This is a genomic window from Brevundimonas sp., assembly GCF_041648615.1.
GTDB lineage: Bacteria > Pseudomonadota > Alphaproteobacteria > Caulobacterales > Caulobacteraceae > Brevundimonas.
Window position 1 is genome coordinate 1 of sequence record NZ_JBAZOS010000017.1, and the last position, 54,180, is coordinate 54,180.

Below are 54,180 nucleotides of genomic sequence, written 5' to 3' on the forward strand. Positions count from 1 at the left end.
CGGTGCGTTCGGCCAACTGCCTGAAGAACGACAACATCGTCTACATCGGCGACCTGATCCAGAAGACCGAGGGCGAAATGCTTCGCACCCCGAACTTCGGCCGCAAGTCGCTGAACGAGATCAAGGAAGTCCTGATGACGATGGGGCTCAGCCTCGGCATGGATGTGCCGAACTGGCCGCCTGAAAACATCGAGGATCTGGCCAAGAAGTTCGACGACCAGATCTAGTTTCAACCCTCCGCCCTTGGTTCTGTCAGGTTTTCTGGCCGGATCGCGGAGCGGTTAGAATGAGAAAGCCCCAGGTCCGCGAGCCGGATACCAGGGTTGAGTAGGAGAGACCCCGATGCGCCACGGCGCCGCCTATCGCAAGCTCGGTCGTACGAGCGCACACCGGACCGCCATGTTCGCCAACATGGCTGCGTCGCTGATCAAGCACGAGCAGATCACGACCACGCTTCCCAAGGCGAAGGAACTGCGTCCCTTCGTCGAGAAGCTGGTCACGCTCGCCAAGAAGGGCGATCTGCACGCACGCCGTCAGGCCATCAGCCAGGTCCGCGACGTGCCGCAGGTCGGCAAGCTGTTCGAGACGATCGGCCCGCGTTACGCCGACCGTAACGGCGGCTACATCCGCATCATGAAGGCCGGCTATCGCCACGGCGACAACGCCGCCATGGCCGTGATCGAGTTCGTCGATCGCGACGCCGACGCCAAGGGCCTGGACTCGGGTCCGGTCTACGCCATCGAGGGCGACGAAGAAGCGTAAGCTTCAATCGTCGGGGCCACGACAAAAGGGCGGCCGGTGCGAACCGGCCGCCCTTTTTCCTTGTCCAGAAACCAATACATTTGGGGCGATACATCCTCGACATCGCGGTGACGACATGGGCGACAACGACCACATCCGGGATATCCCGCCGTCGGCCCGGCCATGACCCTGGTTCTCCGACCCTACCGACCTGACGACGCCGGCGCCTGGCGATCGCTGAATGAGGACTGGCTGGTGGCCGGCGGCTATGCGCTGGAGCCCAAGGATCAGCTGGTGCTCGGCGACCCGCAGGGGGCGATCCTCGACAAGGGCGGCTTCATCTTCATCGCCGAGCGGGACGGGGCGCCGGTCGGCTGCTGCTCGCTGATGGCCATGGCGGACGGGGCCTATGAGGTGGGCAAGATGGCGGTCCTCGCCGAGGCGCGCGGCCTGAACCTGGGCTGGCGGCTGCTGGAGGCCTGCGAGGCGGCGGCGCGGGCGGCCGGGGCGCCGCGCCTGTATCTGGAGACCAACAGGGCCCAGACCCACGCCATCGCCCTGTACCGCCGCTTCGGCTTCGTCGACCTGCCGCCCCGGCCGACGCCCTACGCCCGCTGCGACGTGTGGATGGAGAAGCGGCTCTGACGCTAGCGCCCCAGCGCCTCATAAAGCACCGCCGCCCAGATCAGGATGGCGCAGAGGCCATGGAGGATGTGGTCCCACAGGGATCGGCGCGGCGGGGGTGGTCTGTCGAACAGCGGCATCGACCAGTTTCAAGCCGAATTGCATGGCCGTGAAAATCGATTAAACGGGCGTATGTCTGTGAGCTGAGATCACATGAGCCGTCCCGTCCCGCCGCCCCTGAACAGCCTGCGCGCCTTCGAGGCCTTCGCGCGCCACGGCGGCATGACCGCGGCGGCCGCCGAACTGTGCGTCACCCATGGAGCGGTCAGCCGCCAGGTCGCGGCCTTGCAGGCCCATCTGGGAGTCGCTCTGGTGACGGGCCCGCGCCACCGGCTGAGCCTGACGCCCGCCGGCGCGGCCCTGGCCGCGAGTCTGTCGGGCGCCTTCGCGGCGATCACCGACGCCGTGGCGTCGGCGCGGGGGGATGCGCGGCGCGAGATCGAGATCTCCTGCCTGGGCACCTTCGCCCTGAAATGGCTGATCCCCCGGCTGCCGGGGTTCGTCGCCGCCCATCCGGACATCCGCGTCCGGGTCTCGGAGTCCTGGGCCGCGATCGATTTCGCCCGCGACCGGGTGGACGGCGCCATCCGCATCCTGAACCCGGACCAGGCGCCGGCGCGGCAGGAGATCACGCCCTTCCTGCCCCAGTTTCAGGGGCCCGTCGGGGCCCCGACCGTGACGCCCCCGGGCATCACCATCGAGGCGATGGGCCGGCTGCCCCGGCTGCACGCCGCGACCTTCCGCGAGAGCTGGTCGGTGTGGGGCGAACTGGTCGGGGTCGGCCTGCCGCCGGCGCCGCTGGAGCGGGAGTTCCAGCACAACAATTCCATGATCGAGGCCGCCGTGGCCGGCATGGGCGTGGCCATCGCGCCCTGGGCCTTCGTCGCGCCGGACATCGCCGGGGGACGGCTGGTCGCGCCGTTCGGGTTCGCCGAGCGGCCCTCGCGCTTCGTATTCCTGCGCCCCGAGCGGAGGCCGGACGCCTCGGTCGACGCCTTCCGCGACTGGCTGGTCGCGGAAGGCGCCGTCAGTCCGTCGCCTATTCCTTCGACAGGTCCTGCCGGGGGAACCAGGCCAGGGCCAGGGCCAGTGGGCCCAGCGTCCATAGTGCGAGGCTGAGCCACGCCTTCAGCGCCATGCCGTCGGGCAGGGCGGCCGCGCGGGCGCCGCCCTCGATCACGGCCTGGACCGCCTCGGCCGCCGCGCCGGGATTGATCAGCACCGACAGCCAGGCGTCGGGCAGGACGCCCATGGGCATCAGCATCTGGGGCGAGAAGAACTGGGCCACCCCGACCACCAGCGGAATGAACAGGGCCGCCAGCAGCGACCGCGTCACCACCGCCGCCAGCATGCCCATCATGGTGAACTGCACGATCCGCAGCCACGACAGGCCCGCGAAGCCGAGGAAGCGGCCGACCATCTCTCCGGTCATGGAGAAGGTCAGGGTGCGTTCGAACACCGCCGCCTTGATCAGGTTCTCGGCCACGCCGGCGACCAGCATCAGGGCCATGGCCGCGAGGGCCAGCCCCGCCACCACGGCCAGCTTGCCCAGCAGAAGGTTGGAGCGGCTGTTGCGGGCGCTGATCAGCCGCCAGGTCTCCCAGCGATAGTCGCCGGCGTAGATCGTGGCCGCCCCGATCAGGACGAACAGCAGCACCAGGGGGTTGGCCAGGTTGCCGGCGCCGGCGACGAGGGCCTCGCCCATGTCCAGCGTGCCGCGGGCCAGGGCTTCCTTCAGCTCGGCCGGCATCTGGGCGTCGCCCAGAATCTTCGTCTCGCTGCCCTTGAGGACGAAATTGGTGATCGCTCCGATCACCAGCGTGACGATCGGCACGAACGCCAGGCTCCAGAACAGGGCGGTGCGGTTCTTCGACAGGCGGAAGCCTTCGGCGCGGACGGCGTCAACCAGCATGGGTCATCTCCTGATGGCCGGTCTCGGTCATGAACACGCTCTCGAGGTCCGCGCCGACCCAGCGCGCCTCGTCGATCTCGATCCCGGCCTCGACAAGCGCCTTGATGAGGGCCGGCGCCTCGGCGCGGGCGACATTCGCCAGAACGGCCGCGCCGTCGCGGGCGCCCTTTGCGCCGAGGATCTCGGCCACGCGCTCGACCGGCCTGACCGCCAGCCTCAGGCGTTCGCCCGTCGCCGTCAGTTCGCTGACCGCGCCTTCGCGCACCAGCTTGCCCCGGTTCATGATGGCGACGCGGTCGCAGACGCGCTGGACCTCCAGCAGCTGGTGGCTGGCCAGGACCACGGTCACGCCGTCGTCGTCGGCCAGCGAGCGGATCAGGGCCCGCATCTCCTGGATGCCGGGGGGATCCATGCCGCTGGTCGGTTCATCCAGAATCACAAGCTCCGGCTTGCTCAGCAGGGCGCCGGCGACGCCCAGACGCTGCAGCATGCCGACCGAGAAGCCGCGCACCTTGCGGTCCGCCGCCTCGGTCAGGCCGACGCGCTCCAGCCAGCGCGGAATGTCGGCCTCGGCGGCGACGCCGTGCTCCAGCGCCAGCCAGCGCAGCACCTGGCGCGCGGTCATATAGGGCGGGAAGCGCGGGGTCTCGATCATCGAGCCCATGCGGCGCATGGCGGCCACGTCGCCGACCCCGCCGCCCATCACCGTCGCCGTCCCGTCCGAGGCCCGGATCAGACCCAGCAGGATGCGGAACAGCGTCGACTTGCCGGCCCCGTTCGGCCCCAGCACGCCATAGACGCCCCCTCGCGGGATGGTCAGGTCCAGCCCGTCGAGGGCGCGCACGGTTCCGTAGGTCTTGGTCAGCCCACGGGTCTCGATCACGGTTGTCATGCCCCAGCTTGGCCTTGTGTCGTCGTTTCGCGCAAGGCGTCGCGGGATTAAGCTTTCGCAACCTCGGCTTGCGGAATTGGCATGCCGAAGGCGATCAGCTCGCCGTCGGGGGCCAGCACCAGCAGTTCGCGCTGGTGGTAGGGCTTGTCCGCCGGGCCGTGCACGTCGGCAGGGGGCAGGGTGTCGAGCTTCGGCTTCAATTCGGCGTAAAGGGCGTCGACGTCGCGCACGTCGATATAGTAGGCGAACCGCCGATGCGCCGGTGTGGCCTCGCAATCCTCCGTCTGCAGCAGCCGGAACCCGACCGTCTCGCGATGGACGTAGGCGTAGCCCGGCTGCCGGAACGGCACGGTGAAACCGAGAATGTCCGTAAAGAAGCTCAGCGCCTTCTGCAGGTCCGCGACGTGCAGGAAGGGCGTTACCTGAAGGAAGTTGGTCATGGCGTCCTCCCGGCCAATCATAGCACGGGGCTGACGGGAACGCTCCTGTCCGCTAGAAGGCCCGGCCCTCCGCAGAGCCGTTCCATGTCCGCCCTCAACCGCCTCCGCACCCGTCGCGCCGCCCTCGCCTTCATCTTCGTGACGGCGGTGCTCGATATCGTGGCGATGGGCATCATCATTCCGGTGCTGCCGCAGCTGATCGAGGACTTCGTCGGCTCCAACGCCCGGGCCGGGATCATCAACGGCGTCTTCGTGGCCCTGTGGGCCGGGATGCAGTTCGTCTGCTCGCCGATCATCGGCTCGCTGTCCGACCAGTACGGCCGGCGGCCGGTGATCCTGATCAGCTGCGCCGGCCTGGCCCTGGACTATGTGCTGATGGCCGTAGCCCCGAACCTCTGGTGGCTGGCCCTGGGGCGGATCATCGCCGGGATCACCTCGTCCAGCTTCACCACGGTCTACGCCTATATGGCCGACATCACCGCGCCCGAGAAACGCGCCCGGGCCTATGGCCTGATCGGCGCGGCCTTCTCGGGCGGCTTCGTGCTGGGGCCGGTGCTGGGCGGCTTCCTCGGCGAGTTCGGACCGCGCGTGCCCTTCTGGTTCGCCGCCGGCCTGTCGGCCGTGGCCTTCCTTTACGGCCTGCTGGTCCTGCCGGAGAGTCTGCCGGTCGGGAAGCGGATGGCGTTCAGCTGGAAGCGGGCCAATCCGGTCGGCTCGCTGATCCTGCTGCGCCGCCATCCGGAGCTCAGCGGCCTGGCCGTGGTGAATTTCCTGCTCTATTTCGCCCACCACGTCTTTTCGGCGGTGTTCGTGCTCTACGCTGCCTGGCGGTACGGCTGGGGTCCGCGCGAGGTCGGTCTGTTGCTGGCCCTCGTCGGCGTGCTGGACATGCTGGTGCAGGGCGTCCTCGTCGGACCGGTCGTCAAACGGCTGGGCGACCGGACGACCATGGTGCTGGGTCTGGTCGGCGGCACGATCGGGATCGCGGCCATGGGCTGGGCGCCGGACGGCCTGATGTTCATCCTCGCCATGCTGCCCAACGCCCTGTGGGGTCTGGCCATGCCGACCCTGCAGTCGCTGATGACCCGCCGCGTGGGCGAGGACGAGCAGGGCCAGCTGCAGGGCGCCAACATGAGCGTGGCCTCGATCGCCGGGGTGATGTCGCCGCTGTTCTTCGGCTGGGTCTATTCACTGTCGGTCGGCGAGCATGCGGTGATCCAGATCCCCGGCCTGGCCTTCTATCTCGCCGCCGTCGTCCTGCTTCTGGCGGCGGTCATCGGCTGGCTGGTGGGGCGTGGGCAGGAACGTCGCGACGCCGTGTCCGTTCAGGCCCCGCCCACGCCTTGATCCTGTCCAGAATTCCGGGCGGAATGTCGGCGCCCGAGGCTTTCTGACTGAACCGGATGACCATGAAGACGCGCACGCTCGCCCTCGCCGCCGCCCTGATGCTCTCGGCCTGCGGCCAGTCCAACGACACCAAGGCCCAGGACGGGGTCTTCGCCGACAACCGGGTCATTCCCGGCGACTCCATGTCGATGAAGGCCAGCTTCGCCCCCGTGGTGCGCACCGCGGCGCCGGCCGTGGTCAATGTCTCGGCGCGCGGGGTGCAGCAGGTGCGCGACCCGTTCTGGGGCATTCCCGGCCAACGCCAGACCGGCTCGGTCGGGTCGGGCGTCATCGTGCGCGACACGGGCGTGGTGGTGACCAACTATCACGTCATCAACGGCATGCAGCAGATCAAGGTGGTGCTGAACGACCGGCGCGAATTCGACGCCCGGGTGGTGCTGGCCGACGAGCGGTCCGACATCGCCGTGCTCCAGCTGGAAGGCGTCAACGAGCGCCTGCCGACGCTCAATATCGACGACCGCGAGGAGCAGCAGATCGGCGATCTGGTGCTGGCCATCGGCAATCCCTTCGGCGTCGGCCAGACGGTGACCAACGGCATCATCTCGGCCCTGAACCGGACCGAGACCGGCATCAGCGACAGCGGCTCCTTCATCCAGACCGACGCGGCCATCAACCCCGGCAATTCCGGCGGGGCGCTGGTGGACATGGACGGCGACCTGATCGGCATCAACACGGCGATCTTCTCGCGCTCCGGTTCGTCGTCGGGCGTCGGCTTCGCCGTGCCGGCCTCGGCGGTGAAGCGGGTGGTGGATTCCGCCGTGGGCGGGGCTACCGCCGTGGTCCGGCCGTGGCTGGGGGTGAAGGGCGAGGCCGTCAGCGCCGACGTCGCCCGCAGCCTCGGTCTGGATCGGCCGCAGGGGCTGGTGGTGACCGAGGTCTGGCCGGGCGGTCCGGGCGCGCGGGCGGGGCTCAGCGAGGGCGACGTCATCACCGCCATCGACGGGGCCGAGATCAACGACCAGGGCGGGCTGAACTTCCGCGTCGGCACGCGTGAGCCGAACGAGACGGTGAAGGTGACCGTGCTGCGCGACGGGCAGGCGCGGACGCTGGACGCGCGGGTGCAGAGGCTGCCAGGAAATGCGGACCTGAAAGACGCCACGGTCATCCAGTCCGGGGGTCTGTCCGGCGCGCAGGTCCTGGGCCTCAATCCGGCGCTCGCCGACAGCCTGGGCGGGGACCCGTTCGCCAGCGGCGTCATCGTGGGCCGGGTCGCCGGCAACAGCTATGCGAGCCGGGGCGTGGGCGTCCGGGCCGGCGATATCATCATGGCCGTCAACGACCGCCCGGTGACCTCGGCCCAGCAACTGGCCAACCTGCCGCGCGGCTCGCAGTTGCTGGTCGAGCGCAGGGGGCAGCGCGGCGTTCTGGTGGTGCGTTAGGGCGCCTTGAGCGGCGATCCGATCGACCAGGTATGGCCGAACGGGTCGCGCAGCTGGCCGTAGCGGTCGCCCCAGAACTGGTCGGCGATCGGGAACAGGGGCACGCCCCCGGCCAGGATGGCGCGGTTCCACCATTCGTCGGCGTCGTCGACCTGCAGGTGGATGGTGACGCCCCTGGGGACGATGTCCTGCTCGCCGTTGAACTCGGGGAATTCGTCGTTGAGCATGACGCCGCCGCCGTTGATCGTCAGATACGCATGCATCAGCCGCTCGCCGTCGTCGGCCGTGTGCCGGCGGACCTCTTCGGCCCCGAAGGCGCGGGTGTAGAATTCGATCGCCGCCTGGCCGCCGCGCGAGGGGATGGTCAGATGGGGGGTGACGCCGGTGTCGGGGCCTTGCGCCTTGTCGTGGGTCATCGCCGGGTCTCCTGCGTTCGAGCGCATACTAACGCGTGAAAAGCGCGCCGCGAACGCCTATCTCTGGACGTCCATGACCGACCTGTTCGAAGCCTCCGGCATCCATCCCCCTGACGCGCCCCTGGCCGACCGGCTGCGGCCCCGCACCCTCGAGGAGGTGGTGGGCCAGGATCATCTGCTGGGCGAGGGCGGGCCGATCCGGCGCATGGTCGAGGCCGGGCGTCTGGGCTCCATGATCCTGTGGGGGCCGCCGGGGACCGGCAAGACCACCATCGCCCGGCTGCTCGCCCAGGCCGCCGGCTATCAGTTCCAGCAGATCAGCGCCGTCTTCTCGGGCGTCGCCGACCTGAAGAAGGCGTTCGAGGCGGCCCGCATGCGCCGCGCCGCCGGCCAGTCGACCCTGCTGTTCGTCGACGAGATCCACCGCTTCAACCGCGCCCAGCAGGACGGCTTCCTGCCGTTCGTGGAGGAGGGGGTCATCACCCTGGTCGGGGCCACGACCGAGAACCCGTCGTTCGAACTGAACGGCGCCCTGCTGTCGCGGTCGCAGGTCTATGTGCTCAAGCGGCTGGATGACGCGGCGCTGGATCAACTGTTGATTCGAGCCGAGGCGCAGGAGGGCAAGACCCTGCCGCTGACGCCCGAGGCGCGTCACGCGCTGACGGCCCTGGCCGACGGCGACGGCCGCTACCTGCTGACCATGTCCGAGGTGCTGTTCGACCTGACCTCGACGGAGCCGCTGGACGTCCAGGCCCTGGCCGGCATCCTTCAGAAGCGCGCGCCCGCTTACGACAAGAGCAGAGAAGAGCACTACAACCTCATATCCGCGCTGCATAAATCGGTTCGAGGGTCCGACCCCGACGCCGCCCTCTACTGGCTGGCGCGGATGCTGAACGGCGGCGAGGATCCGCTGTATCTGGCCCGCCGGATCGTGCGCATGGCGGTCGAGGACATCGGCGAGGCGGACCCCTTGTCGCTGCTGGTCGCCAATGCGGCCAAGGACACCTACGACTTCCTCGGCAGCCCCGAGGGCGAACTGGCCCTGGCCCAGGCCGTGGTCCACCTCGCCACCGCGCCCAAGTCGGTCGGCGTCTACGAAGCCTTCAAGGCGGCGAAGCGGGCGGCTGCCGAGACCGGCTCCCTGATGCCGCCGGCTCACATCCGAAACGCCCCGACGAAGCTGATGAAACAGCTCGGCTACGGCAAGGGCTACCAGTACGACCCCGACACCCCCGAGGGCTTCTCGGGCGCGAACTTCTTCCCCGACGAAATGGAGCGCCGCGTCTTCTACGCCCCGAAAGGCGAGGGGCATGAGGCGAAGGTGAAGGAGCGGCTCGAACGCTGGGCGGCGATGCGGGCGAAGGCCTCCGACGCCGCGCCCGACTGAGCGTTGCCGTAACGCTGGTTTTGGGTTTAGCCTCCCCGGCGTCGATCAACCTTGGGAGGGGACAATGACCGATACGATGACAACCCGCACGCCGTGGCACCTTTGGGTCGTCGGCGTCGTGGCGCTGCTGTGGAACGGTTACGGCTGCGTCGACTACACCATGACGCAGACGCAGGGGGACGTCTGGCTGACCAGCCAGGGCATGACCGAGCCGGCGATCGCCTATTTCCACGCCATGCCGGCCTGGACCCACGCCGTCTGGGCCATCGGCGTCTGGGGCGGCCTGCTGGGCGCGCTCCTGCTGCTGCTGCGCCGCAAATGGGCGACGCCGGTCTTCGGGGTGTCGTTCCTGGGCTGGCTGGCGGGCGCGATCTACACCTTCGCCCTGTCGGACGGGATGGCGGTCATGGGCGACATGTGGCCGATGCAGGTCGTCATCGGCGGCGCCTGCGTCTTCTTCATCTGGTACGCCTGGACCATGGGCAAGAAGGGCGTCCTGCGTTGAGGACGTTTTGACGGGCTGACGGGCGGTCGGTCTTTCGCGTATGCACGCGCGGTGACCGACCGCTCTCCCGTTTCCCTGTCCGATGACGACATCGCCGCCGTGCGCTCGTGGGTGATCCACGAGGACGAGGCCGTGATCGCCTTCAACAAGCCCGCCGGCCTGTCCAGCCAGGGCGGCCGCATCCAGGCGCATACGCTGGACGACCTGCTGTGGGCCTTCGCCCGCTCGAACGGCAAACGGCCCGATCTGGTGCACCGGCTGGACCGCGACACCTCGGGCGTCATCCTGGCCGCGAAGACCAAGCCGGCGGCGGGCTTCCTCGGCAAGGCCCTGCAGGCGCGACGCTTCAAGAAGACCTATCTGGCCCTGGTGTCCGCCGCGCCCGAGCCGAAATCCGGCGTCATCGACAAGCCGCTGCTGCGTCAGGAGATCGGCCGCGAAAGCTATATGCGCGCCGTCACGCCCGAGACCCCCGGCGCCCAGGCCGCCCTCAGCCGCTACCGCACCCTGTCTGCCTCGGAGGACGGGGCGCTGGTCGAGCTGGATCCGGCGACGGGCCGCATGCATCAGCTGCGCGTCCACATGGCCGCCATCGGCCGTCCGCTGGCGGGAGACGCCCGTTACGGCGGCGCCCTGACCTTCGCGGGCCGCGCCGCGCCCCGGCTGATGCTGCATGCGGCCAGGCTGGTGTTTCCACACCCGGAAGGCGGCTACCGCACCGTGGAGGCGCCCCCGCCGGAGGATTTCGAGGCGTTGAAGGCGGCGGCGGGGCTTTAGGGAACGATCCTGCGCCACAGAGCGCTAATCTCCACACGCCCGGAGCCTCGCCATGAAACGCCTGACCCTGCCCCTGATCGCCGCCGCCGGCCTCGTCCTCTCGGCCTGCGCCAGCCTGGCCCCCTATGGCGCCCAGATGGGCCCGGGCGGGCAGGGCTATGCCGAGCAGCGGATCGAATCCAACCGCTTCCGCGTCACCTACAACGGCGTCGGCGCGCCCGGCCCCGTCGCCGACATGGCCCTGCTGCGCGCGGCCGAGCTGACCACCGCCGAGGGCTATGACTGGTTCGAGGTCACCCAGCGCTGGATCGACGGCCGCCCCGACAGCGCCGGCGGCATGCGGCCCAGCGTCGGGGTCAGCTACGGCTCCGGCCGGTCGTCAGGCCGATATGGAAACTATTCCAGCTCGGGCGTCGGCGTCGGCGTGGGCCTGAACTTCAGCGGCCCATCCCCGACCTCGACCACCCTGGAAGTGGTCATGGGCAGGGGCGCCCGGCCTGATCGCCGCGACGCCTATGACGCCCGCGGCGTGCAGGACGCCCTGCGTCCGCGCCTCCAGGCCCGCTAAAGACCCATCACGAACGCTCCCACCGTTCGCCAGAGTTCGGCGTCATGGCCGATCCACAGGTGACCGCCGTCCGGATACATCACCAGCCGGGCGTCGGGGATGCGCGCCGCGACGTCGACGGCGGCCTTGTCGGTCTCATAGAGGTCGCCGCGCGCACCGACGATCAGGCTGGGGCAGGCGATCCGCTCCACGGGCCAGGCCGGCGGCGCGCCGGCCGTGGCCGAGTCCATCAGCAACCCCTCCCGCCGGGCGGTGACCGGCAGGATATGAAACATGACCGCGCGGGCCCGCTGTCGCTCGCTGTCGGCGGCGGCCTTCACCGTCGCGGGGTCGGTGGCCAGCACCATCCGGGTCATGAAGTCCGGCGCGGCGCGGACGCCGGCCCAGAACAGCAGGTCCGATCCCAGAACGGCGTTGATCATCCGCTGCGTGCCGGGGTCGGGCGCGGCGTTGGCTCCCGGCAAACGGTCAGGAGCGTGGAGGGCCGGGACCACCAGGACGAGACCGCGGCACCGCTGCGGATGTCGCAGCGCCAGCTGGGTCGCCGACAGGGCGCCGGCCGAGCCGCCGATGATGACGGCCTGCTCGATCCCCAGGCGGCGCATCAGCCAGTCCAGGGCGTCGGCCTGCATCTCCACCGTCGCGCCCTCGGGCATGGCGCTGCGCAGATAGCCGAACCGCGACGGGGCGATGATCCGCACGCCCTCGCCCGCCAGCGGGGCGCTGAAGTCCAGTCCCTGGTCGAAACCGCCGCCGCTGCCGTGGATCATCAGGACGGGCGGGCCCGCGCCGACATCGGCGTATTCGATCGGCCCCCAGGGACTGTCGACCACCTGGCTGCGCCCCATCGTGTGGGCCCGGGCCTCGGCCATGTCCCGGCGGAAGGCCAGGGACACGGTCGCGGCGACGACGATCACCGCCAGCGAGACGATGACCACCGCCAGCCGGCGTCCCCGCGTTTTCGCACGGGGGCGGCGCATCCGCGGGCCGTCGAACGGGGTCATGGTCGCCTCCGGTGTGGACGGGAGCCTGTCCCACCTCGCCCGAGGCGTCCTTGACGCCGGTCAAATCGTGAGGATCAGCGTCCGCCGCGCGTCAGGGCCCGGTATTCGACCAGCCGCTCCTTGTCGCGCCGCACCTGGTCGGCGACGGCGTTGTCGACATCCAGCGAGGCGTAGCGGACCCAGCCGTCGACGCCCAGCTTGTCCTGGATCGCCCCGACGGGCGTGCGCCAGCGGTAATAGGACAGCCAGCTGACCAGCACGCCCAGCACGATGGCCAGTCCCTGCAGGCCGCGGAAGCCGGCCTCGCCGACGGCCGGCGCGGGCTCCAGCGCCAGCACGGCCAGGCCGACGATCAGCACCAGCGGCGTCATCAGCCGCTGCGCCCATCGCATCCAGTAGCGCTCGCGACGCACGCGCCACAGCTCCATCTGGACATACTTCTCAAGGTACTCCATCCGCGCGCCCAGCCACATGGTCAGCCGGGTCAGATACATGGCGCGCTGGCCCCAGCCCTTGCCGTCCTGCTGGAACTGGGTCTCGGCCTGATCGGCCATGGCGCGGGCGGAGGTGAACAGGTTCTGCAGCTCGCGCGTCCGCTGCACGATCTCGCGCGAGAGCTCGTAGGAGTCGTTCTCCAGCTGGAACCGGTACTGGATGAACAGCACCGCCTGCAGTCCCCAGTAAAGGCCGAAGGCGGCGATCATGGCCCCCGCGGCCAGGCCCAGGCCCATGGCCTGGGAGCCGGTCCAGCCCGCGAACAGCCCCGGGCCAAGCAGGGCCAGGGCCGCGAAGGCCGCCAGCGCTCCGGCCTGGCTCAGCCGTTTGACGGTGACGTGGACGATCAGGTCAAATCGTGAGGATCAGCGTCCGCCGCGCGTCAGCGCCCGGTATTCGACCAGCCGTTCCTTGTCGCGCCGCACCTGGTCGGCGACGGCGTTGTCGACATCCAGCGAGGCGTAGCGGACCCAGCCGTCGACGCCCAGCTTGTCCTGGATCGCCCCGACGGGCGTGCGCCAGCGGTAATAGGACAGCCAGCTGACCAGCACGCCCAGCACGATGGCCAGTCCCTGCAGGCCGCGGAAGCCGGCCTCGCCGACGGCCGGCGCGGGCTCCAGCGCCAGCACGGCCAGGCCGACGATCAGCACCAGCGGCGTCATCAGCCGCTGCGCCCATCGCATCCAGTAGCGCTCGCGACGCACGCGCCACAGCTCCATCTGGACATACTTCTCAAGGTACTCCATCCGCGCGCCCAGCCACATGGTCAGCCGGGTCAGATACATGGCGCGCTGGCCCCAGCCCTTGCCGTCCTGCTGGAACTGGGTCTCGGCCTGATCGGCCATGGCGCGGGCGGAGGTGAACAGGTTCTGCAGCTCGCGCGTCCGCTGCACGATCTCGCGCGAGAGCTCGTAGGAGTCGTTCTCCAGCTGGAACCGGTACTGGATGAACAGCACCGCCTGCAGTCCCCAGTAAAGGCCGAAGGCGGCGATCATGGCCCCCGCGGCCAGGCCCAGGCCCATGGCCTGGGAGCCGGTCCAGCCCGCGAACAGCCCCGGGCCAAGCAGGGCCAGGGCCGCGAAGGCCGCCAGCGCTCCGGCCTGGCTCAGCCGTTTGACGGTGACGTGGACGATCAGGGCGCTGAAGACGCGGCGGCCATAGCTGTGGATCCGGCTGCGGATGTCGGTGTCGACCGGAAACCGTTCCTCGATCTGACGGCTGAACAGGACGTGGAACCGGTCCGGCTTTCCGTCGGTCTCCCAGAAGGGGAAGATGTCCAGCGGCTGGTTGAAATATTCGTCGATGTGGGACGAGACGATCGCCTCGGCCTCGGGTGTGGCGGCGAAATATTCGCTTTCCGAGATGGGGCGCAGGATGCCGTCGCCCGAGCGCAGCGGCCCGCGGCCCGAACCCGGCGTCGGCGGCACGGGCCGGTTGGCGCTGTCTTCGGCGCCGGGCGGCGGGGGATTGGGCGTGGCGTGCAGCCGGGCGTCCTCGCCATGGCCGCCGTGGCCGCCGTCCGGCGGCGTGTCGGCGGGGGCTCCGTGGCCGTGAGTGTGATCGTCGTGCGTCATACGCTTGCGGCGGTCCCTTGAAACGTCAGCCCGTCAGTATGGCAGATCGCGCCGCCGGGCCGACGGCGTTCCCTTCTGACGCGAAGCGGCGCCGTCACACCCAGATATCGGCGTTAACCCTGTCCCTCGGCAAGTGAAGTTTCAGTCAGAACCGATATCGCGCCCTGGCCGCGGCCGCGCCTCCCTTCGCTTTGCCGTCGGGTGCAGTATAAGCCCCGCATGTTGACACGTCTTCTCATCGTCGCCGCCGGGGGCGCGCTCGGCGCCATGGCCCGGTACGGCGTCGGCGTCTGGGCGCACCGCCTCATCCCGACGGCGGCCTGGCCGTGGGCCACGCTGACGGTCAATGTCGTCGGCGGCCTGCTCATGGGGCTGCTGGCCGGCTGGCTGGCCTTCCGCGGCGGCGCTCACGGCGAGAGCCTGCGCCTGTTCGCCGCCGTCGGCGTGCTGGGCGGCTTCACCACCTTCTCGGCCTTTTCGCTGGAGGCGGCCCTGATGATCGAGCGCCGTCAATTGGCCATGGCCGGCGGTTATGTCGCCGCCTCGGTGGTCCTGTCGATCGCCGCCCTGTTTATCGGCCTGATGGTCGCCCGCCGCGCCTTCGGAGCCGCCCTTTGACTGACGAACCGATTCAAGAGTCCGAACCCGCGCCCAAGCGCGAGGTGCTGACGATCTATGTGGCCGAGGCCGAGGACGGCATCCGTCTCGACCGCTGGTTCCGCCGGCGCTGGCCGCACCTGTCCAACATCCAGGTGCAGAAGATGGCCCGCAGCGGCCAGATCCGCGTCGACGGCGCCCGCATCAAGCCCGAGGGCCGCCTGACCGCCGGCGCCGCCGTGCGCGTGCCGCCGATCCCGGACGACACCTCGCGGCAGGCCGGCGACGTCCACACCCTCAGCGCCCAGGACATCAAATTCGCCAAGTCGCTGGTCCTCTACGAGGACGACATGGTCATCGCCATCAACAAGCCGCACGGCCTCGCCGTCCAGGGCGGCACCAAGACCAGCCGTCACGTCGACCGGCTGCTGTCGGCCTGGGGGGAGGGGATGGACCGCCCGCGTCTGGTCCACCGCCTCGACCGCGACACCTCGGGCGTCCTGCTGCTCGGCAAGGGTCCGGAGGCGGCCAAGCGGCTGGCCGGCGCCTTCGCCCGGCGTCAGGCGAAAAAGACCTACTGGGCCATCGTCATCGGCAATCCCAAGCCCGCCGCCGGCCAGATCGACATGCCGCTGAAGAAGACCGGCATCAACGACTTCGAGATGATGCGCCCCGCCGACCGCAAGGACCCGCGCGCCGAACCGGCCGAGACGGCCTTCGCCACCATCAGCCGCGCCGCCCACCGGGCCAGCTGGATGGCCCTTCGCCCCTTCACCGGCCGGACCCACCAGCTGCGCGCCCACATGTCCGCCATCGGCCACCCGATCCTCGGCGATCCCAAATACGGGGACGAGAAGTCGAAGGAGCTGTCCGGCCCGTTGAAGCTGCAGCTGCATGCCCGCAGCATCGAGCTGGAGCATCCGCGCGGCGGCATGCTGAAGGTCGAGGCGCCGCTGAGCCCGGAAATGCGCGCCGGCATGGCCCATTTCGGCTTCGAGGAGGCGGAAGGGGACGAGAGCGATCCGTTCGAAGGGGTGCGCCGCCAGCGATGAGACCCCTCGCCGTTTTCGACATCGACGGAACCCTCGTCGACAGCCGCGCCTCGATCCATCGCGCCGCCTGCGAGGCCGCGCGCGACATCGGCCTGCCCGAGCCTGAGTACGACCGCGTCCGCCAGATCGTCGGCCTGTCGCTGGAGCACGCCATGGCGGTGCTGGAGCCCGGCCTGGACGCGCCGACGCTGGCCCGTTTCATCGCCGGCTTCCGCGCCAGCTTCAACCGGATGTACGAACAGGGCCACGAAGAGCCCCTCTATCCGGAGGCCATGACCACCCTGCGCCGCCTGCATCGCGACGGCTGGCGGCTGGCGCTCGCCACCGGCCAGAACCGCCGCGGCGTGGCCCGCAACCTGGCCCGCGAGGGCTGGGCCGACCTGTTCATCTCGTCCCACTGCGCCGAGGACGGGCCTGGCAAGCCCGACCCCGCCATGCTGCACGCCGCCATGGCCGCCTGCGACAGCGAACCGTCGCGCACCGTGATGATCGGCGACACCGCCCACGACATCGCCATGGCCCGCAACGCCGGCGTCCTGCCGCTGGGCGTGGCCTGGGGCTTCCACACCGTCGAGGAACAGCAGGCCGCCGGGGCCCGCCACGTGGCCCGATCCTTCGCTGAACTGACCGTGGTGCTGGACGGCTTCGCCGACCTGACCCGCGCCGCCTGAGACCCGGAACACAGCCGGAGGCCTGAGGCGGTGCGTCCTTGATCCGGATCAAGGACGCACCGCCCGGGTTCGGCCAAGGTGGTTGTTGGCGCGCTTGGCGGAGACGGGTGATGGCCGACATTCTTGTGACGTGGTTCTCGCGTTCGGGATCGACCGAGCGACTGGCCCGGGCCCTGGCGCAGCGGCTGGGCGCCGACGCCGAACCGATCCTGGCTTCAGGATCCTACGCCGGTGCGACAGGGTTCGTGCGCGGCGTGTGGCAATCCCTTCAGCGCCGCATGCCCCCGGTCCGGTCCGGCGCCGATCCCGGCCCCTACCGGCTGGTCGTCGTCGGCGCCCCGGTGTGGGCGGGACGGCCCGCGGCCCCGGTGCGGTCATATCTGCGCCAGCACGGACCGCGGATTCAGGGCCTCGCGGCCTTCTGCGTGTCCGGCAGCGGCGCCGCCTACGACGGCGTCTTCGATGACATGGCGGAGCTGGCCGGACGCCGGCCGATCGCGACCCTCAGCCTCGCCCAGAGACAGGTCCTGGCGGACGAGGCGGACGCCGCCATCGAAGGCTTCGCCGCCCGCCTGCACGAGGCCGGCGCCGCGGCCGCCTGAACCGGCGGCTGGACCGGGGCCGGGCGCGGGGGTAGAGGCCGCATCCCGGAGGACCCATGAGCCACATCCCGCCCCTCGATCCCAATGTCGCCGCCCGCAAGGGCTTCCGCGAGTCCGAGGAGCGGCTGAAGCGGTTCTGGAAAGCCGTCGATGTGGCGGAAGGGGAGGGGGGCTGGGCCGTCACCCTCGACGGTCGGACGCCGAAGACGCCCGCCCATGCCCGTCTTGTCCTGCCGACCGAGGCGGCCGCCCGCCTCGTCGCCGACGAATGGGCCGCCCAGGGCGAGTTCATCGACCCCGCCACCATGCCGGCCACCCGTCTGGCCTCCACCGCCATCGACCGCGTCAGCCAGGTCCGCGAGCCGGTGGCGGACGAGATCGCCGCTTTCTCCGGTTCGGACCTGCTCTGCTATCTCGCCGACCATCCGACCGCCCTGGCGCTCGAACAGGCGCGCGAATGGACGCCGTGGCGCGACTGGGCCGCGCTGGAGCTGGGCGTGGTTCTGGAGCTGGCCGAGGGCATACGCCACCGGGCCCAGGACCCCGCCGCCATCGCCCGCGTCCGCGACCTGGCCCTGCGGCTGGACGACTTCGCCCTGACCGGACTGGCCATGGCCGCGCCCCTGCTGGGCTCCGCCGTTCTCGGCCTGGCCGTCCAGCGCGGCGTGCTGTCGGGCGAGGCCGCCTTCGACCTCAGCCGCCTCGACGAAGCCTTCCAGGAACGCCAGTGGGGCGTCGACGCCGAGGCCGCCGAACGCACCGCGGCCCGCCGCGCCGAGGCGGTGCTGCTGGACCGGTGGTTCAGGGCGCTGGACTAACTTTCCAGTCTGGAAAGTTTCCACTTGACGATCTGGAAAGTCACCGTCACTTTCCAGAACAGAAAGTGAGGATTGTCCATGTCTGAAGACCCGACCCCCGCCGAGGCCCTTGAGGCCATCGCCCGCTCGCGCCGCGCCGTACACGACCGCGTCGCCACCGGCGGCTGGCGTTACGACCTGACCTACGCCGCCATCATGGCCGGCATGGTCGGGGGCCAGGCGTTCGACATCCCGTTCAATGTCTTCGCCAGCACCTTCGGCGTGCTCGCCCTGGCGGTGATCTTCCAGCACGAGAGCCGCCGCACCGGTCTGCGCATTACGGGCGTCTCGCCGCGCCGGGCCCGCTGGGTCGCGATCGCCATGGGACTGGTCTTCGCCGCCGTCATGCTGGGGATCGTCTATCTGAGGCGCACGGCGTCGGATGTTCCGGTCGCCCTGATCGTCGCCGTCGCCGCGGGGATCGCCTTCGTCCTCGCCCTGGTCGGCTCGCGGGTCTGGCGGCGCGTCTACCGGGCGGAGATGGGGACGGGCGAATGAACCACGTCCCGCGCTTCGACCCCGTCATCCACGCCCCGGGGCGGCTGCAGATCTGCGCCATCCTGTCGGCCGCGGACGAGGCCGAGTTCGCCATGGTCCGCGAGGCCATCGCCGTGTCCGACTCGGTGCTGTCCAAACACCTCAAGCAGCTGGAGGAGGCGGGCTATATCCGCCTGCGCAAACAGGCCCACGCCGGCCGCCAGCGCACCTGGCTGGCCCTGACGCCGGCGGGCCGCCAGGCCTTCGCCGCCCATGTCGCGGAACTCCAGCGGCTGGCGGGGATGACGGCGTCGCCGATGCCGGGCGAGGGCTTCTCGGGCTAGGGTCCTCGCCCGCAGGGGGAGGGGGACCGTCCGAAGGACGGTGGAGGGGGTGCTTGCCTCCGCCCCCGGCCGTCCTTAAGCCTCGCGCTCAAGGAGACGCCGCATGAACACCATCCTCGAACAGCTGGAACAGCGCCGCGCCGGCGCCCGCCTCGGCGGCGGCGAGAAACGCATCGCCAGCCAGCACGCCAAGGGCAAGCTGACGGCCCGCGAACGCATCGACGTCCTGCTGGACGAGGGCTCCTTCGAGGAGACCGACATGTTCGTGGAGCACCGCTCGCACGACTTCGGCATGGAGACCCAGCGCATCCCCGGCGACGGCGTCGTCACCGGCCGCGGCACCATCGGCGGCCGTCTGGTCTATGTCTTCTCCAAGGATTTCACCGTCTTCGGCGGCTCCCTGTCGGGGGCGCACGCGGCCAAGATCGTCAAGGTCCAGAAGATGGCCCTGACCAACGGCGCGCCGATCATCGGCCTGTTCGACGCCGGCGGCGCCCGCATCCAGGAGGGGGTCGAGAGCCTCGCCGGCTATGCCGACATCTTCCTCCAGAACACCCTGGCCTCGGGCGTCATCCCCCAGATCAGCGTCATCATGGGCCCCTGCGCCGGCGGCGACGTCTATTCCCCCGCCATCACCGACTTCATCTTCATGGTGAAGGACACGTCCTACATGTACGTCACCGGCCCCGATGTGGTGAAGACCGTCACCAACGAGGTGGTCACCCATGAGGACCTGGGCGGCGCCCGCGTCCATTCGCAGAAGTCCGGCGTCGCCGACGGCGCCTTCGAGAACGATCTGGAGGCCCTGTCCGAGGTCCGCCGCCTGATCGGCTTCCTGCCCCTGTCGAACCGCGAAAAGCCCCCGGTCCGCGACTCCTACGACGACCCGCTGCGCGACGAGGCCAGCCTCGACACCCTGGTCCCGGCCAATCCGAACCAGCCCTATGACATCAAGGAGCTGATCCTGAAGACGGTCGACGAGGCCGAATTCTTCGAGATCGCCCCCGACTTCGCCAGGAACATCGTCACCGGCTTCGGCCGGCTCGACGGCCAGACCGTCGGCGTCGTCGCCAACCAGCCCCAGGTCCTGGCCGGGGTGCTGGACATCGACTCCAGCCGCAAGGCCGCCCGCTTCGTGCGCTTCTGCGACGCCTTCGACATCCCGCTGGTGACCTTCGTCGACGTCCCCGGCTTCATGCCCGGCACGCGCCAGGAGTACGGCGGCCTGATCAAGCACGGCGCCAAGCTGCTGTTCGCCTATGCCGAGGCCACGGTGCCCAAGCTGACCGTCATCACCCGCAAGGCCTATGGCGGCGCCTATGACGTGATGAGCTCCAAACACCTGCGCGGCGACGTCAACTACGCCTGGCCCTCGGCCGAGATCGCCGTCATGGGCGCCAAGGGCGCGGTCGAGATCATCTTCCGCAAGGAGGCCGGCGACCCCGAGGCCCTGGCGGCGCGGGAGGCGGAGTACAAGGAACGGTTCGCCAATCCGTTCGTGGCCGCCGGGCTGGGCTATATCGACGACGTGATCATGCCGCACGGGACGCGGCGGAGGCTGATCAAGGCGCTACGGACGCTGAAGAACAAGCAGCAGGAAAATCCGTGGAAGAAGCACGATAATATCCCGCTTTAGGTTCCCGTTCAGAAAGAAGAATGATGTTTGGTTTCGGGGGAAGAGACGCCCAACTCAGGCGACGCAGACGTAAGCTCGTTGAGCGCTTTCGGTCCAAATTGGCAAATGCGAGCGAATTTTCCACCAACTCGGCAGGAAACAGGTGCGCCTCTTCGAAGTGCGCCTTTGAGTATTCTTTCGAACGCTTCTCAGCCGATGAATATGTCCTGATGGTCGTAAATCCCGCAAACTCCGCCCAAGCGATGCACTCGTTTCTGCTAGGCCTGATGTACGGTGTAAGGACAGGTGGTACGCCAGAAGAGATTGCCGCTGCGATAAGCCGACACTTCCCATCTTTGCTAGATGGCGATTTCTCTCTTCACTCGAGATACCAGAGCGAGGAAGGAGTGCTCATGGACGGCTTGATTAAGGCCCAGAAGCTTGATCAGGCCCACCCAATCCGGCGAAAGATCGAAGCCGCAGACGTTACATGGCTCGAGGATTTAAAGCACCTCTGACCAACCTCCTCTTCCTCAGCGCCCGCAACCGTCCCGGATAGCGCCTGCGGCGCTTCCGGGATGACAAGGCATCGCGCGCTTCCCTTGTCATCCCGGCCGCAGCGAAGCGAAGAGCCGGGACGGCACGCTCCCCCACCCCCTGACCGCTCCCGGACAGCCCGCTTGGGCTGAGCCGGGAGACGGGTGGCGGCGACGCGAGTGGATGACGCCTGGCTGCGGCGTTCAGGCTTGGTCCCGGACATCCCTGCGTCCGCAGGCTGTCGCCCGGCTCAGCCCAAGGGGGCTGTCCGGGCGTGGCCAGGTAAAGGGGCCAGCTCCGTCCCCGATCTCCGCTTCGCTCCGTCGGGGATGACAAAAGGGCGATCTCCGCTTCGCTCCGTCGGGGATGACAAGGCTCCCGCACAATCTTGACGCCTGTTTCTACGCGCGACTAGGTTGTTTCGTGATGGGAAAGGTCGACCACCACTACTGGGTATATATCGTCGCCAGCGGGCCGTGCGGCTGGCTCTATGTCGGCATGACCAACGATCTGGTCCGGCGGATCGGCGAACATAAACACGGTCAGATCGACGGCTACAGTCGCGAGCGCGGGACCGATCTGCTGGTCTGGTACGAACCTCACCGCTACGTCGATCAGGCGATCCTGAGGGAGAAGCGGATCAAGCGCTGGCTCCGGCACTGGAAGTTCGCCCTGATCGAGGCGCAGAACCCCCACTGGAGCGACCTGTATCCGGGCCTGCTCTCCCAAACAGTGTCTTCTCGCCCCGTATTATCTCGCCCCTCGGCGCCTCCAACGGTGCCCTCCCGACCCTGCGGACCAGCGCCCCGTCCCCCCTGCGACCGTATCTGACGCAGGCATGTGCATACTGGTCAAATGCCCGCCGGGCCGGTCTTTGACAGTCCTTCACACCCCCGCCGCGTCCGCCCAGGACCCGGCGCGCACCCTTCGACCCACAAGGGTCGGCGTGCTGAAAATTCGGCCCGCAATTTTCAGAGCAAAACCGTACCCTTTCGACCCTTCAGCCGACCAGCGCCGCCCGCTCCTCGGCCGTCAGCATCCGCCACTTGCCCTCCGGCAGATTGTCCAGCTTCAGCGGTCCGATCCGTACACGGATCAAATCAACCACCTCGAGGTCGACCATCTCGCACATCCGCCGGATCTGGCGGTTGCGTCCCTCGCGCAGGATGAATTTCAGCCGGAAGGATTCCATCCGGCTGACCCGGGCGGCCTTCAGTTGCCGGCCGTCCAGCATCAGGCCGAAGCGCAGCAATTTCAGCTTGTTCTCGGTCACGTCGCCGGCGACGCGGACCAGATATTCCTTGTCCAGATCGGACTGGGGCCCGATCACCGCCTTGGCCACCACGCCGTCGGACGACAGCAGCAGCAGGCCGCGCGAATCCTCGTCCAGCCGCCCGATCGGAGGCAGGGAGGCGTCCTCGGCCGGGACCGCGCCCGGACCGACGCGGTTGGCCTCGGTGATCAGCCGCACCGCCGGGATCTTGTCCGGCTCGGGCTGGCCCGAGACGAAGCCCAGCGGCTTGTGCATGACGATGGTCACGCCCTCGGCCAGGGTCGCCGTGGCCCGGTCGTTCAGGGTCAGGGTCTGCCCGGGCTCCAGCTTGCGGCCCGCGTCCGCGACCACCTCGCCGTCGACCGAGACCAGGCCGTCGGCGATCAGGGCGTCCGCCTCGCGCCGCGAACAGACCCCGGTCTGGCCCAGCCATTTGTTGATCCGGACCGGCTCGTCGCCGTCATAGGTTCGGGAAAACGCCATGCCGGTCCGTAGCGGTCGGGCGCAGCCGGGTCCAGCCGCCCGGCTAGCCGCCGATCACGGCGGCAATGGCCGCCCGCGCGACCTCGTCGTCCTGCGCCGAGGACGCGCCCGACACGCCGATGGCCCCGACCACCCGGCTATCGACCACAATGGGCACGCCGCCGGCGACGGGCACGATCCCGTCGATGGCCAGCAGGGCGATGCGCCCGGCGGCCAACCGCTCTTCCGCGGAGGCGGAGGAAGCGCGGAACCGGGCCGCGGACCGGGCCTTGGCCTGGGCGACGTTGATCGAGCCGTACTGGACATCGTCCATCCGTCCGAAGGCCACCAGCTCCCCCGACGGCTCGACCACGGCGATGGCCAGACGGAAGCCGCGGGCGCGCGCCGCCTCGACGGCCCGATCGACCAGCGCCTGCGCCGTCTCCAGCCCGATCGGCGGGCCATAGGACAGGGGCGGAGCCGGGGCGGCGGTCGGCGCGGCCGTCGGCGGCGTCTGCCCCCAGGCCGGGGCCGCGGTGGCCAGAACGGCCAGTAGAAGGAGGAGACGTTTCATGTCGGCGCTTTCCATCAGGCTCTGCCAGCTTCGCCGGGATGCCGCCACATCCCCGCCGGAAGCACAAGGGCGCTCAGACCCGCCGGAACAGAAGCATCAGATTGTTCGCCGGCATCTCCACCCGCCGGGTCAGCGCCAGCCCCCCGGCTTCGGCCGCCGCCGTCACCGCGTCGCGGTCGCGCAGCCCCCAGGCCGGATCGCGGGCCTTCAGGCTCTCGTCAAAGGCCGCGTTCGACGGGGCCAGCGGCGCGTCCGCCTCGCGGTACGGCCCGTACAGGACCAGCAGGCCGCCCGCCGCCAGCCGGCTCCCCGCCAGGGCCATCAGCCCTTCGGTCGCCGCCCAGGGGCTGATGTGGATCATGTTGATGCAGACCACGGCCTGCAGCGGCCCGTCGGGCCAGGTCGCCGGGTCCAGCACGTCCAGCGCCAGCGGCGGGCGCAGGTTGGGCAGGTTCGCCGCCGCCGCCCAGGCCGCGATGCTGTCCCGCGCCCCGGCGCTCGGGTCGCTCGGCGTCCAGTCGAGGCCGGGCAGGGCGCCGGCGAAGGCCACGGCGTGCTCGCCCGATCCCGCGGCGATCTCCAGCACCCGTCCGCGCCCCGGCATATGCGCCTTCAGCACCTCCAGGATCGGCCCCGTGTTCCGCGCCACGGCGGGCGAGGCGAGGCCCCCCCGGGAGGTCGCGGCGATCGGGTCCATGGTCTGCATGCCCGCCTCGATACCCCGCGCCGCGCTCCGCCGCGACCGGAATTATGCAGGCCGGGCCGGGCGTCCCGCTCGCGGGAGGTTGAAACGTGCATTGGTTGACGCCGCCCCCGCCCGGCGCCATTCCGGCTGAAACACTGCGTGATCTCACGCAAGGGAAAGCCACGGCGGCGTCAGATCGCCGGGCGACGTTCAGGAGAGTGATCGTGTCTGCATCCGCTGTTCCGGGTCTGCATCCGGCCCCCACCCGCCACGCCGGCCTGATCGCCTGGGTCGAGCAGATCGCCGCCCTGACCAAACCCGCCCGCGTCCACTGGTGCGACGGCTCGGAGGCCGAAAAGGCCGCCCTCGTCGCCGACCTGATCGGCAAGGGCACGCTGCGTGAACTGGACCAGACCCGGCGCCCCGGCTGCTACTACGCCGCCTCGGACCCGAAGGACGTGGCCCGGGTCGAGAGCCGCACCTTCATCTGCCCGGCCAATGAAATCGACGCCGGCCCGACCAACAACTGGGCGGATCCGGTGGAGATGCGCGCCCGGCTGAACGGCCTGTTCGACGGCTGCATGGCCGGCCGGACGATGTATGTCGTGCCCTTCTCGATGGGCCCGCTGGGCTCGGAGCTCAGCGCCCTCGGCGTCGAGATCACCGACAGCGGCTATGTCGCCGTCTCGATGGGGATCATGACCCGCATGGGCCAGTCCGTGCTGGACCTGATGGGCGAGGACGGCGTCTTCGTGCCCGCCGTCCACACCCTCGGGGCCCCGCTGGCCGAGGGTCAGGCCGATGCGCCCTGGCCCTGCAATGACGACAAATGGATCGTCCACTATCCCGAGACCCGCGAGATCTGGTCCTACGGCTCGGGCTATGGCGGCAACGCCCTGCTGGGCAAGAAATGCTACGCCCTGCGCATCGCCTCGGTCATGGCCCGCGACGAGGGCTGGCTGGCCGAGCACATGCTGATCCTCAAGCTGACGGATCCGAAGGGCCGCGCCAAATACGTCGCCGCCGCCTTCCCCTCGGCCTGCGGCAAGACCAACCTCGCCATGCTGCAGCCGACCATTCCGGGCTGGAAGGCCGAGACCATCGGCGACGACATCGCCTGGATGCGCTTCGGCGACGACGGCCGCCTTTACGCCGTGAACCCCGAAGCCGGCTTCTTCGGCGTCGCCCCGGGCACCAGCCGCAACACCAACGGCAACGCCCTGGCGACGATGGCGACCAACACCGTCTTCACCAACACGGCCCTGACCGCTGACAATGACGTCTGGTGGGAAGGCCTGACGAAGGAAGCGCCCGAGGGTCTGACCAACTGGAAGGGCGCGGCCCACGATCCCGCCTCGGGCGAGCCTGCCGCCCACCCCAACGCCCGTTTCGCCTCCCCGGCGTCGCAGTGCCCGACCATTGCGCCGGAATGGGAAGACCCCAGGGGCGTGCCGATCGACGCCATCCTGTTCGGCGGCCGCCGCGCCTCGGCCGTGCCGCTGGTGACCGAGGCCTTCGACTGGGAGCACGGCGTCTTCATGGGCTCGACGGTCGCCTCGGAGGGCACCGCCGCCGCCGAGAACGCCATCGGCGCCCTGCGCCGCGATCCCTTCGCCATGCTGCCCTTCTGCGGCTACAACATGGGCGACTATTTCGCCCACTGGCTGTCGATGGCCGGCAAGACCGAGGCCGCGAAACTGCCTCGCCTCTACTTCGTCAACTGGTTCCGCAAGAACGAGGACGGCAAATTCGTCTGGCCGGGCTTCGGCGACAACGCCCGGGTCCTCAAGTGGATCGCCGAACGTCTGGACGGGGAGGCCGAGGCCGTCGACACGCCGGTCGGCCGCGTTCCGACCCGCGAGTCCCTGGACCTGTCGGGGCTGAGCCTGTCGGACGCCGATCTGTCCATCCTGCTGGACGTCGAGGCCGAGGTGTGGGCCGAGGAGGCCTCGCTGATCCCGGACTTCTACGCCCGGTTCGGCGACCGCCTGCCGCAGACCCTGTGGACCCAGCACAAGGCCCTGACCGCCCGCATCGAGGCTGATCGCGCGGCCGCCATCGCCGCCGAATAGGCCGGCGAAACGCCGCTCGCGACAGAGCCCCTTGCAAAGCGGTCGCGGGCGGTCGATCAGATCGCCCGTGGCTTCCTCTCCAGACGTGATCGTCATCGGCGCCGGCGTGCTCGGTCTCTGCACCGCAGCGGAGCTTGGCGCGCGGGGCCATGCCGTGACCGTCATCGATCCCGGCGGAGCGAACGCCAGCTCGGTGGCCGCCGGGATGATCGCCCCGGCCCTGGAATCCCTGCTCGACAACCTGTCGCCGGAACGCGCCGCCCTGCTGAAGCGGGCGCGCGACCTGTGGCCCGCTGTCGCCGGGGCGCATGACCTGAAGCTTCACCGCGACGGCGCCGACTGGCGCGGTCCCGATCCGGACTCCGCCCTGGCCCGGCTGCACGCCCTCGGCTTCGGGGGCCGGTCGGTCGACGGCGGCCTGACCACGCCTGACGACTGGCGGATCGACGTCGGACCGGCCCTGACGGCTTTGGCCCGGGCGTCCGGCGTCACGACGGTGCGCGGACGGGTCGCCCGTCTGGCGGACGAGGGGAGGCGCTGGCGGGTCGAGGCCGGCGACGGTCGTGTCTGGTTCAGTCCGACGGTGGTCCTGGCCACCGGCGCGGAGCCCGCGATCCCCGGTCTTCCCGATCCGGTCGCGGCGATCGTGTCGGGCGTCCAGCCGATCCGCGGTCAGCTGACGGCCGTCGCTACGGCGGTCCCGCCCCGCGTGATCCGGGCGGCCGGCGTCTATGTCGCCCCGGGCGAGGGCGGTGTCGTCATCGGAGCCACCATGGAGCCGGGCCGTCGCGATCTTGAACCCGACGCGGCGGAGTCCGCGCATCAGGTCGAGGCCGGGCTGGCCTTGCTGGGCGGAACGGGCGAGTCGGGGGCCGTGCGGGTCGGGATCCGCGGAGCCACGGCCGACGGCCTGCCTCTGGCGGGGCCGGCCGGCGCGCCGGGCCTGCACCTTGCGCTGGCGCCGCGGCGCAACGGCTGGCTGATGGGGCCCCTGGTCGGGCAGGTCGTAGCCGACGGGATCGAGGGCAGGGCGCCCGTGGCGGACGCCGCCGCCCTCGATCCGCTCAGGGTCGCCTGATCAGTCTTCCGGCACGGTGAAGCGCAGGTTGATGCTGACCCGCGAGCCCTCCGCCGCGCCGTCGACGGTGCGCGGATTGACCCGGAAATGGCGCGACAGGCTCTGGGCGGCCCGGCCGAAGCCATAGCCGCCGGGCGTCTCGCGCGTGACGTTGCAGTCCGTCACGGCTCCGGTCGGCAGGACCAGGCAGTTCAGCGACGCCGACCCTTCGACCTCGGCCTGAAGCGCCCGCTTGGGATAGGCGCCCATCATCTGGTCGGCCGAGGGCTGGCGTGACCAGCTGGGGTTCCGGATCACCGGTGCGGCGGGCGGCGTCGCCACCGCTTCCTTGACCGGGCTGTTGTCTGCGGGAGTCTCGACAGGCTCGAACGTAACCGTCGTCGACTGGGTGGGCTTGTCGGCCGACTCGGCCGGCAGGGTCTCGACGGGCGTCCGCGGAGCCGGCGTATCATTGAGGGGCAGGTTCGGCGCCGGCGGGACCTTCGCCTCGACCGGCTCCGGAGGCGGGGGGCGGTAGGTCAGGACGTTGATGATCGGTCCCTCCGGCGGCGCGACCGTCGGCGGCATTTCAAACCGCTGATAGTAGAGAGCGACGCCCAGCCCGGCGTGGGCCGCCACCACGATCCCCGTCGCAATCCAGGTCGCGCGGGAAAACCGGGGCCGTTTGCGTTCATTGAAGTCGAGCGGGTGCACCAGTCCGGGTCCGCCAGCAGTCATCATCATGGCCGTCACTCCCTGTCTCTCGCCGTCCCCACAGCGTCCCACGGACAAGTTGAGCGCCGCGCTTGCGGCAAGTTTGGGACGAGCGTGGCCATGGAAACGACACGGACCGCACCGGCGGCGAAGGTTAAGGGACTGTGGACGTTAATCCCGGCGTTAGGATTTGATTAACCACGGTCGCCCAGCCTCGTGACTCATGAACATCGGAGTGATTCCATCCTCTGGCGGAGTCGAGGCGGCCATCCGGCGCGCCTCGAACGCCACTGGCGTGGACGCCGACTTCCTGGTCCGCACGGCGCGCCGCGAAAGCGCGATGAACCCGTCAGCCAAGGCCCGGACGTCGTCGGCCGCGGGCCTGTTCCAGTTCATCGAACAGACCTGGCTGGGGACGGTGAAGGCGCACGGGGCCAAGCATGGCTACGGCCAGTACGCCGATCTGATCTACCGTGGGGGAGACGGTCGCTGGCGGGTCGAGGGTTCGGCCCGCAATGTGGTGCTGGATCTGCGTTTCGACCCCCAGGCCGCTTCCACCATGGCGGCCGAGCTGACCGCCTCCAACGCCGCCTATCTGCGCGGCCGGTCCGGACGTGAGCCGGGCGCCGGAGACCTGTACGCGGCGCACTTCCTCGGCCCGGCGGGCGCGGCCCAGCTGATGGACGCCATGGATCGCCGACCGGGCAGCCCCGCCGCGGCGATCTTCCCCGAGGCGGCCTCCGCCAACCGTTCGATCTTCTACCGTGACGGCCGGCCGGCCACCGTGGCCGAGGTTCACGCCAATCTGCAGCGCAGCGCCGGAGACGGGGCGCCGGCGGCGGCGTCCGGATCCGGTCAGTCGGCGCCCGACCTGACCGAACGCGACCAGATGCTCGCCGCCCGCCTGGATCGTCTCAAGCAGGATCAGAGCCTGCTGGCCTTGCTTCTGGGCCAGGATGGGGACGGCAAGAACGGCGGCTTCGGCGGCGCCTTCGGGCCGGACTCGGAGACGCGCATCTGATCGCGAATCCGGCGATGGTAAACCGCCCGTTAGGGATGACGGGTCGATGTTGCCGGCAATGCTCTGGATCCGCCCATGACCGCCTATCGCGCCCGCCTGACCGAGACCGACATCCATCGCCTGATCAAGGCGACCGATGAGGACGAGCGCGCGGCCGCCGCCCACAAGCTGTGCCGCAGCATGGACAAGGCCCGGTTGGGCGAGGACGATCGTGCTGCGGCGCAGAAGATCCTGCGCATGCTGTCGCAGGATGCAGCCGAGCTGGTGCGCCGGGCCATGGCGGTCACGTTGAAAGCCTCGGACCTGATTCCCCGGGATGTGGCGCGGCGCATGGCGGCGGACGTGGACAGCGTGGCCCTGCCGATGATCAATTTCTCGCCGGTCTTCACCGACGAGGACCTGATCGAGATCGTGCGCGCCGGATCGGCTGTGCGTCAGGTCGCCGTGGCGAGTCGGCCCAGGGTGGGCCGCGACGTCGCCGAGGTCGTGGCCGAGGTGGGCTGCGAGCAGGCCGTGCGCGCCCTGGCGGCGAACGACAACGCCGATGTCGCCGAGACCGCCCTTGGGCGCTGTGTCGACCGTTTTGGCGCCTCGCCCGAGATTGTTGCGGCCATCGCCTATCGCCAGGTCCTTCCCCTGACTGTGACCGAGCGGCTTGTGGAGCTGGCGTCGGACGCCGTCCGCGAACACCTGGTCACCCGCCACGCTGTCGCGCCCGAGACGGCGATCCGTCTGGCCGCCTTCGCGCGCGAACGGGCGACCGTCGACCTGGTCGACCAGGCCGCCAGCCAGGCCGACCTGCCGCAGTTCGTGGCCGGGCTGAACGCCCGTCGCGCCCTCACGCCGTCCCTGCTGCTGCGGGCTCTGGCCCGGGGTCAGATGGCGCTGTTCGAGCACGGCATGGCCGAACTGGCCGGCACGCCGCTGGCCCGCGCCTCGCTGATGATCCACGACGCCGGCCCGCTGGGCCTCAAGGCTGTCTATGACCGTGCGGGTCTGCCGCCGCGCCTGTTCCTGGCCTATCGGGCCGGGGTCGACACCTGGCGCCAGCTTCAGGCCGAGGGCGTGGATACGTCGGGCGACGAATTCCGTCACCGGATGCTGGAACGCTTCCTGACCCAGCGGCCGAACGCGCCGCGCGAGGATCTGGCCTATCTGATGGAGCGGCTGGACCAGGACCCGCTGCCGGCCCGAGCCACGCTCAAGGCCGCCGCCGCCTGACGGCAAAACGCCCGCCGGTCAGGCGGGCGCTGGCTTTGGCCGGGCCGAGCCGTTCAGCCCAGATGTTGGGCGACCTTGGCTTCCAGGGTTTCGGCCAGAATCTTGCCGACCGGATGATCGTCAGTCTGGATTTCGTCGCGGACCACGGCCTTGATGGCGTCTATGTGGGCATCCAGCAGCACGACCGGGGCGGCCATGCGTTTGGCCGGGTCGTCCATCATCTTGCACAGCGAACCCGCCAGCCGGGTCACCAGCGGATACTGATAGGTCGTGCCCAGGCCCTTCAGATCATGGGCGCGGAAATACAGCGCCTCGGCGGTCTGTGGGTTGTAGCCCTCGTTGCGGATGTCGGCCTGGGCCTTGTCCAGCTTGACGATCTCATCCTGCAGCCACTGTCCGAACTGGGACGACATGGCCTTGAGCGCGGCTTCCGCCTTGGCGATGGCGCCGGCGTCGATCCCGCCGAAGGCTCCGCCGACCTTCATGCGAAGGGTGTTGGGCGGACGAATGACCTGGGCCGGGTTGCTCACGACGGGCTCCTGAATGCGGATGGACGCCAGTCTGGGCCGACGTCCCTAAAAAACCGTGCACATCTCAGGAGGCGAATTGTTCAGCCAGGACCCGCTCTTCGAAAGACCGGCCGGCGTCGAACAGCATGGTCAGGGCGATGTCGCGGCGTTCCCGGACCTCGACGCGCGCGACGCGGCGGACCTCGAAACTGTCGGCTGTGGCGCTGACGGGCCGTTTGTCCGCCTCGAGGACCTCGAAACAGACCCTGGCCTGATGCGGCAGCAGCGCGCCCCGCCACCGGCGCGGGCGGAAGGCGCTGATCGGGGTCAGGGCCAGCACCCGGGAGTCCAGGGGAATGATCGGCCCGTGCGCCGACAGGTTATAGGCCGTCGACCCCGCCGCCGTGGACAGCAGGCAACCGTCGCAGGACAGCTCCTCCAGCCGCACCCGACCATCGACGCTGATGCGCAGCTTGGCGCTCTGACGGGTCTGGCGCAGAAGGGAGACCTCGTTGATGGCCAGTCCGCTGTGGACCTGACCGGCCTCGGTCCAGGCGTCCATCTGCAGGGGATGGATCACCGCCCGTCCGGCCCCGGCCAGCCGCTCCAGCAGCCCCTCTTCGCCGTAGTCGTTCATCAGGAAGCCGACCGAACCGCGGTTCATGCCGAATACCGGGACGCGCCGGTCCATGACCGTGTGCAGGGTCTCCAGCATGAAGCCGTCGCCGCCCAGCGCGACGATGACATTGGCCTGCTCCGGCTCCACCGAACCATAGAGCGACATCAGCCGCTTTCGGGCGGATTGGGCTTCCGGCCGGTCCGAGGCCACGAAGGCCAGGCGCATATCTGTAATGGAAAGGTCGCTCACCCGCTCACGCAAGCCGAGCCGGCCCGCGAAGTCAAACGGCGGCTTTGAATTCGCGGTGGTTGTCGGCGATCAGCACCCGGAAGGCGCGGGCCGCCGAGTTTGACGACAATGCGCCGCGAAGCCAGATCGGTTCACCCCCTTCGCCGGGGAGCGACTGGTTCAGCTTGCGCAGTTCGGCCAGCAAGGTCGGGAAGACCGCGCGGTCGATGTTGACCGCCGCGCAGGCGTAATAGAGCGCCTCGGGCGTGGGGGCCGCCAGGGCCTCGCGGACGTCGTCGGCCGCGAAGCCGCCCAGGGCGGCCAGTCCGTGCACGAAAAGGCTCAGACGCTTCTCGCGGATGGCCCGGATCAGGAAGCCCGCCCGCAACTGTCCGGCGGATTGCAGTTTGTCGATCAGCCGCCGTTCCATCTCGTCGCGGTCAGGATCGTCCTGCGCATTCTCGTCCGGGCGGGCCTGGCGGAGGACGCCCTCGACGGCGTCATAGACCGCGTCGCCCAACACCCGGTCATCCACATTGAAGCGGGCGGTGATGGACTGGCGCAGGGCGGTTCCGACCCAGTGATACATCTGCTCGGCCAAGGCTTCAGTCAGGCGCGGATGCCGGGTCAAGGGCGCGCGCAGGGCGGCGATGCGGCGCGAATGTTCGACCAGTCTGCGGACGCTGTCGACGCTCAGGTCGGCGGTCCTGTTTGTGGCGAGAGCAGTCAGCACCGCCGGTTCACCCCGTTCAATCACGGCGTCGGCGACCCGACCGCTGATCTGCGGTCGGCGGGCGATGGCGATCTGGTGCTCGATCGAGGCCTCGATCATGATGCGCAGCAGGTCGTCGTCCTGCAGGATGGGGCTTGAGGTCAAAACGGGGCGGGCGATCTCGATCTCGTCCAGCGCCAGCACGTTGACCAGGGCGACCGGGGCCCAGTCGGCATGGGCCAGCTTCTCGGACAGCGCCTTGCGGACCTCGCGCTCGGCCTGGCGCGCCAGCGTCAGAAAGATTTCACCCAGCACCGGCGAGAGCTCGCCCGAGGGCGGGCTGGCGTCGCAGAGAGCCGCAACACCCAGCAGCAGCCGCTGCCGCGCGTCCGGACTGGCGTCCCGGGCAAGGGCCAGCAGGTCCCCGGCGCTGGGAGACCCGGCCTCTGGCCGGGCGGTAGGGACCAGTTGAACGAGGACCACGGACGTCTCCGGCGAGCCAATGGGGTTCGACGTGAACGAGCTAACAAGCGGGACGCTAAGACGCGGTTAATGGAAGCTGAATCTTGACGTTGACCCGGTCTGGCGCGAGCGTGCGCCACCACAAGGAAGACGATCATGGCCGACGGCGCGATTACATCATTGAAGTCGAGGGTGTCTGAGGCGGAATGGACCACCCGCGTCGAACTGGCCGCCCTGTACCGTCTGGTGGCCCTGCACGGCTGGGACGACATGATCTTCACTCATATCTCGGCCCGCGTGCCGGGGGCCGAGCATCATTTTCTGATCAATCCCTACGGCTACTATTTCGAGGAGATCACCGCCTCGTCGCTGGTGAAGGTCGATCTGGAGGGGAACATCGTCCAGGAGACGACCAGCTTCATCAATCCGGCCGGCTTCACGATCCACTCCGCCATCCACGGCGCGCGGGAGGATGCGCGCTTCGTCATCCATCTGCATACGGTGGCCGGCGTCGGGGTGGCCGCGCAGCAGGAGGGGCTCCTGCCGATCGGCCAGAACGCCTGCCTGCTGCAGCATCAGGTCGCCTATCATGGCTACGAGGGGCTGGCCCTGAACCATGACGAGCGCGCGCGGCTGGTCGCGGACCTCGGCGACAAGCCGCTGATGCTGTTGCGCAATCACGGCACCCTGGCGGTCGGTCAGACGGCGGCGCAGGCCTGGATCGGAATGTTCTTCCTCGAGCGCGCCTGCGCCCAGCAGGTCGCGGCGCTGTCCGGCGGGCGCGAGCATGTGCTCTTCGCGCCCGACGCCGCCCAGGCCGAAACGAAGGAACAGGGCAAGGGCATCGGCTTCATCTCGGCCCTGGCGTGGCCGGGCGCGCTGCGGATGCTGGATCGGAAGTCTCCGGGCTACGACAGTTGAGTCCGGTCCTGTGAAACCGGCCGGGGGGCTGCTGATCGGACTGGCGGCCCTCGCGGCGGCCGGCTCCGCCGCGGCGGGACCCTGGGCCCAGCCCCGGGGGCATGGGCAGGTGATTCTCAAATACGAGGACATGCGGGCCGAACGCGGCTTCGACATGGACGGGGCCTTGGCCGATCTCCCGGGGGATCGCCGGGACTCGGCCGTCAGCCTCTTCGCCGAATATGGCCTCACCGACCGGTTTACGGTGCAGTTCAAGGGCGACTGGCAGTCGGGCGAGGACGCGTTTGTGGACTATGAGGGGCGAGGCCCGCTTGAGATCGGCGTCACCTGGCAGGCCTGGCGCGACGACCGCGCCGCCGTCAGCCTGTACGGCGGCTATGCCGATGGGGGCGAAGGCCGGAATGCCGGCTATGCTTCGCCGGGGCAAGGCGACAGGGACTGGGAGGCGCGCGCCTCGGTCGGACGGTCGTTCGGCGGCTGGAGCGGGACATGGGCTCCAGGCGGCGGCTTCGTCGAACTGCAGGCGGCTCGCCGTATGCGACAGGGACTGCCCGACGAAACCCGCATCGATGCGACCGCCGGCGCCCATTTTGGCGACGACTGGATGGTTCTGGCCCAGGCCTACGGCGGACAGGCCGACGAGGGCGGGCCCCGCTGGCTGTCGGTCGAGGCCTCGGTGGTTCGCGACATGGGCGACTGGAGTCTGCAGGCCGGGTGGCGTCAGGCGATCGCGGGACGCGAGACGCCGGAAAGCGGCGGACCCGTCATCGCCCTGTGGCGGCGGTTCTGAGCGCGACATTGAGGCGCGCCTTCCGGCGACGGAAACCGGAACAGCATCCGTTACAAGGACTTTAGTTGCGTCGACGGCGTCAGCCGCTAAGTCGGCTCGTTCCCCCTGCCAGAGAGCGTCCCGCGTGATCAAACGCCACTTCTTCCTCGTCGCCGCCGCGGTCCTGCTGGGCCTGATGGTGCTGGCCGTCGTTCTGAAGATGGCCTTCGCCGGCGACGAGAAGGCAGGCGGCGGCCCGGGCGGTCGTGGCGGACCCGGGGGCGGTCGCGGGCAGGCAGTCTCCGAGGCTGTGGTCGGCGCCCGGTCCTTCACTGACGAGATCCGTGTGCTGGGCGTGGCGCGCGGCCGCCGGTCGGTCAATATCACCTCGTCCACCAGCGAACTGATCACCCGCGTCCTGTTCACCGACGGCCAGCGGGTTGCGGCCGGCGCGCCCCTGGTCGAACTGCAGGCGCGCGAGGAAGACGCCGGCATCATCGAGGCCCGCGCCCAGGTCGCCCAGGCCCAGCGTCAGTACGACCGCTTCAAGGGTCTGGCGGATCGCGGCATCGCTCCGCGCGTCACCGCCGAGGATGCGGAGACTGTGCTCGCCACGGCCCGCGCCTCGCTGACGGCGGCCCAGGCGCGCCGCGGCGACCGGCTGATCCGGGCTCCGTTCGCGGGCGTGCTGGGTCTCAGCTCCGTCACGGCCGGGACGCTGGTCAATCCGGGCGGGATCATCACCACCCTGGACGACATCGACGTCGTTCGTGTCGATTTCCCGGTCCCCGAACGGTATCTGGGCGTGCTCAGAACCGGAACGCCGATCACGGCCACCATCGACGCCTATGGCGACGAGGCGTTCGGCGGACGGATCGCCCTCATCGACACCCGCGTCAACGAACAGACCCGCGCCGTCACCGCCCGCGCCGAGATCCCCAACCCGGGCGCCCGCATTCGTCCCGGCATGGCCGTGCGCGTCGCCGTCCAGCAGGGCCAGCGCACCGCGCCGGCGGCTCCAGAGGCGGCGGTCCAGTATGAGGGCGACGGCGCCTTCGTCTATCGCATCGCCCGGGGCGACAAGGGCTCGACGGCCCAGCGCGTCGAGGTCGAGACCGGTTCGGTCGAGGGCGGCTTCGTCGAAATCGTCTCCGGACTGAACGTCGGCGACCGCATCGTCGGTTCGGGCCTGAACCGCATCCAGCCGGGCGCGCCGGTCAGCGTCGCGGGCGCGCGTCGTCCGGCCGGCGCCGCGGCTCCTGCACGGGGCGCCGGCCAATGATGCTGTCCGATCTCGCTGTCCGCCGCCCGGTGTTCGCGGCGGTGGCCGCCATCGTGCTGTGCGTGATCGGGGCTGCGGCCTTCTTCTTCCTGCCGGTGCGCGAGCTGCCCGACGTCGATCCGCCGATCGTCTCGGTCAGCACCAGCTACGCCGGCGCCTCGGCCGAGGTCATCGAAAGCCGGATCACCGAGCCGATCGAGCAGCAGATCGCCGGCATCCAGGGCGTGGAGCGGATCAACTCCTCCAGCCGTGACGGCCGTTCCAACGTCTCGATCGAATTCTCCCTGGACCGCAACATCGACGACGCCGCCAACGACGTGCGGGACCGCGTATCCCGCGTCGTCGGCCGCCTGCCCGATCAGGCGCAGCCGCCGGAGGTGTCCAAGGCCGACACTGACAGCCAGCCGATCATGATCCTGTTCCTGCGCTCCACGGCCATGAACCGGCTGGAGCTGACGGATTACGCCGACCGCTATCTGATCGATCGTCTGGCCACGGTGCCCGGCGTCGCCCAGGTGCAGATTTATGGCGAGCAGCGCTACGCCATGCGGATCTGGCTGGACGCCTCGGCGCTGGCGGCGCGCGGCCTGACCGTCACCGACGTCGAGACAGCCCTGACGGCCCAGAACGTCGAACTGCCCGCCGGCCAGCTGGAGTCGGGCCAGAAGGACTACACGGTCCGCGTCGCCCGCACCTACGCCCGGGCCGAGGACTTCCGCCAGTTGCCCATCGGCACGCGCGGCTCGGGTACGGCCACGACGGCCCAGACGGGAACGGCGTCCAGCGCCACGGCCCTTCCCAGCGGCGCTTCGGGCGCGATCCAGGGCCAGTCCGCCTATGTCACCCGTCTCGGCGACATCGCCCGCATCGAGGAAGCTCCGGCCGAGGACCGCCGCCTGTTCCGCGGCAATGGACAGGACCAGATCGGACTGGCGGTCACCCGTCAGGCCCAGTCCAACGACCTCGCCATCTCCAAGGGCGTCGAGGCGATGCTGGAGGAGGTGCGGCCCAGTCTGCCGCAGGGCACCGAACTGGTCGTCGGCTCGGACAACTCCGTCTTCACCTCGCACGCCATCGAGGAAGTCTGGATCACCATCGGCATCTCGCTGGCGCTCGTCGCGCTGGTGAACTTCATCTTCCTTGGCAGCATGCGGGCAGCCTTCATCCCGTCGATCGTCGCGCCGATCTGCCTGCTGTCGACCTTCATCGTCCTGGCGCCCCTGGGTTTCTCGCTGAATCTGCTGACCTTGCTGGCGCTGGTCCTGGCCATCGGCCTGGTGGTCGACGACGCCATCGTGGTGACCGAGAACATCCAGCGTCGCCTTGACCACGGCGAGCCGCCGCTGGTGGCCGCCGAGCGCGGCACCCGACAGGTGTTCTTCGCGGTGGTCGCCACGACCATCGTGCTGCTGGCCGTGTTCGCGCCCCTGCTGTTCCTCCCGGGCTATGTCGGTCGGCTGTTCGTCGAACTGGCGGCGGCGATCGCGGCGGCCGTGGCCTTCTCGGCCTTCCTCGCCCTGACCCTGTCGCCGATGCTGGCCTCGCGCATCCTGAAGCCGGCCTCGGGCGGCGGCTGGGTGGCGCGCCGGGTCGATCGGGGCATGGACGCCCTGCGCAACTCATATGGCAATTCGCTTCAGGCCCTGCTGGGCAAGCGGATCGCCGTCGTCGGCGTTTCCGTCCTGGTCCTGGGGGTCGCCGGCGGCGCGGCCGCCATGTTCTTCGCCCTGCCCAACGAGCTGGTGCCGGCGGAAGATCGCGGCCGGGTGCAGATCCGGGTCCAGGGGCCCGAAGGGGCCGGCTTCGACTACACCCGCAACATCATGATGGGGATCGAACCCATCCTTGCCGAGTACAAGGCCAGTGGCGAGGCGGACAGCTATCTGATCTCCGCGCCCGGCTTCGGCGGCGGCAGCTTCAACTCCGGCAACGGCAGCCTGATCCTGGCCGACTGGTCGGAACGCGACCGGGCCGCCGACGAGATCGCCCAGGAACTGAACGGCAAGCTGCGCGGCCAGACCGACGCCCAGGTCAACGCCTCGGTCCCCGGCGCCTTCCAGCGCGGCGGCGGCAACTCCAACTCCATCGAAATGGTCGTCACGGGCGCCGAATACGAAGACATCTACAACTGGCTGCAGCCGGTGCTGGCCGCCTCGCTCGAGAACCCCGGCTTCTCGCGGCCGCGCCTGAATTACGAGCCCAACGCGCCGCGCCTGCTGGTCGATGTCGATCCGGAGAAGGCCGCCGCGCTGGGCGTGTCGTCCCAGGCCATCGGCCGGACGCTGGAGACCATGTTCGGCTCCCGGCGGGCCACGACCTATCTGCGCGGCGGCCAGGAATATGACGTCATCCTGCAGACCCGGCGCGACGACCGCCGCAGCGTCGGCGACCTCGAGGCCCTGTATGTCGCCACCGGCTCGGGCCAGCTGGTGCCGCTGTCGGCCGTGGTCACGACCCAGACGTCGGGCGACACCCCGGACCGCCGCCGGCTGGACCGCCAGCGCGCCATCTCCATCTCGGCCGACCTCAATCCGGGCACGACCCTGGCCGACGCCACCGAGTTCATGACCCGGGTGTCCCGCGATCAGCCGCAGGGCGTCGTCACCACCCAATGGGGCGGGGCGGCGCGAGACCAGCAGGAGGCGGGCGGCGCCGTGGCCGCGGCCTTCGGACTGGCCCTGCTGCTGGTCTTCCTGGTGCTGGCCGCACAGTTCGAAAGCTGGATCACCCCGGCGGTGATCATGCTGACCGTGCCCCTGGCGGCGGCGGGGGGCCTGTTCGGCCTGATGATGGCCGGCTCGAGCCTGAACATCTATTCGCAGATCGGTCTGATCATCCTGATCGGAGTGGCGGCCAAGAACGGCATCCTGATCGTGGAATTCGCCAACCAGCTGCGCGACCAGGGCCGGTCGATCCACGAGGCGATCATCGAATCGTCGACCCTGCGCCTGCGCCCGATCATCATGACCTCGATCGCCACCGCCTTCGGGGCCCTCCCGCTGGTGCTGTGGCAGGGAGCGGGGGCGGGCAGCCGCCAGACGATCGGCGTGGTCATCTTCGCCGGAGCCATGTTCGCGACCCTGCTGACCCTGTTCGTGGTGCCCGTGATCTATGGCGTGCTGGCGCGATTCACCCGGTCGCCCGAATATACCGCCCGCAAGATCGAGGAGTGGGAAGCCACCGAGGCGACGGCCAATGACGCCCTGCCGGCGGCGGCGGAATAGGCGTCAGCTGGCGGCCGGCGGCGCATAGCCCGTCTCGACCTTCAGCCAGGCGATGACGTCGCGGCGGTCGGTGGCGTCGGGAATGCCGGGGAAGCTCATCTTCGTGCCGCGCAGGAAGGTGCGCGGATTCTCCAGCCAGTGATCCAGGTGGTCGGCGTCCCAGACAAAGCCCGCGTCCCTTACGGCGGCGGAGTAGTCGTATTTCGGCTGACTCCCCGCGGGTCGACCGAAGACGCCGTACAGATTCGGCCCGGTCATGTTCGGTCCACCCTCGGTGACGGTGTGGCACGAGCGGCAGCGAGCGAAGACCCGGCGACCGTTCTCCAGATCGGCCTCATTGTAGGGAGAGGGAAGGGCGGCCAGCAGAGCTGCCTTTTCCGCCGCCATCGGGGCGGGTCTGGCGGGGGGCGATTCGCTGCCTCCTCCGGCATCGGCTTGACCACAGCCGACCAGGGTCAGGGCGGTGAGGGCGGTCAGGATGAGGCGGGTCATGGGCGGCTCCGGCGCTATCCGCCCTTGATAGCCGAACCGCGACGCCCGGCAACCGGTGCGACGTCACGCCGGACTGGACGGCGGCTGTTCGCACCTGATAATCAGTGTCAACAGGCGCGGCTAGCCGCCTTGATGGTTACGAGCGCAATGACCGAGATTCAGAAACTGAGCCAGGCGAGATCCGGAGACCAGGGCGTGATCGTCCAAGTGGGCGACGCCATGCATGCCGATGAGCACGCGATGGAGCTGGAGCGGCGCTTGCTGGAGCTTGGATTCGTCGAGGGCGCCCGGATCGAGGTGCTGCACGAAGGCCTGTTCGGCCGCGACCCGATGGCGATGAAGGTCGACGATATGCGGGTGGCCCTGCGCCGCCACGAGGCGGCCCGCCTCACGGTGCGCTTCGAGACGGCGGTCGCGGTTGAGGCCGCCGCCTTGTTTCCGGAACAGGCCGCCGCCTGATGGACATGGCGGTACGGAGCGCGCGGGTCGCGCTCGTCGGCAATCCGAACAGCGGCAAGACCGCCCTGTTCAACGCCCTGACCGGCGCTCACCAGAAGGTCGCCAACTACGCCGGAGTCACCGTCGAGCGTAAGGAGGGTCTGATCCGCTCGGCGGACGGCCGCACCCTGTCGGTGCTCGACCTGCCCGGCACCTATTCCCTTCGCGCCCGCAGCCCCGACGAGGAAGTCACGCGCGACGCCGTTCTGGGCAAGCTGGCGGGAGAGACGCCGCCCGACGTGATCATCTGCGTCGCCGACGCGACCAACCTGCGTCTGGTCCTGCGGCTTGTCCTCGAGCTGAAGGCCGTCGGCCGGCCGATGGTGCTGGCGCTGAACATGTACGACATCGCCCAGCGTCAGGGCCTGCGCATCGATCTGGACCGGCTGTCGGCCGAGCTGGCCGTGCCGATCGTCACCACGGTGGCGACGCGCAAGCGCGGCATCGAAGACCTGATCGCGACCGTCGCGGGCGTCATCGACGCCGCGCCGCAGACCGCGGCCAACGCCTGGGCAGCGCCGGACGCCGACGCCCTTCGCACCGCGGCCCGCGAGGCCGAGCGGATCATGAAGGCCTGCGTCCGCCCGCCCGAGCGGCCCGACACCCTCACGGGCAGGATCGATTCGGTCCTGCTTCACCCGGTCGGCGGCCTGGTCATTCTGTTGGCCCTGCTGTTCGTCATGTTCCAGGCCGTATTCGCCTGGGCCACGCCGCTGATGGACGGGATCGAGGGCGTTCTGGGCGCGCTGGGCGTCGCGGTCGCCGCGATCATGCCGGACGGCATCTGGGAAAGCCTGATCGTCGACGGCCTGATCTCGGGTGTCGGGAGCGTGCTGGTCTTCCTGCCGCAGATCCTGATCCTGTTCCTGTTCATCATCCTGCTGGAAGACTTCGGCTACATGGCCCGCGCGGCCTTCCTGATGGACCGGATCATGGGCGGGGCGGGGCTGCACGGCCGCGCCTTCATTCCCCTGCTGTCCAGTTTCGCCTGCGCCATCCCGGGTATCATGGCGGCGCGGGTGATCGATTCGAAGCGCGACCGCCTGACGACGATCATGGTCGCGCCGCTGATGACCTGTTCAGCGCGCATTCCGGTCTACACCCTGATCATCGCCGCCTTCATCCCCAACCAGCAGGTCTGGGGCTTCGCCAGCCTGCAGGGGCTGGTGATGTTCGGCCTCTACGCGGCGGGCATCCTCAGCGCGCTGGCGGTCTCGTTCGTGATCCGCAAGGTGTTCTGGAGAGGGGCGGTCGAGCCCTTCATGATGGAACTTCCGGCTTACAAGGCCCCGGACATGAAGAGCGTCCTGTTCAATCTGTGGGTCCGGGCGCGCATCTTCCTGGAGCGGGCGGGGCGGATCATCCTGCCGCTGATGATCGTCGTCTGGGCCATGGCCACCTTCCCCTATCCGCCGGAAGGCGCGACCGGGCCGGCCATCGACTACAGCTTCGCCGGCATGCTCGGCCACGCGCTCGAGCCGATCTTCGCCCCCATCGGCTTCAACTGGCAGATGGTCATCGCCCTGGTGCCCGGCATGGCCGCGCGGGAGGTGGCCGTGGCGGCGCTGGGCACCGTCTACGCCGTGGCCGACGCCGAAAGCGCGACCAGTCTGCTGGGCGCGACCCTGGCGGCCCAATGGTCGCTGGCGACCGGCCTGGCCTTCCTCGCCTGGTACGTCTTCGCGCCCCAGTGCGTGGCGACCCTGGGCGTGGTCAAGCGCGAGCTGAACTCATGGAAATGGATGTGGGTGATGGTCGTCTACATGTTCGGCCTGGCCTGGCTGGCGGCCTTCGTCGTCTACCGGATCGCGGTCGCGCTGGGCGGCGGCTGACGGGGGCGCTGGTGCCGGCTGCAGGAATCGAACCCGCGACATCCAGTTTACAAAACTGGCGCTCTACCAACTGAGCTAAGCCGGCCGCCGTGGCGACGGGTCGCCCTTATGCTGGCGCGGCATGAAGGACGTCAAGACAGCGGGCCCGACTGAAATGGGCGCCGGACCGCCCGACAGGGTCGAACGGCGGGCGGATCGACGGCTGGCCCCGAACCCATTGCGCCGACCGAGGTTTTTCGAGATGCTGCCGGGCTGACCATCCGGATGGAGCGCCGATGGCCGATGAAACGAACGACCTGCAGGAGGCCATTCGCGCCGTCCTGGGGTGCTCGCCGGATGTGGCGGGGGCCGTAGCGGCGCATGCGACGGCGCGGGACTACCCGGCGCGCGCGGTGATCCTGCGCTGCGGCGACCGGTGGAGCCAGGTCTGGCTGGTCATGGCGGGACGAGCCCAGGCGCTGGTCTACGGGCTGGATGGCCAGATGGTGCTGGTTCATGAGTACCGCACCGGTGACCTGTTCGGCGCTGTCGGGGCGCCCGACGCCTGGCCGGTCGAGGCCGATGTCGTCGCCGCCGACCCGACACGCGCCGCCTGCGTGCCCGCCGCTGATTTCGTGGTGCTGGTCGATCGCCATGGGTCGCTCGGACTGCTGTTGGTCCGTTCGCTGCTCGGGCAGTTGCGCGCGACGAGCGCGAGGATGGTGGATCGCACGACGCTGTCGGCTCCCGGGCGGGTTTACGCCGAGCTTCTTCGCCTCGCGCGTCGCGGCGACGGAAGCACGATCCGGCCCGCTCCCGTGCACGCCGCCCTCGCGGTCCGGGTCCAGAGCACGCGGGAAACCGTCTCGCGCGCGGTCAGCGCTCTTGAACGGCGCGGGATCGTACGCCGGGAGAACGACGCCCTCGTCATCGTCGCGACCCAGCGTCTCGAAGAGATGGTGGTCTAGGGCCCGGCCCGCGTGAGCGCGTACAGCGGGATCACCTCGCCGGACCTGGACAGTTCGCCGACGTACGGAGTCTCGCCGATCATGACGCGCGTCCAGCTGTGCAAGGCGGCGGTGAAGGACTCGCTCAGGTGGATCGCGCCGGGGGGCGTCGACGCCAGCATGTCGGGAGCGACGGCGGTGGCGGCGCCGACCAGCGCCGGCGGGCCGCCAAAGGGGTTGTCGGCCAGTCGCGCGACGCCGTAGTGGGCCGCCACCCGGGCCGGGGTTGAGCCGAAGGCGCGGACAACTAGAGCGGCCGCCGCGGCCGCTTCCGCCGGGTCGGCGAAGGCCAGATTGAGTGTCTGCCCCGCCAATACCGGAGTCGCCAGCGGGCGGGCGCAGGCGGCCAGAGCCTGGCCGATACGGTCGAGAACGCCGGGGTCCGGCGCGTCCGCGCCGCTTCCGTCCTCGCAATCGAGGGCGACCGCCAGCATGGCGGCCATCACGCCTTCCTCGGGGGCTTCCCGCAGGGGCCTTATCCGTGCCGCGGGGGCCTCTGGCCGGGGGACCTCCAGCTGTAACTGGCGGCGGCCGCTTCGCCGCCAGTGCTGGCCAATCGCCGCCGTCGCGCCCGTCGCCGCGCCCGGATCGATGAGCAGGAGCTGGACCGCCTCGCTGGCCAGCGAGGCCGCCTTCATCACGGCCTTGCCCATCGCCACCTCCGCCGCCAGACGGATGTGGAGCATGGTGGTCGTGGCGAGCCGCGCCTCAACCACCGACAGGGTGGCGGCCTCGGCGAGAACCGCATCGTAACGCGCCGGCCAGTCGCCGCCCAAAGGCACGGCGGAGTCGGCCCGGAAGACCTCCGGCGGCGCGGGCAGCACCAGGTGCAGCTCGGCCCCCCGCGCCAGGACCGCCTCCGAAATGATCAGGTCGGCCCCTCCGGCGAGGGCGCCGTAGGCGAAGCCGATGCGCTCTTCCGCCAGAGTCGCCTCGATGCGCCCGCGAAGGCCCGCGTCGTCGGCGATGGCGAGATGACCCGCAAAATGCAGGCTGCGCGGCGGCTGCATCGGGCCCAGCCAGGCGGCGTCCTCGCCGAAGGCTTCGAGGATCAGGGTGAACTGACGAAGCGTGGAGGCGTGATCTTCCCATGCTTCGGGAGCCTGTTGGAAAGCCTCGCGGAGCGCGACCTTCGCCTCGCCGGTCCGGCCCAGCAGCAGCAACGCTTCCGCGCGTGTGGCCCCCAGATAATAGGGCGTCTCGGGGCCGGTGTCGCCGACGTCCAGCCTGGCCAGCACGAGGTTCGCCCGCTCTTCGGCCGTGGTCCGGTCGCCGGCCAGCAGGGCCAGGGTGGCGGCGTTGATCAGATGATACGACGCGCCGCTCAATTCGGCCGCCCGGGCGTAGGCGTCGCCCGCCTGGCGCCACAGGCGGCCGCGATCATCCGCGGCCGCCCGCCGCGCCTCGTCCTTGAGGAGCCGGCCCAGCACGCCGAGCGTGGCCGGGTCGTCGGTCACGGCCGCGAGGCCCGCTTCCTCGAACAGCCGCCTCGCCCGGTCCAGGGCTCCGGACCGGGCGAGAGCGATGATGGTAAGGAGTGAGGCGGGAGGGGAGGTCGTCAACGCGCTCGTCTCATACGTCGGCCTCATCGATCTGACCTGGGGCGTCCCACTCCGACACCAGGGGAAATTTGCCGCCGTCGTTCGGGATGTCCGGGTCGATCTGATCGGGATCCTGGAGCCCATGCTTTCCGGAAACGACATGGAACCGGAATTCCTGGTGTTCGGCGGTGTCGCGGGCGTTCACGCCGAAGTAGAGGATCCTGCACCCCTCGCCGGTCGGGCCGAGGTGCCCCTCAAGCTTGCCGTCCGGCATGACGTGCACAAGACCGCCGTTGTCATCGCCATACGCGTGCTTGGCCGTGATTCCGGGCTGCTTGGGCTCGAATTGCCAGTCGAACAAGCCGTCGAGTTCCATGACGACCCAGCAGGGCGCGCCGACATAGGTGTTGATCGGCCGGTCAGGTCGTGAACTGGTGGCGTTCCAGTGGCGCGTCCGGACGTGGCCGGGAAGCGGAAGGCCCGCAAGCCGGGCTCGAACAAAGCTCTCAACGTCCGTCTGGCGCACGACATAGCTTCGGGGCGACGCCACCACCGTTCGATCCGTCGGGTCGAGCGTCAAGCGGGTGTAGACAATCTCCTTCGGCGTCCAGCCTGGCCGCATTCCCGCGGTCAGCCTCACGTCCCCGGACGATGCGCGAGGCTCTACAGTATCGGTCATTGCAGTTTCTCCCTCTGTATCTGTTCCAGCACGACAAGGTTGTCGGCGATCTTCCGGCGCAGCGCGGCCCACCGTTCATTGGCGGGTTCATGGGCGACCATCACGTCGACCGCCTCCAGCGCGGACTCCAGGCGCTTGCGCGCCAGGTCCGGGCGTCCGTCGCCCAGCTCCAGCGCCGCCAAGGCGCGTTGGCCGGCGACCCGCCTCTGGCGGACTTCCATATTGGCTGGGTCGCGCGCGGTCTGGCGGCGTACGATCGCCTCCTCGGCGAGTCGATGCTGGCGCGCCTTGCCGTTGTCGCCGTTGGCGCGCCAGGCGTCGGCCAGCCACGCATGCCGGTTGGCGAGATCGAGGGCCCAGGCGTCGGGTCGCGCCGTCGCCGCGACGGCCTCCTCCATCCGTGCGAGGGCGATCCGGCAGTCGGCCAGGGCGTCTTCCGGGCGAGACGGCTCCGCGAGGGCCAGACTGCACAGGTTGCCGCGGGCAAAACCGGCCTCCCGCAGATAGACGGCGTTCGCCGGCTCCCGCTCCACCAATCGCTCGGACAGATCGCGATAGGCTTCGAAAGCGGTCCGGGCCTGATCCTGGTTCCGACGCTCGAACGCGATCACGCCCACCGCCTGTTCACTCTGGGCGTGAGCCCACATCCGATCCGGGTTGTCGGGGTCGGCGGCCAGCAGGGCGGCGGTCGTGCGCCGGGCCTGCTCGAACTGACGCATCGCCGCATCCAGTTCGCCGCGCGTATGGAGATCGGCGCCGATGGCCAGCAGCACGCGGGCGCGTCGCTCGAGCGAACCGGGCGGGAGCCGGCCGATGTCCTGGCCTTCGTAATATTTCAGCGCGCGGGCATTGACGGCGTCCAGCGCGTCCAGCCGCCCGACTCCTTCCAGGGTGTCTCGCAGATCGGTGAGCATGAACTCGACCATTCCTTCGGCTTCGGCGCGCTGCCGATCCGCCTCCCGCCGTGCCCCGATGGCCATGGCGGTCAGCAAGGTCATGGCTAGCATCCCCGCCAGGGCCACGCCCGTGACGGCCGTCACGGCCCGCAACCGGCGCTGGGCGTCGCGCTGGACCAGTTCGTCCAGGCCCACGCCGACGAGACCCGCGACCAGTTTGAGAAAGCCGAGACGGGGTCCGTCTCCGGCCGGTTGAAGATCGGCGGCCAGGGGTTCGCGGGCCGCGTTCCCGAGGAGGGCGTCAGGGAAGGAGTCCGCCGGCGCGCCCGCGATCAGGGCCGCCAGCACGGGCCGGTTCGGGTGCAGCGCACGGAACAGGCCGACCTCGCGCGACACCCAGGGCGATTGCCTTGCGGCCGGCGAGCAGACCACGATCAGGCTGGCGGAGTCGGCCAGCGCCGTCCGCACCTCCTCGCTGAGGCTGTCCGCCGCGGGCAGGTCCTCGCGATCCCGGAAGATCGGGCCGAGCCGGCGTGGAACGAAGCCCCGGGGCGTCGGTCGCCCGACCAGCCGCTTCGGCAGGACGTACCGCTCCAGCCGTCGGTGAAGACGACGGCCGGCGGCCGCGTCCTGATGGCTGTAGCTGATGAAGGCCCGATATCGCGCGGGACCGCCGCCGCCCTCGTCCATCGTCCCCTCCCGGGGACACGCTGCCAGAGACCGGCGTTAGGCACAACCGAAGCGTGACGGCCGTCACGCGTGGCGGAGTCGGGGCCGGCGCAGTCTTCCGACGTGGCGGCCGGCGGGCGTAGCGCCTTGCCGACAGACCACGCGGAGAACGACCATGACCGAGGAAACAGAGTTCGACGGCCTGCTCTATCTGGGAGACAACATTCCGCCTGCACCGCCTTCCGGCGAAAGAGCCGGCCCGGACGAGGCCTGGTGGGGAACGGGTGTTCTGCACCACTTCGACCCTTCGAGGGCCGCGACCGGCGTTTTGTACGAACGGGCGCTTCTGAAGACGAAGGACCCGACCACTCCCCCCCACGTCCGCAAGAAATGCGTCAAGAAATTCAAATATCCCGGCGGCTGGACCTGCATCGGGTGGAAGATCGAGTATCAATGGTTCTACGTGATGGCGACCCTTCGCGTTACGACCAGGACCGACGTGGACATCAGGTCCGCCGTGGAGGACTGCCTGAAGCAGGGGGCGATCGCGGCGGCCATTGCGGCGATCGTGACGGGCGGCAGCGGGGCCCCGGCTGCGGCGGCCGCCGCCATCAAATCATGCTTGATGGTCAAACTGGGGGAGACCCTGCTTCACGTCTCGATCGATCTTTCCCATGAATGGGGCAAGTGGGAATAGTCAGGTCTGGCCTGACCGCCGTCAGGGGCGCCGGCCGTGCCCTGCCGTTCTCTCCCGGCCCGATGGACGTGAATTCGCATAAAGCGACCATCGGCGGGGACACGGCGAACGCCGGCGCCCTTTCGGCGCCTGAGGCGCCGAAGCCGCCTCAGGGAAGTTGACGGCGGCTGACGGCCAGGGGGCCGGTGTAGGTGTCGATCTGAAGGAGAAAATCGCGCATCGGCATTTCTGGTCCTCAAGACAGGAGAGTTCGGCGCCGCACCGAGCCGCTCGGGACCTGGATTTCGCTTAAACGCCCCCGGGGACGCTCGGACTGCGGCAGGTGTCGTGTCAGCCCGCTCAATCAAAAATATCGAAGATGTCGCGGCGCTTCTTCCTGCGGTAGCCCTCGTCGCGGCCGTAGTCGTCGTCGCGATCCCGACGGAAGTCGCGGGTAGCGTAAGCCGTCGGCGCGGGCGATGGACCGCCCTGGCCGCCTCCGTCCTCGATCAGCTTTTCCAGTTCGCCGCGATCAAGCCAGACGCCCCGACAGACCGGGCACATGTCGAACTCGACGCCGCTGCGGCTGACGGTCGTCATGGAAGCGTTGTCGTTGGGGCAGAGCAGAAGGGGCATTCATATCTCCGGAGGCGGGTGATGTGTCAGCGACGCTGGCCGAGGAAGACGAGCAGGAACTGGAACAGGTTGATGAAATCGAGATACAGGCTCAGCGCGCCGAAGCTCGTGGCGGAGGCCGTGGCGGCATTGTCGCCGCCGAGCTGGTGATAGGTCAGTTTCAGGCGCTGGGTGTCATGGGCGGTCAGGCCCGCGAAGATCAGAACGCCGACGCCGCTGATGGCCAGCATCAGTGTCGAGGACTGCAGGAACAGGTTGACCACGCCGGCGATGATGAGACCGATCACGCCCATGATCAGGAAGGTCCCGATCCCGCTCAGGTCCCGTCTGGTCGTGTATCCGTAGAGGCTGAGCGCGCCGAAGGCTGAGGCCGTGACCAGAAACGTCGAGGCCAGGCTCTCGCCCGTGTAGCGGAGCGCCGTCGCGCCGAGCGACGCGCCGATCAGCGCCACGACGGACCAGTAGAGCAGGCTCGCCATCCGGGGCGAGGCGCTGCGCACCAGGAAGGCGGAGCCGAGCAGGACAACCAGCGGCGCGAAGGCCAGCCCCATGCCTAGCGGCGTATAGCCGGTCAGGCGCCCGTCTGCGACGACGAACAGGATGTCGCGGACCGGCGCCACCGAAGCGGTCGCCCAGGCCAAACCCGCGGAAACCACGAGGCCGAGACCCATCTTGTTGTAGACGCCGAGCATGAAGGCGCGCAGTCCGGCGTCGACTGACATGTCGGGCCGGATAGCGGGACGATCGCGGAGGGTGGTTTCGAACCTGGTCATTTTGGGATGGGCCTCGGGATCCGGATGAAGGGTCTAAGGGAAAAGGCAGCCGCCGCAGGGTCAGCGGGCGCGCCGTGACCTGGCGCGGGCAGACCGCATGGCCCTCACCAGCGACGAGAACGCGGTCATCAAGCCCGGCGCCACAAGGGTGCTGTATCGCCTGAGCTGACGGCTGGGTCTGGTCGCCATTGAGCCTCTCCTCTTTCGAAAGGGTGCGCTCTTTGCCGGGCCTGGGGACTTTGGATGGACTGGACCCCGGCATCGAGCGCACCCGATGCGGACCGACATCACGATCACAGTGATCGTCAGAGGGGCCCGGGCCGCTCATTCACATTGAATGCGCCCCTCGCGCCAGACCAATGAGTTGTGCTCATTCGGGCGATAAGCATCGACAATGGATCCGGCTAGACGGCCGCCAGCTCGCCCGAGGCAATGCTGAACTTCCAGACCGACAGCGACAGATGTCCGGCCTTTTCGGCCTCCCGTATCCACGGGAACGTCCTCAGGTTCGTCCGCGACTGTCGGAGCACGGCGTCCTCGATCGCCGCCTCGAACGCCTCGCCGGAGCCCTGCTCGGGCATGGGCCACATCACCGGCTCGGCGATGTCCACCCACGGCCCCAGGAAATCGGGGGCGTTTCGCAGGGGGCCATGGATCATCGCGTGAATGCCGTCGCAGCGCGCATGCCCGAGCAGGACGAGGCGTCGGACCTTGAGGATCTTCACCGCATATTCGAGCGCCGCGCTGGTCCCGTGACATCCTCCGTCCGGCGCATACTCCGGGACCAGCCCCGCCACATTGCGGATGACGAACAACTCGCCCGGCCCGGCGTCGAAGATCGTCTGCGGATCGATCCGGGCGTCGGAGCAGGCGATCACGGCTGTGGCCGGTTGCTGGCGTCGCCGGGCGAGTTGGGCATACCGTTGCGCCTGGCCCGGCCAGACCGATGCGCGAAAACGCTGGTAGCCCGCCATCAACGGATCGTCGGTCCGGCATCATGGCGCCGCTGCGTCGGGCGGGGCGGAACGGGTGCGCCATACCGACCAGAGAATGCCAACCGCGAGGATGGCGAAGGTGATTCCGAGCGAGACGTCTGCCGGAAACTTCTCCCAGCCCATCAAATCGGAGATGAAGATCTTCGAGCCGATGAAGATGAGCAGGAGCGCAAGGGCGTATTTGAGATAGGCGAAGCGCGGCAGGATGGCCGCCAGCGCGAAATACAGCGCCCGGAGCCCCAGGATGGCGAAGATGTTCGAGGTGTAGATGATGTAAGGATCGGTCGTGATCGCGAAGATCGCCGGGACCGAATCGACCGCGAAGATCACGTCGGCCACCTCGATCAGAACCAGGGCGAGGAAGACCGGCGTCGCGAAAGTCGCGATCCGCCCCGTCTTTGGATGGGGCAACCGTACGAAGAACCGTTCGCCGTGCAGCTGTTCGGTGACCCGTAGACGCCGTTTGAGAAACCGGAGCAGCGGATTGGCGGCAAGGTCATGCGTCTTGCCGGACATGGCGATCATCTTGACCCCGGTCGCCACGAGGAACAGGGCGAAGATGTAGAGCACCCACGGGAACTCCGACACCAGGGCCGCCCCGCCGGCGATCATGACGGCCCGCAGAACGATGACGCCCAGGATGCCCCAGAACAGGACCCTGTGCTGGTAGAGCCTCGGAATGGCGAAGTAGGTGAAAATCATGGCGATGACGAAGATGTTGTCGATCGCCAGGGACTTCTCGACCACGAAGCCGGTGAGGTATTCGATCCCCGCCTGCTGGCCGAGGCTGAACCAGACCCAGCCGCCGAAGCCGAGGCCGAGGGTCAGATAGCCGAGCGACATCAGCAGGCTTTCACGCACGCCGATCTCGCGGTGCTTCCTGTGCAGGACGCCGAGGTCGAGCGCGAGAAGGACGATGACGAGCGTCAGAAAGGTCGCCCACATCCAGACCGGCTTGGTCAGGACGTCCTGGGTGAGAAATTCCATTGATTCAGAGTTCCAGTTTGGTCCGGCGATCAGACGCGGATGTCAAAGGTGTGCCGGCTGGGTCGGCGGGTGACCGTGTCGTCAGTGATCGCACCCGGGGGCTCCACGGGGCGGGTCGTCGGCGAACTCCGATGTGCAGCGACGCGGCATGTCATCTGCGAAAGCTGAACCGCCAGGCCCTGGGCGATCGGCGCCGAACTCGGGCTGATCCTCATCGCCGCCCACCCGCGCCGGAGATCAGGTCGTAGCGCGCGGGATCGAGGTCCAGCAGCCGGCAGAGACGCAGAATGACCTCACGCTCCTCGGCGTCGAAACCCCCGTCCGCTTCCGCGACCGAACACGCCGTTTCGATCAGCAGATGCGAAGGTCCCGGCTGACCACGGAGGACAGCGATCGCAGCTTCCGCCGCAGCCTCACCGTCCTCCATATCCCGGTCAAACCGCATGTTCAGGGCCTCGAAACCGACCGTCACCTCATGCAGTCCGAAGAAGCGGATGCTCGGCGACTGACTCATCCGGTCGATCATCCGCCTGCGTTCCTGGGCGGTGACCCAGCCGTCGGCCTGGGCGACCAGAGCGCAGGCCGCGACGACCGCGTCCATCTGGGCGACGTCGCCCAGGGTCCAGACATCATGCGGATCGACCGGAAGTCGTCTTCGCTGGATTTTGCTTGTTCTGGGCATCGAGTCTCGCTTCGCATCGCCGGCCAGGCAGCGATGACGTGTGGGTGTGATTGAACGATCGGGTCGGCGTGCAGGGGGAAGCCGCCGACCCTTCCGGCGCTAGTGCGACGCCGACGACGTCTGGCGACCGTCAAAGCCCGCGAGCCGGTCCTTGATGACCAGCTTCTTCTTCTTGATCCCAGCGACGGTGCGGTCGTCCGGGCGCGGGCGCGCCCGCTCATCCTTCAGCGCCATCTCCAGCAGGGTGTGCAATCCCCGCAACCGGCGCGCCAACACGATAGACATGGAGCCACTCCTTCCCGGAAGGGGAGCGCTCGACGCAGAGACCGTCCGTTCGAAGGGGACAACAATCCGGACCCGTCATCGAGCGCACCCGATGCGGTCCGACATCACGATCACAGTGATCGTCAGAGGGGCCCGGGCCGCTGAGTCAGAATGCCTTTGACGCCTGTCGGCCGCCAATCAGATGTGTTGATACGCGCCATAAGCGAGCGTCATGCCGGCATGGGACCGCGTTCCAGCGCTCGCAAGACCTCTTGCGCAAGCAGGCCGGCTGGCCCGCCGGCGCCCCGGGCGGAAACCAGGGCGATCTCGCTGTCGGCAAGGGTGGGGAGGGGCGCGCCCAGCACGGCGAGGTCACGGGGCGCCATGGCGGCGGGAAGAACGCCGACGCCGAGGCCTGCGCGCAGGGCCGCCATCTGCCCGGCGAGGCTCGGCGAGGTGAAGGCCGCGCGAAAGGGGACGCCTGCGTCCGCGAGCGCGCCCAGGGCGCGTTTCCGATAGATGTCCGGCGCCGGCGCGATGATCAGCGGCAGCGACCCCCCCTCGATGATCGAGGCGTCGAGCGCCACCCAGACCAGGGGCTCACTCCAGACCCGAACGCCCAGTTCGGGCCCGACCGGTTCGCGCTTGATCAGCGCCAGATCCAGCATGCCCCGCGACATCTGGTCCAGCAGGTTGGCGGTGTAGTCGCAGGTCACCGACAGCTTGATGCGGGGATGGCTGCGCGCGAACGCTCCCAGGATTCCGGGGAGATGCATGGTCGCGATGTCCTCCGGAGCGCCGAACCGAACCTCGCCCTCCAGATCCCCGTCTCCCAGAGTCGATACGATCTCGTCGTTCAGCCGCAACAGCCTGCGCGCCTGCGGCAGCAGCGCGGCGCCCTCCGTCGTCAGACCGACGCCCTTGCCCCCGCGATCGAACAGCGGGGATCGCAACTGATCCTCGAGCCGGCGGATCTGCAGGCTGACGGCCGGCTGGGTCCGACCCAGCAAGGCCGCCGTGCGCGTGAAGCTGCCGGTCTCGACGACCGTCACGAAGGCGCGCAACAGGTCGATGTCCAGGTTGACCAGTCGATCAGCCATGTCATTAGCGTCCGTTATAACCTGCATTAGATCAATAAACTGGATCGCCGCCCTGGTCGAGGTCACTCCGACCCACCTCCAGCGAGACCGGTTGACGCATGCCTGACTTCTCCACCAGCCTGACGCTTCTGACGTCGCCGGCCATCCTGTTCTTCTTTGTCGGCGCGGCGGCCGCGTTCGCGCGCTCGGACCTCGCCATTCCCGAGCCGGTCGCCAAGGCCCTCTCACTCTACCTGATGCTTTGCATCGGCTTCAAAGGCGGGGTGGAGGCTCGCGCGGCCGGGCTCAACGGGGATTTCCTGGCGGCGGGGGCCATCGGGATCGCCCTCAGCGCCCTCATGCCGCTCGTCGCATTCTTGATCCTGAAGCGCATCCCGAGACTCGATCGCCCCACCCTGTGCGCGCTGGCGGCGACCTACGGGTCCGTTTCGGTGGTGACCTTCGCCGCCGGTCAGCAGCATCTTGAGGCCGTCGGTCTTCCCTCCGGCGGCTACATGGCGGCCGTGCTCGCCCTGATGGAGACCCCGGCCATCCTGACGGCCCTTGTCCTGCTGAACGGCGCGTGTCGTGGCGAGCCGGGGCGGCGAAGGACGATCCTGCGGGAGGTGTTCGTCGGCGCGGCCTCCGTGATGCTGCTCGGCAGCTTCCTGGTCGGGCTGATCTCCGGCGAGGCCGGCATGGCCCGGCTGGATCTGTTTGTCGGGCCGCTGTTCCAGGGCGCCCTGTGCTTCTTCCTCCTCGACATCGGCCTGGTCGCCGCCCGCCGGCTGATGGAAGGCGGACGAAAGCTGACGCCGGGCGTTATCGGTTTCGCCCTCGGCTTTCCGTTGCTCTCGGCGGGCGTGGCGCTGGGTCTGGCGCGTCTCGCCGGACTGGAGGCGGGCAATGCCGCTCTCCTGACCATTCTCGCAGGTTCGGCCTCCTACATCGCCGTTCCCGCCGCCATGCGGCTGGCCGCTCCCAAAGCGGACGCCGGTGTATTTGTGACGGCGTCCCTGGCGATAACTTTCCCTTTCAATCTCACCCTTGGCATCGCCCTCTACACCGCCTCCGCAGTCTGGCTGTGGCGATAGCTCCGGTGATTTGTCGTGTTTTTGGCGATGCGCAAATGACGGGTTCTGGCGCAAAGCTGATCATGAGGGCCCCCAGGGGCGAGCGCCGTCCTTCTTCTGGACCAGCTTGATCTTGCTCCACGCCTCCTGGTGTTCGCGCCACCGCTTCATGTTGAACCCGGGCGTCCTGCGGATCTTGTCATCGGGAAGCACGGCGCCGATCATGTCGCCCATGCGCTGCTCGCGTTCCATATCCTCTTCGTAGAAGTGGCTGTACCGAACGTCTGGATGACCGCCAGCAGCATGAGCTCGACGAAGCCCAGGCGGCGTGGCTTGAGTATCGTGACCGGCATTCGAGCTTTGTCGCCGGCGAGTATGAGGGCGGCTCTATTCTCCCTCTAATCCAAGCTTTGGGATCGACGATCCTCACCAATGAGAGAACCGCCAGTTGGCGGCAATCAACGCCGACAGGCAAAGCCGGTGCGGATAAAAAAGCGGTGCAACATCGAGTGATACACTGACGCACCGGGGGCCACCGAGGGCCTGATTTCATTGCATTTGAGGAAAGTGGCGGAGAGGGTGGGATTCGAACCCACGGTGCCCGCAAAGGCACGCCGCATTTCGAGTGCGGTACATTCGACCACTCTGCCACCTCTCCGCGGGGCCGTAGGACGCTTGGTCGAG

59 protein-coding genes and 2 tRNA genes are annotated in these 54,180 nt (G+C 69.1%); 33 read left to right on the forward strand and 28 right to left on the reverse strand.

Features of this window, described 5'->3' with window-relative positions:
• From WC555_RS08260 to WC555_RS08275, 4 genes are all read left to right on the forward strand, one after another.
• A partial coding sequence (locus WC555_RS08260; protein ID WP_373252810.1) for a DNA-directed RNA polymerase subunit alpha C-terminal domain-containing protein occupies positions 1-227 on the forward strand: 227 nt, incomplete at its 5' end.
• Positions 228-342: 115 nt separating this feature from the next.
• A complete protein-coding gene (gene rplQ, locus WC555_RS08265) occupies positions 343-762 on the forward strand; it encodes a 50S ribosomal protein L17 (RefSeq protein WP_373252811.1) in 420 nt (139 codons plus the stop codon).
• Between the two features lie 162 nt (positions 763-924).
• On the forward strand, positions 925-1,386 hold the full coding sequence (locus WC555_RS08270) for a GNAT family N-acetyltransferase (protein WP_373252812.1): 462 nt from the start codon (positions 925-927) through the stop codon (positions 1,384-1,386).
• 192 nt (positions 1,387-1,578) lie between these two features.
• Positions 1,579-2,544, forward strand: a complete 966-nt coding sequence (locus tag WC555_RS08275) for a LysR substrate-binding domain-containing protein (protein ID WP_373252813.1) — start codon at positions 1,579-1,581, stop codon at positions 2,542-2,544.
• On the opposite strand, the gene WC555_RS08280 is transcribed toward WC555_RS08275, so the two are convergent.
• From WC555_RS08280 to WC555_RS08290, 3 genes are read right to left on the reverse strand one after another with little or no spacing between them, the layout of a single operon-like run.
• The gene (locus WC555_RS08280) at positions 2,465-3,337 is read right to left on the reverse strand and encodes an ABC transporter permease subunit (protein ID WP_373252814.1); all 873 of its coding nucleotides are present in this window, start codon (positions 3,335-3,337) and stop codon (positions 2,465-2,467) included. The genes WC555_RS08275 and WC555_RS08280 overlap by 80 nt on opposite strands.
• The gene (locus WC555_RS08285) at positions 3,327-4,229 is read right to left on the reverse strand and encodes an ABC transporter ATP-binding protein (protein WP_373252815.1); all 903 of its coding nucleotides are present in this window, start codon (positions 4,227-4,229) and stop codon (positions 3,327-3,329) included. The genes WC555_RS08280 and WC555_RS08285 overlap by 11 nt, the downstream gene beginning before the upstream one ends.
• A 47-nt stretch (positions 4,230-4,276) precedes the next feature.
• Positions 4,277-4,669, reverse strand: a complete 393-nt coding sequence (locus tag WC555_RS08290) for a bleomycin resistance protein (RefSeq protein WP_373252816.1) — start codon at positions 4,667-4,669, stop codon at positions 4,277-4,279.
• A gap of 84 nt (positions 4,670-4,753) precedes the next feature.
• Here WC555_RS08290 and WC555_RS08295 point away from each other — a divergent pair, with 84 nt between their 5' ends.
• Both WC555_RS08295 and WC555_RS08300 read left to right on the forward strand, forming a co-directional pair.
• Positions 4,754-6,016: a TCR/Tet family MFS transporter gene (locus WC555_RS08295; protein WP_373252817.1), complete on the forward strand. Its 1,263-nt coding sequence runs from the start codon at positions 4,754-4,756 to the stop codon at positions 6,014-6,016.
• Between the two features lie 62 nt (positions 6,017-6,078).
• The gene (locus WC555_RS08300; RefSeq protein ID WP_373252818.1) at positions 6,079-7,455 is read left to right on the forward strand and encodes a trypsin-like peptidase domain-containing protein; all 1,377 of its coding nucleotides are present in this window, start codon (positions 6,079-6,081) and stop codon (positions 7,453-7,455) included.
• On the opposite strand, the gene WC555_RS08305 is transcribed toward WC555_RS08300, so the two are convergent.
• Complete coding sequence (locus WC555_RS08305; protein ID WP_373252819.1) at positions 7,452-7,871, reverse strand: VOC family protein; 420 nt, start codon at positions 7,869-7,871, stop codon at positions 7,452-7,454. The genes WC555_RS08300 and WC555_RS08305 overlap by 4 nt on opposite strands.
• A 73-nt stretch (positions 7,872-7,944) precedes the next feature.
• On the opposite strand from WC555_RS08305, the gene WC555_RS08310 reads away from it, so the two are divergent.
• The 4 genes from WC555_RS08310 (at position 7,945) to WC555_RS08325 (ending at position 11,108) form a co-directional block, all read left to right on the forward strand.
• Positions 7,945-9,258, forward strand: a complete 1,314-nt coding sequence (locus WC555_RS08310; RefSeq protein ID WP_373252820.1) for a replication-associated recombination protein A — start codon at positions 7,945-7,947, stop codon at positions 9,256-9,258.
• A gap of 64 nt (positions 9,259-9,322) precedes the next feature.
• Positions 9,323-9,763, forward strand: a complete 441-nt coding sequence (locus WC555_RS08315; protein ID WP_373252821.1) for a hypothetical protein — start codon at positions 9,323-9,325, stop codon at positions 9,761-9,763.
• A gap of 51 nt (positions 9,764-9,814) precedes the next feature.
• On the forward strand, positions 9,815-10,540 hold the full coding sequence (locus WC555_RS08320; RefSeq protein ID WP_373252822.1) for an RluA family pseudouridine synthase: 726 nt from the start codon (positions 9,815-9,817) through the stop codon (positions 10,538-10,540).
• A gap of 52 nt (positions 10,541-10,592) precedes the next feature.
• The gene (locus WC555_RS08325; protein WP_373252823.1) at positions 10,593-11,108 is read left to right on the forward strand and encodes a hypothetical protein; all 516 of its coding nucleotides are present in this window, start codon (positions 10,593-10,595) and stop codon (positions 11,106-11,108) included.
• Here the strand turns inward: WC555_RS08325 and WC555_RS08330 are convergent.
• The 3 genes from WC555_RS08330 to WC555_RS08340 form a co-directional block, all read right to left on the reverse strand.
• Complete coding sequence (locus tag WC555_RS08330; RefSeq protein WP_373252824.1) at positions 11,105-12,112, reverse strand: alpha/beta fold hydrolase; 1,008 nt, start codon at positions 12,110-12,112, stop codon at positions 11,105-11,107. The genes WC555_RS08325 and WC555_RS08330 overlap by 4 nt on opposite strands.
• A gap of 74 nt (positions 12,113-12,186) precedes the next feature.
• On the reverse strand, positions 12,187-12,843 hold the full coding sequence (locus WC555_RS08335; protein ID WP_373252825.1) for a hypothetical protein: 657 nt from the start codon (positions 12,841-12,843) through the stop codon (positions 12,187-12,189).
• 129 nt (positions 12,844-12,972) lie between these two features.
• Positions 12,973-14,181, reverse strand: a complete 1,209-nt coding sequence (locus tag WC555_RS08340; RefSeq protein ID WP_373252826.1) for a hypothetical protein — start codon at positions 14,179-14,181, stop codon at positions 12,973-12,975.
• A gap of 222 nt (positions 14,182-14,403) precedes the next feature.
• Here WC555_RS08340 and crcB point away from each other — a divergent pair, with 222 nt between their 5' ends.
• From crcB to WC555_RS08385, 9 genes are all read left to right on the forward strand, one after another.
• On the forward strand, positions 14,404-14,799 hold the full coding sequence (gene crcB / locus WC555_RS08345) for a fluoride efflux transporter CrcB (RefSeq protein ID WP_373252882.1): 396 nt from the start codon (positions 14,404-14,406) through the stop codon (positions 14,797-14,799).
• Positions 14,796-15,830, forward strand: a complete 1,035-nt coding sequence (locus tag WC555_RS08350; protein ID WP_373252827.1) for an RluA family pseudouridine synthase — start codon at positions 14,796-14,798, stop codon at positions 15,828-15,830. The genes crcB and WC555_RS08350 overlap by 4 nt, the downstream gene beginning before the upstream one ends.
• Positions 15,827-16,501 (forward strand): HAD-IA family hydrolase, encoded by a 675-nt coding sequence (locus WC555_RS08355; RefSeq protein ID WP_373252828.1) that lies wholly within the window; start codon positions 15,827-15,829, stop codon positions 16,499-16,501. The genes WC555_RS08350 and WC555_RS08355 overlap by 4 nt, the downstream gene beginning before the upstream one ends.
• A gap of 110 nt (positions 16,502-16,611) precedes the next feature.
• On the forward strand, positions 16,612-17,103 hold the full coding sequence (locus tag WC555_RS08360; RefSeq protein ID WP_373252829.1) for a flavodoxin family protein: 492 nt from the start codon (positions 16,612-16,614) through the stop codon (positions 17,101-17,103).
• A 56-nt stretch (positions 17,104-17,159) separates the two neighbouring features.
• Positions 17,160-17,921: an ATP12 family chaperone protein gene (locus WC555_RS08365; RefSeq protein WP_373252830.1), complete on the forward strand. Its 762-nt coding sequence runs from the start codon at positions 17,160-17,162 to the stop codon at positions 17,919-17,921.
• 78 nt (positions 17,922-17,999) lie between these two features.
• Positions 18,000-18,458: a hypothetical protein gene (locus WC555_RS08370; protein WP_373252831.1), complete on the forward strand. Its 459-nt coding sequence runs from the start codon at positions 18,000-18,002 to the stop codon at positions 18,456-18,458.
• The gene (locus WC555_RS08375; RefSeq protein ID WP_373252832.1) at positions 18,455-18,781 is read left to right on the forward strand and encodes a winged helix-turn-helix domain-containing protein; all 327 of its coding nucleotides are present in this window, start codon (positions 18,455-18,457) and stop codon (positions 18,779-18,781) included. Before WC555_RS08370 ends, WC555_RS08375 begins: the two co-directional genes overlap by 4 nt.
• A gap of 103 nt (positions 18,782-18,884) precedes the next feature.
• Positions 18,885-20,417 carry an acyl-CoA carboxylase subunit beta gene (locus tag WC555_RS08380; protein ID WP_373252833.1) on the forward strand — a complete coding sequence of 511 codons (1,533 nt, stop codon included), beginning with the start codon at positions 18,885-18,887 and terminating at the stop codon, positions 20,415-20,417.
• A 942-nt stretch (positions 20,418-21,359) separates the two neighbouring features.
• Positions 21,360-21,764, forward strand: coding sequence for a GIY-YIG nuclease family protein (locus WC555_RS08385; RefSeq protein ID WP_373252834.1), 405 nt, complete (start codon positions 21,360-21,362; stop codon positions 21,762-21,764).
• A gap of 169 nt (positions 21,765-21,933) precedes the next feature.
• Here WC555_RS08385 and WC555_RS08390 read toward each other — a convergent pair whose 3' ends face one another.
• From WC555_RS08390 to WC555_RS08400, 3 genes are all read right to left on the reverse strand, one after another.
• The gene (locus tag WC555_RS08390) at positions 21,934-22,689 is read right to left on the reverse strand and encodes a pseudouridine synthase (RefSeq protein ID WP_373252835.1); all 756 of its coding nucleotides are present in this window, start codon (positions 22,687-22,689) and stop codon (positions 21,934-21,936) included.
• Positions 22,690-22,732: 43 nt separating this feature from the next.
• Positions 22,733-23,242 carry a heme-binding protein gene (locus WC555_RS08395; RefSeq protein WP_373252836.1) on the reverse strand — a complete coding sequence of 170 codons (510 nt, stop codon included), beginning with the start codon at positions 23,240-23,242 and terminating at the stop codon, positions 22,733-22,735.
• A 73-nt stretch (positions 23,243-23,315) separates the two neighbouring features.
• A complete protein-coding gene (locus WC555_RS08400) occupies positions 23,316-23,948 on the reverse strand; it encodes a DUF938 domain-containing protein (RefSeq protein WP_373252837.1) in 633 nt (210 codons plus the stop codon).
• A gap of 203 nt (positions 23,949-24,151) precedes the next feature.
• Between WC555_RS08400 and WC555_RS08405 the strand changes: the two genes are divergently transcribed.
• Positions 24,152-25,999 (forward strand): phosphoenolpyruvate carboxykinase (GTP), encoded by a 1,848-nt coding sequence (locus WC555_RS08405; RefSeq protein ID WP_373252838.1) that lies wholly within the window; start codon positions 24,152-24,154, stop codon positions 25,997-25,999.
• Positions 26,000-26,066: 67 nt separating this feature from the next.
• Positions 26,067-27,077 (forward strand): NAD(P)/FAD-dependent oxidoreductase, encoded by a 1,011-nt coding sequence (locus tag WC555_RS08410; RefSeq protein WP_373252839.1) that lies wholly within the window; start codon positions 26,067-26,069, stop codon positions 27,075-27,077.
• On the opposite strand, the gene WC555_RS08415 is transcribed toward WC555_RS08410, so the two are convergent.
• Entirely contained in the window at positions 27,078-27,800 is a 723-nt protein-coding gene (locus WC555_RS08415) for a TonB family protein (protein ID WP_373252840.1), read from the reverse strand. It lies immediately after the preceding gene.
• Between the two features lie 193 nt (positions 27,801-27,993).
• Between WC555_RS08415 and WC555_RS08420 the strand changes: the two genes are divergently transcribed.
• Entirely contained in the window at positions 27,994-28,791 is a 798-nt protein-coding gene (locus WC555_RS08420; protein ID WP_373252841.1) for a transglycosylase SLT domain-containing protein, read from the forward strand.
• 75 nt (positions 28,792-28,866) lie between these two features.
• Positions 28,867-30,012 (forward strand): DUF2336 domain-containing protein, encoded by a 1,146-nt coding sequence (locus tag WC555_RS08425; protein WP_373252842.1) that lies wholly within the window; start codon positions 28,867-28,869, stop codon positions 30,010-30,012.
• Between the two features lie 53 nt (positions 30,013-30,065).
• Here WC555_RS08425 and WC555_RS08430 read toward each other — a convergent pair whose 3' ends face one another.
• From WC555_RS08430 to WC555_RS08440, 3 genes are all read right to left on the reverse strand, one after another.
• Complete coding sequence (locus tag WC555_RS08430; RefSeq protein WP_373252843.1) at positions 30,066-30,542, reverse strand: Hpt domain-containing protein; 477 nt, start codon at positions 30,540-30,542, stop codon at positions 30,066-30,068.
• A gap of 64 nt (positions 30,543-30,606) precedes the next feature.
• Positions 30,607-31,365 carry an NAD kinase gene (locus WC555_RS08435; protein ID WP_373252883.1) on the reverse strand — a complete coding sequence of 253 codons (759 nt, stop codon included), beginning with the start codon at positions 31,363-31,365 and terminating at the stop codon, positions 30,607-30,609.
• Positions 31,366-31,420: 55 nt separating this feature from the next.
• Complete coding sequence (locus tag WC555_RS08440) at positions 31,421-32,563, reverse strand: DUF2336 domain-containing protein (protein ID WP_373252844.1); 1,143 nt, start codon at positions 32,561-32,563, stop codon at positions 31,421-31,423.
• 135 nt (positions 32,564-32,698) lie between these two features.
• Here WC555_RS08440 and WC555_RS08445 point away from each other — a divergent pair, with 135 nt between their 5' ends.
• From WC555_RS08445 to WC555_RS08460, 4 genes are all read left to right on the forward strand, one after another.
• Positions 32,699-33,463, forward strand: coding sequence for a class II aldolase/adducin family protein (locus tag WC555_RS08445; protein ID WP_373252845.1), 765 nt, complete (start codon positions 32,699-32,701; stop codon positions 33,461-33,463).
• A gap of 10 nt (positions 33,464-33,473) precedes the next feature.
• Positions 33,474-34,253 (forward strand): hypothetical protein, encoded by a 780-nt coding sequence (locus tag WC555_RS08450; protein ID WP_373252846.1) that lies wholly within the window; start codon positions 33,474-33,476, stop codon positions 34,251-34,253.
• A gap of 124 nt (positions 34,254-34,377) precedes the next feature.
• The gene (locus tag WC555_RS08455) at positions 34,378-35,514 is read left to right on the forward strand and encodes an efflux RND transporter periplasmic adaptor subunit (RefSeq protein WP_373252847.1); all 1,137 of its coding nucleotides are present in this window, start codon (positions 34,378-34,380) and stop codon (positions 35,512-35,514) included.
• Complete coding sequence (locus WC555_RS08460) at positions 35,514-38,738, forward strand: efflux RND transporter permease subunit (protein WP_373252885.1); 3,225 nt, start codon at positions 35,514-35,516, stop codon at positions 38,736-38,738. The genes WC555_RS08455 and WC555_RS08460 overlap by 1 nt, the downstream gene beginning before the upstream one ends.
• Positions 38,739-38,741: 3 nt before the next feature.
• On the opposite strand, the gene WC555_RS08465 is transcribed toward WC555_RS08460, so the two are convergent.
• Positions 38,742-39,230: a cytochrome c family protein gene (locus tag WC555_RS08465; protein ID WP_373252848.1), complete on the reverse strand. Its 489-nt coding sequence runs from the start codon at positions 39,228-39,230 to the stop codon at positions 38,742-38,744.
• A 147-nt stretch (positions 39,231-39,377) separates the two neighbouring features.
• On the opposite strand from WC555_RS08465, the gene WC555_RS08470 reads away from it, so the two are divergent.
• Together WC555_RS08470 and WC555_RS08475 are read left to right on the forward strand one after the other, a co-directional pair.
• Positions 39,378-39,689 carry a ferrous iron transport protein A gene (locus WC555_RS08470; RefSeq protein ID WP_373252849.1) on the forward strand — a complete coding sequence of 104 codons (312 nt, stop codon included), beginning with the start codon at positions 39,378-39,380 and terminating at the stop codon, positions 39,687-39,689.
• Positions 39,689-41,560, forward strand: a complete 1,872-nt coding sequence (locus WC555_RS08475; protein ID WP_373252851.1) for a ferrous iron transporter B — start codon at positions 39,689-39,691, stop codon at positions 41,558-41,560. The genes WC555_RS08470 and WC555_RS08475 overlap by 1 nt, the downstream gene beginning before the upstream one ends.
• Positions 41,561-41,569: 9 nt before the next feature.
• On the opposite strand, the gene WC555_RS08480 is transcribed toward WC555_RS08475, so the two are convergent.
• Positions 41,570-41,645, reverse strand: a tRNA-Thr gene (locus WC555_RS08480).
• A gap of 190 nt (positions 41,646-41,835) precedes the next feature.
• Between WC555_RS08480 and WC555_RS08485 the strand changes: the two genes are divergently transcribed.
• On the forward strand, positions 41,836-42,507 hold the full coding sequence (locus tag WC555_RS08485; RefSeq protein ID WP_373252852.1) for a Crp/Fnr family transcriptional regulator: 672 nt from the start codon (positions 41,836-41,838) through the stop codon (positions 42,505-42,507).
• On the opposite strand, the gene WC555_RS08490 is transcribed toward WC555_RS08485, so the two are convergent.
• Genes WC555_RS08490 through WC555_RS08500 form a run of 3 tightly spaced genes read right to left on the reverse strand, consistent with a single transcriptional unit; the run spans position 42,504 to position 46,352 of the window.
• Positions 42,504-44,108, reverse strand: a complete 1,605-nt coding sequence (locus WC555_RS08490) for a tetratricopeptide repeat-containing protein (protein ID WP_373252854.1) — start codon at positions 44,106-44,108, stop codon at positions 42,504-42,506. The genes WC555_RS08485 and WC555_RS08490 overlap by 4 nt on opposite strands.
• A gap of 10 nt (positions 44,109-44,118) precedes the next feature.
• The gene (locus WC555_RS08495) at positions 44,119-44,766 is read right to left on the reverse strand and encodes a nucleotide synthetase (RefSeq protein WP_373252856.1); all 648 of its coding nucleotides are present in this window, start codon (positions 44,764-44,766) and stop codon (positions 44,119-44,121) included.
• Positions 44,763-46,352: a TIR domain-containing protein gene (locus WC555_RS08500; RefSeq protein ID WP_373252858.1), complete on the reverse strand. Its 1,590-nt coding sequence runs from the start codon at positions 46,350-46,352 to the stop codon at positions 44,763-44,765. The genes WC555_RS08495 and WC555_RS08500 overlap by 4 nt, the downstream gene beginning before the upstream one ends.
• Before the next feature lie 154 nt (positions 46,353-46,506).
• On the opposite strand from WC555_RS08500, the gene WC555_RS08505 reads away from it, so the two are divergent.
• Positions 46,507-47,028, forward strand: a complete 522-nt coding sequence (locus WC555_RS08505; RefSeq protein ID WP_373252860.1) for a hypothetical protein — start codon at positions 46,507-46,509, stop codon at positions 47,026-47,028.
• Positions 47,029-47,367: 339 nt separating this feature from the next.
• Here the strand turns inward: WC555_RS08505 and WC555_RS08510 are convergent, their stop codons facing one another.
• The 7 genes from WC555_RS08510 to WC555_RS08540 all read right to left on the reverse strand — a co-directional run bounded on the left by WC555_RS08510 (position 47,368) and on the right by WC555_RS08540 (position 52,444).
• Positions 47,368-47,643, reverse strand: coding sequence for a zf-TFIIB domain-containing protein (locus WC555_RS08510; RefSeq protein ID WP_373252862.1), 276 nt, complete (start codon positions 47,641-47,643; stop codon positions 47,368-47,370).
• Positions 47,644-47,669: 26 nt separating this feature from the next.
• On the reverse strand, positions 47,670-48,416 hold the full coding sequence (locus WC555_RS08515) for a Bax inhibitor-1/YccA family protein (protein ID WP_373252864.1): 747 nt from the start codon (positions 48,414-48,416) through the stop codon (positions 47,670-47,672).
• A 404-nt stretch (positions 48,417-48,820) separates the two neighbouring features.
• Positions 48,821-49,390, reverse strand: a complete 570-nt coding sequence (locus WC555_RS08520) for a carbonic anhydrase (protein ID WP_373252865.1) — start codon at positions 49,388-49,390, stop codon at positions 48,821-48,823.
• A gap of 21 nt (positions 49,391-49,411) precedes the next feature.
• Positions 49,412-50,398 carry a TerC family protein gene (locus tag WC555_RS08525; protein ID WP_373252866.1) on the reverse strand — a complete coding sequence of 329 codons (987 nt, stop codon included), beginning with the start codon at positions 50,396-50,398 and terminating at the stop codon, positions 49,412-49,414.
• A 211-nt stretch (positions 50,399-50,609) separates the two neighbouring features.
• The gene (locus WC555_RS08530) at positions 50,610-51,080 is read right to left on the reverse strand and encodes a TerB family tellurite resistance protein (protein ID WP_373252868.1); all 471 of its coding nucleotides are present in this window, start codon (positions 51,078-51,080) and stop codon (positions 50,610-50,612) included.
• A gap of 99 nt (positions 51,081-51,179) precedes the next feature.
• Positions 51,180-51,365 carry a DUF465 domain-containing protein gene (locus WC555_RS08535; RefSeq protein ID WP_373252870.1) on the reverse strand — a complete coding sequence of 62 codons (186 nt, stop codon included), beginning with the start codon at positions 51,363-51,365 and terminating at the stop codon, positions 51,180-51,182.
• A gap of 209 nt (positions 51,366-51,574) precedes the next feature.
• Positions 51,575-52,444, reverse strand: coding sequence for a LysR substrate-binding domain-containing protein (locus WC555_RS08540; RefSeq protein ID WP_373252872.1), 870 nt, complete (start codon positions 52,442-52,444; stop codon positions 51,575-51,577).
• 98 nt (positions 52,445-52,542) lie between these two features.
• Here WC555_RS08540 and WC555_RS08545 point away from each other — a divergent pair, with 98 nt between their 5' ends.
• The gene (locus WC555_RS08545) at positions 52,543-53,517 is read left to right on the forward strand and encodes a sodium-dependent bicarbonate transport family permease (protein ID WP_373252873.1); all 975 of its coding nucleotides are present in this window, start codon (positions 52,543-52,545) and stop codon (positions 53,515-53,517) included.
• 60 nt (positions 53,518-53,577) lie between these two features.
• On the opposite strand, the gene WC555_RS08550 is transcribed toward WC555_RS08545, so the two are convergent.
• The gene (locus WC555_RS08550) at positions 53,578-53,748 is read right to left on the reverse strand and encodes a hypothetical protein (protein ID WP_373252874.1); all 171 of its coding nucleotides are present in this window, start codon (positions 53,746-53,748) and stop codon (positions 53,578-53,580) included.
• Positions 53,749-53,780: 32 nt separating this feature from the next.
• On the opposite strand from WC555_RS08550, the gene WC555_RS08555 reads away from it, so the two are divergent.
• Positions 53,781-54,017 carry a lysozyme inhibitor LprI family protein gene (locus tag WC555_RS08555; RefSeq protein WP_373252886.1) on the forward strand — a complete coding sequence of 79 codons (237 nt, stop codon included), beginning with the start codon at positions 53,781-53,783 and terminating at the stop codon, positions 54,015-54,017.
• A 47-nt stretch (positions 54,018-54,064) separates the two neighbouring features.
• On the opposite strand, the gene WC555_RS08560 is transcribed toward WC555_RS08555, so the two are convergent.
• Positions 54,065-54,154 (reverse strand) — tRNA-Ser (locus WC555_RS08560).
• Between the last annotated feature and the right edge of the window lie 26 nt (positions 54,155-54,180).

What these genes read in the sequence shown, in the direction of transcription:
- WC555_RS08465 (WP_373252848.1), bottom strand. Translation starts at nt 39,230, where the DNA reads ATGACCCGCCTCATCCTGACCGCCCTCACCGCCCTGACCCTGGTCGGC.
- rplQ (WP_373252811.1), top strand. Translation starts at nt 343, where the DNA reads ATGCGCCACGGCGCCGCCTATCGCAAGCTCGGTCGTACGAGCGCACAC.
- WC555_RS08285 (WP_373252815.1), bottom strand. Translation starts at nt 4,229, where the DNA reads ATGACAACCGTGATCGAGACCCGTGGGCTGACCAAGACCTACGGAACC.
- WC555_RS08270 (WP_373252812.1), top strand. Translation starts at nt 925, where the DNA reads ATGACCCTGGTTCTCCGACCCTACCGACCTGACGACGCCGGCGCCTGG.
- WC555_RS08425 (WP_373252842.1), top strand. Translation starts at nt 28,867, where the DNA reads ATGACCGCCTATCGCGCCCGCCTGACCGAGACCGACATCCATCGCCTG.
- WC555_RS08535 (WP_373252870.1), bottom strand. Translation starts at nt 51,365, where the DNA reads ATGTCTATCGTGTTGGCGCGCCGGTTGCGGGGATTGCACACCCTGCTG.
- WC555_RS08510 (WP_373252862.1), bottom strand. Translation starts at nt 47,643, where the DNA reads ATGCCCCTTCTGCTCTGCCCCAACGACAACGCTTCCATGACGACCGTC.
- WC555_RS08370 (WP_373252831.1), top strand. Translation starts at nt 18,000, where the DNA reads ATGTCTGAAGACCCGACCCCCGCCGAGGCCCTTGAGGCCATCGCCCGC.
- WC555_RS08385 (WP_373252834.1), top strand. Translation starts at nt 21,360, where the DNA reads ATGGGAAAGGTCGACCACCACTACTGGGTATATATCGTCGCCAGCGGG.
- WC555_RS08355 (WP_373252828.1), top strand. Translation starts at nt 15,827, where the DNA reads ATGAGACCCCTCGCCGTTTTCGACATCGACGGAACCCTCGTCGACAGC.
- WC555_RS08545 (WP_373252873.1), top strand. Translation starts at nt 52,543, where the DNA reads ATGCCTGACTTCTCCACCAGCCTGACGCTTCTGACGTCGCCGGCCATC.
- WC555_RS08365 (WP_373252830.1), top strand. Translation starts at nt 17,160, where the DNA reads ATGAGCCACATCCCGCCCCTCGATCCCAATGTCGCCGCCCGCAAGGGC.
- WC555_RS08325 (WP_373252823.1), top strand. Translation starts at nt 10,593, where the DNA reads ATGAAACGCCTGACCCTGCCCCTGATCGCCGCCGCCGGCCTCGTCCTC.
- WC555_RS08300 (WP_373252818.1), top strand. Translation starts at nt 6,079, where the DNA reads ATGAAGACGCGCACGCTCGCCCTCGCCGCCGCCCTGATGCTCTCGGCC.
- WC555_RS08340 (WP_373252826.1), bottom strand. Translation starts at nt 14,181, where the DNA reads ATGACGCACGACGATCACACTCACGGCCACGGAGCCCCCGCCGACACG.
- WC555_RS08530 (WP_373252868.1), bottom strand. Translation starts at nt 51,080, where the DNA reads ATGCCCAGAACAAGCAAAATCCAGCGAAGACGACTTCCGGTCGATCCG.
- WC555_RS08500 (WP_373252858.1), bottom strand. Translation starts at nt 46,352, where the DNA reads ATGGACGAGGGCGGCGGCGGTCCCGCGCGATATCGGGCCTTCATCAGC.
- WC555_RS08360 (WP_373252829.1), top strand. Translation starts at nt 16,612, where the DNA reads ATGGCCGACATTCTTGTGACGTGGTTCTCGCGTTCGGGATCGACCGAG.
- WC555_RS08335 (WP_373252825.1), bottom strand. Translation starts at nt 12,843, where the DNA reads ATGGGCCTGGGCCTGGCCGCGGGGGCCATGATCGCCGCCTTCGGCCTT.
- WC555_RS08520 (WP_373252865.1), bottom strand. Translation starts at nt 49,390, where the DNA reads ATGGCGGGCTACCAGCGTTTTCGCGCATCGGTCTGGCCGGGCCAGGCG.
- WC555_RS08525 (WP_373252866.1), bottom strand. Translation starts at nt 50,398, where the DNA reads ATGGAATTTCTCACCCAGGACGTCCTGACCAAGCCGGTCTGGATGTGG.
- WC555_RS08400 (WP_373252837.1), bottom strand. Translation starts at nt 23,948, where the DNA reads ATGCAGACCATGGACCCGATCGCCGCGACCTCCCGGGGGGGCCTCGCC.
- WC555_RS08375 (WP_373252832.1), top strand. Translation starts at nt 18,455, where the DNA reads ATGAACCACGTCCCGCGCTTCGACCCCGTCATCCACGCCCCGGGGCGG.
- WC555_RS08485 (WP_373252852.1), top strand. Translation starts at nt 41,836, where the DNA reads ATGGCCGATGAAACGAACGACCTGCAGGAGGCCATTCGCGCCGTCCTG.
- WC555_RS08390 (WP_373252835.1), bottom strand. Translation starts at nt 22,689, where the DNA reads ATGGCGTTTTCCCGAACCTATGACGGCGACGAGCCGGTCCGGATCAAC.
- WC555_RS08415 (WP_373252840.1), bottom strand. Translation starts at nt 27,800, where the DNA reads ATGATGATGACTGCTGGCGGACCCGGACTGGTGCACCCGCTCGACTTC.
- WC555_RS08305 (WP_373252819.1), bottom strand. Translation starts at nt 7,871, where the DNA reads ATGACCCACGACAAGGCGCAAGGCCCCGACACCGGCGTCACCCCCCAT.
- WC555_RS08310 (WP_373252820.1), top strand. Translation starts at nt 7,945, where the DNA reads ATGACCGACCTGTTCGAAGCCTCCGGCATCCATCCCCCTGACGCGCCC.
- WC555_RS08460 (WP_373252885.1), top strand. Translation starts at nt 35,514, where the DNA reads ATGCTGTCCGATCTCGCTGTCCGCCGCCCGGTGTTCGCGGCGGTGGCC.
- WC555_RS08275 (WP_373252813.1), top strand. Translation starts at nt 1,579, where the DNA reads ATGAGCCGTCCCGTCCCGCCGCCCCTGAACAGCCTGCGCGCCTTCGAG.
- WC555_RS08295 (WP_373252817.1), top strand. Translation starts at nt 4,754, where the DNA reads ATGTCCGCCCTCAACCGCCTCCGCACCCGTCGCGCCGCCCTCGCCTTC.
- WC555_RS08495 (WP_373252856.1), bottom strand. Translation starts at nt 44,766, where the DNA reads ATGACCGATACTGTAGAGCCTCGCGCATCGTCCGGGGACGTGAGGCTG.
- WC555_RS08420 (WP_373252841.1), top strand. Translation starts at nt 27,994, where the DNA reads ATGAACATCGGAGTGATTCCATCCTCTGGCGGAGTCGAGGCGGCCATC.
- WC555_RS08540 (WP_373252872.1), bottom strand. Translation starts at nt 52,444, where the DNA reads ATGGCTGATCGACTGGTCAACCTGGACATCGACCTGTTGCGCGCCTTC.
- WC555_RS08550 (WP_373252874.1), bottom strand. Translation starts at nt 53,748, where the DNA reads ATGGAACGCGAGCAGCGCATGGGCGACATGATCGGCGCCGTGCTTCCC.
- WC555_RS08505 (WP_373252860.1), top strand. Translation starts at nt 46,507, where the DNA reads ATGACCGAGGAAACAGAGTTCGACGGCCTGCTCTATCTGGGAGACAAC.
- WC555_RS08435 (WP_373252883.1), bottom strand. Translation starts at nt 31,365, where the DNA reads ATGCGCCTGGCCTTCGTGGCCTCGGACCGGCCGGAAGCCCAATCCGCC.
- WC555_RS08470 (WP_373252849.1), top strand. Translation starts at nt 39,378, where the DNA reads ATGACCGAGATTCAGAAACTGAGCCAGGCGAGATCCGGAGACCAGGGC.
- WC555_RS08475 (WP_373252851.1), top strand. Translation starts at nt 39,689, where the DNA reads ATGGACATGGCGGTACGGAGCGCGCGGGTCGCGCTCGTCGGCAATCCG.
- WC555_RS08290 (WP_373252816.1), bottom strand. Translation starts at nt 4,669, where the DNA reads ATGACCAACTTCCTTCAGGTAACGCCCTTCCTGCACGTCGCGGACCTG.
- WC555_RS08330 (WP_373252824.1), bottom strand. Translation starts at nt 12,112, where the DNA reads ATGACCCCGTTCGACGGCCCGCGGATGCGCCGCCCCCGTGCGAAAACG.
- WC555_RS08280 (WP_373252814.1), bottom strand. Translation starts at nt 3,337, where the DNA reads ATGCTGGTTGACGCCGTCCGCGCCGAAGGCTTCCGCCTGTCGAAGAAC.
- WC555_RS08315 (WP_373252821.1), top strand. Translation starts at nt 9,323, where the DNA reads ATGACCGATACGATGACAACCCGCACGCCGTGGCACCTTTGGGTCGTC.
- WC555_RS08395 (WP_373252836.1), bottom strand. Translation starts at nt 23,242, where the DNA reads ATGAAACGTCTCCTCCTTCTACTGGCCGTTCTGGCCACCGCGGCCCCG.
- WC555_RS08380 (WP_373252833.1), top strand. Translation starts at nt 18,885, where the DNA reads ATGAACACCATCCTCGAACAGCTGGAACAGCGCCGCGCCGGCGCCCGC.
- WC555_RS08515 (WP_373252864.1), bottom strand. Translation starts at nt 48,416, where the DNA reads ATGACCAGGTTCGAAACCACCCTCCGCGATCGTCCCGCTATCCGGCCC.
- WC555_RS08445 (WP_373252845.1), top strand. Translation starts at nt 32,699, where the DNA reads ATGGCCGACGGCGCGATTACATCATTGAAGTCGAGGGTGTCTGAGGCG.